The sequence below is a fragment of the uncultured Microbacterium sp. genome (genome assembly GCF_963521645.1).
Taxonomy (GTDB): Bacteria; Actinomycetota; Actinomycetes; order Actinomycetales; family Microbacteriaceae; genus Microbacterium.
Window position 1 is genome coordinate 168,039 of sequence record NZ_CAUQVQ010000001.1, and the last position, 50,520, is coordinate 218,558.

Below are 50,520 nucleotides of genomic sequence, written 5' to 3' on the forward strand. Positions count from 1 at the left end.
CACGTCCACCCCTCAGCGCCGCGCTTCACCGGGATCTCGGCTCCGACCGCGAAATCGCCCTCGTCGGAGAGGGCCGCCATGACGGCTTCCCCCACCCGCACGGACGACCCCTCGAACGAGATCTCACCGCTGTCGCCGGGCTGATCGGGCCAGGTGTGGTCGACCGGGTGGAACGGAGTCGCGTCGACGACGACGACGTCTCCGATGGCGGTCGACTCGACGCGAGAGACCGTGCTCGATCCCGAGACGTCGCCGCCGGCGAACGACACGACTGTGGACGAAGGCATGGGGCTCCTTGAGATGTTCGTCTCGGTCGCACTCGTCCGCGGAGGATCGTCCGACCGAGGCAGCGGGTTGGCGCTGCGCGACGTCAGACCGTGACCACCTGGGCGGTGCCGAGGGGCGCTTCCGGGCCCATCTCGGCCGCGATGCGGTTGGCCTCTTCGATCAGGGTGGCGACGATGTCGGCCTCCGGCACGGTCTTGATGACCTCGCCCTTGACGAAGATCTGTCCCTTGCCGTTGCCCGAGGCGACACCGAGGTCGGCTTCGCGGGCCTCGCCCGGACCGTTCACGACGCAGCCCATGACGGCGACGCGCAGCGGGACCGTCATGTCCTTGAGCCCCTCCGTCACATTCTCGGCGAGCGTGTAGACATCGACCTGGGCGCGCCCGCACGAGGGGCACGAGACGATCTCGAGCTTGCGCTCTCGGAGGTTCAGTGACTGGAGGATCTGATGCCCGACCTTGACCTCTTCGGCGGGCGGCGCCGACAGCGACACACGGATGGTGTCGCCGATGCCCTCGCCGAGCAGGATGCCGAACGCCGTGGCGCTCTTGATCGTGCCCTGGAACGCCGGGCCCGCCTCGGTGACACCGAGGTGGAGCGGCCAGTCGCCCCGTTCGGCGAGCAGACGGTAGGCCTTGACCATCACGATGGGATCGTTGTGCTTGACGGAGATCTTGAAGTCGTGGAAGTCGTGCTCCTCGAAGAGCGACGCCTCCCAGACGGCGCTCTCCACCAGCGCCTCTGCGGTCGCCTTGCCGTACTTCGCGAGGATGCGGCGGTCCAACGAACCTGCGTTGACGCCGATCCGCAGAGACACACCGGCTGCCCTCGCGGCCTCGGCGATCTTGCCCACGTTGCCGTCGAACTCGCGGATGTTGCCGGGGTTCACTCGCACGGCACCGCATCCCGCGTCGATCGCGGTGTAGATGTAGCGGGGCTGGAAGTGGATGTCGGCGATGACCGGGATCTGGCTCTTCATCGCGATGATCTTGAGGGCGTCGGCGTCATCCTGATGAGGCACGGCGACGCGGACGATCTCGCATCCGGATGCGGTCAGCTCGGCGATCTGCTGGAGAGTCGCGTTGATGTCCGTGGTCTTGGTCGTCGTCATGGACTGCACGGTGACGGGTGCGTCGCCACCCACGAGCACCTTGCCCACCTTGATCTGGCGGGACTTCCGGCGCGGGGCGAGGACTTCGGGGATCTTCGGCATCCCAAGATTCACTGCTGGCACAACCCACAGCCTACGCCGCCTGGATGCACGCAGGCTGGATGTCGGGCGGCTCGTTCGCGCGTCACGGTGCCCGGTCGGCGCTGCGCGGTGTGATAGTTTTCAGCCCATGCTCGCGAACTTCACCTGGTGGCCCGCCTCTTAGGCGGTGTGTTCGCGTTCCCACGAATCCAGACCGCCTCCGGGGCGGTCTTTTCGTTGAGCCGAGCCGGAGCCACGCACAGGAGACACCGATGACCCTCTCACGTCTTTCCGAGCTCGCCGCAGATCCCGACGCGGCGTTCGTGCTCATAGCGCGCGACGGCTCCGACACCGTCGAGCTGCTCACGGGCGAGATCGTCGACGTCGACCTGCTCGCCGACATCCCGCTGACCGTCGACGGAGCACCCCGCGAGGTCTTCGCGATGGTGCCGTACCGCCAGGTGCGTGAGCGCGGTTTCGTGGCTCAGGACGACGGAGCCCCGTTGCGCTGCATGGTGGTCGAGGAGCACCTGCGCATCGAGACCCGGTCCCTTCTCGCGGACCTCCCCGACGCACCCGTCGCGCTGAGAGACGGGGGCTTCGACATCGACGACGATGCGTATGCGGCGATCGTCGAGACCGTGATCACCGACGAGATCGGTCGCGGCGAAGGGGCGAACTTCGTCATCCGCCGCGACTTCACCGCAGAGATCGACGTCGACGACCGGCTCGCGGCCCTCACCTGGTTCCGCGCACTGCTGACCCACGAGCGTGGCGCGTACTGGACCTTCGCGGTCGTGACGCCCGGTCATGTCGCGGTGGGCGCGAGCCCGGAGGCGCACGTCGTCGCACGCGGAGGCGTCGTGACGATGAACCCGATCTCGGGGACCTTCCGCCATCCGGCCGGCGGTGCGACCAGAGACACGCTGGTCGACTTCCTCTCCTCGACCAAGGAGACCGAAGAGCTGTTCATGGTCGTCGACGAAGAGCTCAAGATGATGAGCGCGGTGTGCTCCGACGGCGGACGCATCACCGGACCGCATCTGAAGGAGATGTCCCGCCTCACCCACACGGAGTACATGCTGCGCGGACGCAGCACGCTCGATCCTCGCGACATCCTGCGCGAGACGATGTTCGCGCCGACGGTGACCGGGTCGCCCATGCAGAACGCGTGCGCGGTGATCCGCCGTCACGAACAGAAGCCGCGCGGGTACTACTCGGGCGTGGCGGCGCTCTTCACTCCGAACGACGACGGCGGACACGATCTCGATGCTCCGATCCTCATCCGCACCGTGTACGTGCAGGACGGATCGCTGAACGTGCCGGTGGGCGCGACGCTCGTGCGCCACTCCGACCCGCACGGCGAGGTGTCGGAGACGCACGGCAAGGCGGCCGGCGTGCTGGGGGCCATCGGCGCGATCGACCTCGACCGCGCCGTGGAGGCGCGGGAGGACGCAGACGCACCCGGTCGCCCCCTCTCGCTCGCAGACGACCCCACCGTCGCGGCCCTCCTCTCCTCCCGAAACTCGCGTCTGGCCGAGTTCTGGCTGAATCCGCAGGGCGAGGACTTCACCGGTCCGTTCGCCGGACGTACCGCCGTCGTCGTCGATGCCGAGGACCGGTTCACGACGATGCTCGCCCACCAACTGCGGCACCTGGGGCTCGACGTGACGATCAGCTCGTGGAGCGACGCGGATGACGCGGTCCTCGATCGCGCCGACCTCGTCGTCGCGGGACCCGGTCCGGGCGATCCCCGCGACCGCGACAGCGCTCGTATCGCACGCATGCGCCACGTCGTCGCGCATCGACTCGACGCGGGCGCGCCGCTGCTCGCCGTGTGCCTGAGCCATCAGATCCTCAGCGATCGCCTCGGCATCGACCTCACGCCGCTGGACGCGCCTCACCAGGGAATGCAGAAGGCCGTTCCCGTGTTCGGCGAGGACGCGTCGATCGGCTTCTACAACACGTTCACCGCACGGGTCTCGCCGGGCACGGCTCGTATCGGGTCGGCTGAGGTGTCGGCCGACCCCGAGACGGGCGACGTGTATGCGCTGCGCGGCGACCGCTTCGCCTCGATCCAGGGGCATCTCGAGTCGATCCTGTCGCGCGACGGGATCCGCACTCTGGAGCGCCTGGTGGCGCACGCCCTCGCCTGAGCGCGCACGTCCGACCCGCCGCCGGTGTCAGCCCCCGAAGATGTCGACGGGGTTGAAGACGTCTGCGAGCAGCAGCAGGGCTCCCATCGCGATCAACAGCGTCGCGACGACCACGGTCAGCGGCACGAGTTTCGTCGCATCGACCGGCGCGGGCGACGGGCGACGGAAGAGCTTCGCCCAGGCTCGGCGGATGCCGTCCCACAGCGCGACGACGACGTGACCGCCGTCGAGGGGAAGCAGCGGGATCAGGTTGAAGACGAAGAGCGCGACGTTCAAGGAGCCGAGGAGCCCCAGGAGCACCGAGAACCGGTTCAGGACGGGAGCATCCGTGGCTGCCACCTCGCCCGCGATGCGCCCCACACCGACGACGCTGAGCGGACCGTTCGGATCGCGCTCACTGCCGGTGACGAGTGACACGCCCACCTCCCAGATGCGCACGGGGAGCGTGACGATCATCGAGCCGACACGGGCGACGGTGTCCGCGGCCATCTGCGGCCCGGCGGCGAGAGGCTGCTGCACGAAGCCCATCTGCGCCGCCATCCCGACGTAGCCGACCTCCTTCACGACCGGCTGACCGTCGTCCCCCAGGATCGGCTGTCCGCTGGCGTCGGTGAGCGTGCGCTCGGCTTCGACGGGGGTGATGGTCAGGTCCGTCTCGGCTCCGTCGCGTCGCACCACGAGGGCGAGTTCCTCGCCGGGTGCGGCCTGCACGATCGACGTGGCCTCGGCGAAGGTCGACACGGGCCGACCGTCTATCGACACGAGCACGTCCCCGGGCTGGATCCCTGCCTCGGCCGCCGGCGTGCGCGGATCGTCGGAAGAGCACTCGGTGGCGGTGGACCCTGCCGGCAGAACGCACTCGTTCACCGAGGCGATGGTCGTCGTGCCCTGCTGGACCCCGATTCCCGACACGAGCACGGTGAAGATCACGATCGCCAGGAGAAGGTTCATGAACGGACCGCCGAGCATGACGATCACACGCTTCCACACGGGAAGCCGGTAGAAGACGCGATCCTCGGCGCCCTCTGCGATGGTCTCGTCGTTGGCGGTGCGGGCATCCTGCACGAGCGAACGGAAGATCCCGCTCGCGGGGCCCGCATTCGTCGAGGCCGGATACATGCCGGACATCGAGATGAAGCCGCCGAGCGGCAGCAGCTTGACGCCGTACTCGGTCTCGCCGATCCGCTTCGACCACAGCCTCGGTCCGAACCCGATCATGTACTGCCCGACGCGTACGCCGAACAGCTTCGCGGGCAGGAGATGACCGACCTCGTGCAGGCCGATCGACAGACCGAGGCCGATCAGCATGAACAGTATGCCGACCAGGTAGAGCAGGATTTCCACTCCCCCACGCTAGTGCTCACCGCCTAGGAATACGCCCCATGCTCACGCACGCTCCCGGCGGCCGTCCCGGTAGGCTGGAATCGTGCCCCCCCGCCAGCTGCGACTCCTGCGCGCAGCGTCGGCATCGACCGTGGCGACGACCGTCGCCGCTGCGTCGCACACCGTCGCCGGCGGTGCGGCACCGCATCCGCTTCTCGTCGTCGCGATGGCATCGTTCCTGGTGCCGCTGGCCGCAGTCCTCCTCGGCGCCGGTGCCTCGCGGTTCCGCGTCGCGGCGACCGTCCTCGTGAGTCAGGCGCTGTTCCACGCGACGTTCCAGATGCTCGGCGCCCCGACAGGAACCGCCGTCGTGTCCGGCCATCAGCACCACCTCGACCTCAGTGCGCTGGGCACCGCCGCCTCCACCGCCGCCCCGGATTCCGCGATGATCGTCGGCCACCTGATCGCCGCGGTGCTGACGACCGCGGCGCTGTGTCACGGCGAGTCGATGGTCCGCGTGATAGCCATGTGGGTGCAGGCGCGAATACGTCGTGCGAACCCGCTCTTCCGTGCGTCTCACGACGCCCCCGCCCCACCGGCGTTCGCCACCCCGCTGCTGATCGACGTCGCCCTCGGGTCGTCGGTATCGCGTCGCGGCCCTCCGCCGAGCCCCTGATTCCCTCTTCGCCTCGTCGAGGCGTGCGCCGTTCCGAGGCGCCTTTCCTTCCCGCGGATGCCGCGCGACTCTGCGCGCCCGCACCCCAGCAATCAGGAGTATCACCATGTCTTCCACCATCCGCCGCACTCTGACCGCCGGTCTCATCGGGGGCGCGATCCTCGCGGTCGCGGTCCCCGCCATGGCCAGCGCGCATGTGAGCGTCTCGCCCGACGAGATGAGCGCCGGGGACCACGGAGTCCTCACGTTCTCATTCGCTCACGGGTGCGACAACTCGCCGACCACGTCGCTCACCATCACGATGCCCGAGGGACTCGCGTCGGTGGCCCCCACGATGGACAGCGACTGGGCGATCGACATCGAAAGAGGCGACGACGGTCTCGTCAGCGCCGTGACCTACACGGCTGTCGCGCCGGTGCCCACCGACCTCCGCGGAGCGGTGAGCATGTCGGTCGGCCTCGACGAGAGCACGCCGGCGTCCCTCACCTTCCCCGTGATCCAGACGTGCGTCGAGGGCAGCACCGAATGGGCCCAGGTGGCCGAGGACGGCGAGGATCCGCACGAGCTCGACTCCCCCGCGCCGGTCGTGACGGTCGGCGCTGCGGAGGCGGCCGATGCATCTCACGCCGGTCACGGCGATCCCACCGACACCGCAGCCGCCGACGGCGAGGGTGGGACGACGTGGGAGCCGCTGCCCACCGTGCTGGGTGCCGCCGGTCTCGTGACGGGTCTCGCCGCCCTCGTGGTGTCTGTAGTCGCCGTGCGACGCCGAGCCTGAGCCGAAGCGACATCTCCCGATCGGCTCCGGTCGATCGGGAGACGCGCCGCGCCCGTGTCGCGGGCGATCGACGTGAGATCATGGAGGAGACATGTCGATTGAACAACAACCGAGCCTGCCTCCCGTGCTCCGCCCCGCGAACCCGCCCCGGCGAGAGCTGTCCGAACTCGCCTCCCGCTTCGCCCGCGATGTTCGCGGCGATGCGGCCGGAATCACCGTCACCGGTATCACCCTCGCCACGGCGGATCTCCGTGCCGGCGAGGCCTTCGTCGCCATCCGAGGGGTGAACCGGCATGGCGCCGAGTTCGCCGCCGCGGCCGCCGAGAAGGGCGCCGTCGCGATCATCAGCGACGACGCGGGCGCGGAGATCGCCGCGTCGGCGGGCCTCCCGATCCTGATCGTGGACGATCCACGCGGAGTGCTCGGGGCACTGAGCGCGTGGGTGTACGGCACCGGAGCAGACGACGCGCTGCCCCTTCTGTTCGCCACCACCGGGACCAACGGCAAGACGAGCGTGTCGCACCTGCTCGAGGGCATCCTCGGTCAGCTCGGGGTCGTCACCGGACTCTCGTCCACGGCCGAGCGCCATATCGCCGGAGAGGTCATCGTCTCGCGGCTCACCACACCCGAGGCCTCGGAGATGCACGCACTCCTCGCGCTGATGCGCGAGCGCGATGTCGAGGCCGTCGCCGTCGAGGTCAGCGCGCAGGCACTCTCGCGCCACCGCGTCGACGGGCTCGTCTTCGACGTCGCGGGCTTCACCAATCTCAGCCACGATCATCTCGACGACTACGCCGACATGAACGAGTACTTCGAGGCCAAGCTGCCGCTGTTCCGCCCCGATCGCGCCCGGCGCGGCGTGGTGTGCGTCGATTCGGCATCCGGCTGGACCGTGGTCGACCGGGCTGAGATCCCGATCGTCACCGTCGGCACGCCGTCGATCGCCGCCGACCCCGACGCCGCCTCGCGCGCCGACTGGGTCGTCGTCATCGATGACGAGCGGACGACGGGCACCACGTTCACACTCACCGGCCCCGCCGGGTCTCTCACCACCGTGGTCCCCGTCATCGGCCCGCACATGGCGGCCAACGCGGCGCTCGCCATCGTCATGCTGCTGGAGGGCGGCTACTCGTGGGATCGTATCGTCGCTGCTCTCGAGCGCGACGGCGCCATCGACGCGTACCTCCCGGGACGCACGCAGCTGGTGTCGGGCGACGCGGGACCGGCGGTGTTCGTCGACTTCGGTCACTCGCCGGACGCCTTCGAGAAGACCCTCGCGGCCGTGCGCCGGGTGACCCCGGGCAAGGTCCTGATGCTCTTCGGCGCGGACGGCGATCGTGACGCCACGAAGCGCTACGACATGGCTCGCACCGCCGTCGAAGGCAGCGACATCCTCGTCGTGACGGACCATCATCCGCGTTTCGAGAACCCGGACGCGATCAGGGCCACTCTCGTCGAGGGCGCGCGCAGAGCTCGCCCCGACGCGGAGATCCATGAGTTCTCGCCGCCCGAGAAGGCGATCGTCGCCGCGGTCGGCCTCGTCGGCGACGGCGATGCGATCCTGTGGGCCGGCCCAGGCCACCAGGACTATCGCGACATCCGTGGCGTCCGCACGCCGTACTCCGCGCGCGAGCTCGCTCGACGAGCCCTTCGCGACGCAGGGTGGCCCGTGCCCGAGCCCCGGTGGCCCGTGCCGTACACCGACGACGCGGACTGAGGCCGGCGCCGTCAGGCCAGAGCGATCAGCTGGTCGGCCTTGCGGCGCGCCCAGGTCTCGGCGTCGGCCAGCGATTCGACCGTGAGGCTCTGCGGCGGCTCGTGCGCGTCGATCACCTCGGCGATCGTGTCGACGATCCCCAGGAAGGGCAGTCGCCCGTCATGGAACGCATGGACGGCCTGTTCGTTGGCGGCGTTGTACACGGCGGGGAACGTCGCACCCGCGCGCCCCACGGACTTCGCGAGGGCAACCGCGGGGAACGCCGCATCGTCGAGAGGCTCGAAAGTCCATGATGTCGCCTGCGTCCAGTCGAGCGGCCGCCCGACGCCGCCGACCCGGTTCGGCCAGTCGAGCCCGAGCGAGATCGGCAGACGCATGTCCGGCGGCGATGCCTGGGCGATGGTCGAACCGTCGATGAACTCGACCATCGAATGCACGACGGACTGCGGGTGCACCACCACATCGATGTCGTCGTAGCCGATGTCGAACAGCAGGTGCGCCTCGATCACTTCGAGGCCCTTGTTCACCAGAGTCGCCGAGTTCGTGGTCACCATGCGCCCCATGTCCCAGGTCGGGTGAGCCAGGGCTTCCCGGGGCGTGATGCTCGCCATCTGCTCGCGCGTGCGCCCACGGAACGGACCCCCCGAAGCCGTGACGACCAGACGCCTCACTTCCGCGTGCGCGCCGCTACGAAGAGCTTGCGCCAGGGCGGAGTGCTCGGAATCGACCGGAACGATCTGCCCGGCCTGCGCTGCGGCCAGGACCAGCTCGCCACCCACGATGAGCGACTCCTTGTTCGCGAGTGCCAGGGTGCGCCCGGCTTCGAGGGCCGCGAGGGTCGAGCCGAGCCCGATCGATCCCGTGATCGCGTTGAGCACGACGTCCGCCTCGACGTCGCGCACGAGCTGTTCGGCTTCGGCAGCACCGAGCGCGGTGTCCTCCACCTGGAAGGCTGCGGCCTGATCCGCGAGCATCTCCGCGTTCGAGCCGGCTGCAAGCCCCACCACCTCGAATCGACGGGGATTCGATCGGATGACGTCGAGCGCCTGGGTGCCGATGGAGCCTGTGGAGCCGAGGACGATGATGCGACGCATGCCGCCAGCCTATGGCACGCCCCCGGCTCCTCCGGTGTTACTGGACCTGCTCGAGCGGCGTGGTTCCGATGATGTCGACGACGAACACGAGGCTCTCGCCGACGAGGTCGGTGTCGTTGATCTCGCCCTCGCCGTATCCGTCCTTCGGGGGCATCGTCACGAGGACCTGGGATCCGACCTTCTGCCCTTCGAGGGCGGCCTTGAATCCGGGGACGACGCCGGTCGTCGGGAACTGCGCCGGAGCCGCATCGCGGCTCCAGCTGGAGTCGAACTCGCTGCCATCCGACCACTTCACGCCGCGATACTGCACCGTGACCAGATCGCCGGAGGCGACGACAGCACCATCACCCTGCTTGAGCACGGCGACCTCGGTCTCAGCCGGTGCGTCGCCGTCGGGCAGCGTGATCGTCGGCGCTCCGTCATCGTCGAGCTCCACGGTCGGCATCCCTTCGGTCGCGTCCACATCGGCGCCCGTGGCGGTGGTGGGAAGCTTCTCGATGGTCTCGATGTAGAGGACGCTCGCGTTGGCGCCCTCCTGGGTCGACGGCAGGGTCAGCACGACGCTCGATCCGAGCGGAAGACACTCGGCGGCCACCGTGAAGACGGTCGACTGCGTGGGGTCGACCATCTGCTGCGACTGCTGCAGTGCGAGCAGGGTCGGCAGAACACCGTCGGGGCCGCGCTCCGACGTGCTCAGCACCTCGTTCGTCGCCGCGTCCACGAGCTGATAGCGGAGCGAGACGAAATCACCGGGCAACAGCTCGTCGCCGTCACCTTCAGAGACCACGGTGCGCTCGGCGGTGGAGAGGTCGGTCCCCTCCGGAACCGTGATCTTGGCCGAGGCACCGCTGCCGTCGACCGTCACGGCGTCGGAACCCGCGCCGGAGGGAAGGTCGGCGAGACACGAGGAGTCCGCCGATGCCCCGGGGGTCGACGTCGACTCGGGGGCCGCATCGCCGGAACACCCCGCAAGAGCGAGGGTCGCGACGGCGACGGTTGACAGAACGATGAGCGGACGCTTGCGCACAGTGAGACCTCAGGATCGCGGGCGGGAAAGACCATCATCCCTCATCGGGCTTTGCCGAGGCTGTGAGACGCGCGCGGCACCGCCATTCCCGGTGCGGCATGGATCCGGGAGTAATCTGCTCTGATGACGTCAGAGCAGTCCGTGGAGCCCGAACCCCTGCCCGCAGAGACTGCGAAACCTCGTCGCGCCGGATTCGCGTACGCGCTCGGACGCAGCCTGATCACGCCGCTCGCACGCCTGATCTACCGTCCGCACATCGAGGGTCGCGAGAACGTCCCCCTCGAGGGCGCTGTCATCTTCGCGAGCAATCACCTGTCGTTCATCGACTCGATCGCGATCCCGGTGGCCGCTCCGCGGCCGGTCCACTTCCTGGCCAAGTCGAGCTACTTCGAGGGAACGGGCCCTCGCGGATGGCTCAGCAAGACCTTCTTCGAGTCGATCGGAGCGATTCCGGTGCGGCGCGGTGCAGGACAGGCGGCACTGGACGCTCTCGACCTCCAGCGCCAGCTCCTCGACGAAGGGCTCGCGGTGGCCCTGTACCCCGAGGGCACGCGTTCCACGGACGGACGCCTGTACAAGGGGCGCACCGGCGTGGCCTTCCTGGCCCTGCAGACAGGCGCCCCCGTCGTGCCCGTGGGGCTGATCGGCACCGACACGGTGATGCCGGTCGGCGCGAAGGTGCCGACGCTCAAGGAGCGGATCACAGTGCGCTTCGGCGCACCGCTCGATCTCTCACGGCACGGATCCGCGTCCAGCGGGCGTGCGCGCCGGCTCGCGACCGATGAGATCATGGCTGCCATCCACGCGCTCTCCGGCCAGGAGCTCGCCGGCACCTACAACGAGGCGCCCGCCCAGAACACGATCGAGAAGATCAGACAGGCCCTCCCGCACGAGCGTCGCTGAGGCGGCGGGCCTCACTCCGGGAGCGCGGTGACGGTCGCTTCGTGGCGAACCGGGAAGTTCATCGAGTTCGCGATGAAGCACCACTCGTGAGCCTGGGCATGCGCGCGCTCGGCTGCCTCGATCATCGACGGCTCGGCGACGACGACTTCGGGTCGGAGCATCACCTCGACGAAGGCTCCCCCGCCGGCGCCGTCTTCGCGCATGTGTCCGGAGGCCGTATCGCGGTACGACACCACGACGACTCCGACGGTCGTGCACGCGTGCAGGTAGGACAGCAGGTGGCACTCCGAGAGCGATGCGAGCAGCAGATCCTCCGGGTTCCATCGAGTCGGGTCGCCGCGGAACGGCTTGTCCGACGACGCCAGCACCTCGGGCTTGCCCTCGACGTGGAGAGTCACATCGCGCCTGTAGTCGCGATAGCCGCTCGTTCCGGAGCCGGTGTTGCCGGTCCAGGTCGAGGTGAGTGAGTAGTGATGCTCGCCGAGAGCCGAGTGACGATCTGCCATGCACTCAGTCTGCCAGCGCCCTCGGACGCCTCGCCATGCCCTGACTCCGACGGTCGCCGCCGTCGCAGGTATCCTTGGCTGGTGCTGGAAACTCTCACCGTGCAGGATGCCGTAGAACTCGCCGTCGTCGAACGGAGCGGATTCGTCGAATCCCGCCACTCAGGAGCGGCCGTCGTCCTCTCCCCGGATGGTGAGGTCATCGCGCGCCACGGCAACGCGGATGCTCTGATCCTTCCTCGCTCGAGCCTCAAGCCGCTCCAGGCCGTCGCGTGCATCACCGCCGGCGCCGTGTTGGAGGGCGAGCAGCTCGCGCTCTCGACCGCGAGCCACAGCGGCACCGACCGTCACGCCTCTGTGGTGCGCGACGTGCTCACGGAGGGAGGCCTGACGGAGGATCACCTGGCGTGCCCCCCGGCCTGGCCGACGGACACCGCAGCGCGCGATGACATGGTCCGCGAGCACATGTCGCCCGCACGCATCCGCATGAACTGCTCCGGCAAGCATGCCGCGATGCTGCGTGCCTGTGTCGCGACCGGATGGCCGACGGAGGGATACCTCGACGTCGCACACCCGCTGCAGGCCCACATCCGCGAGGTCATCGAGCGGCTCACGGGCGAGAAGATCGCCCATACGGCGGTCGACGGCTGCGGCGCCCCCGTCTACGCGCTGACCCTGACGGGGCTCGCGCGTGCGATCCACCGCATCGGCACGGCCTCGGACCGGTCCCCGTTCGCCCTGCACCGGGTCGCCGGATCGCTCGTGCGCGCCGTGCGCGAACATCCGTGGACCATCGACGGCCCCGGTCGCCCCGACACGATCGCGATCGAGAAGCTCGGCGTGTTCGCGAAGGGCGGCGCGGAGGGTGTCATGGTGATGGTCGCACAGGACGGTACGACCGTCGCGCTCAAGACGCTCGACGGCGCATCGCGCGCCTCGACCATCGTGGCGGCGACGCTGCTCGCCCGGGCCGGCGCGCTGACGGAAGCGGAGGTCGCCACGCTCGCCGCCGCACTCCCCCTCGATGTGCTCGGCGGCGGCCAGAACGTCGGCGTCGTCAGTCCGGGCAGCGGAATCTGACTCGGAGCCGCGCTCTGAGCGCGCCCTGACATCCGTCACCGCGGCTCGAGGCTCGGAAGGAACACCCTCCGGGGCCGACCGTCGGAGCACAGTGACCAGGCGCGCCCGGCGTGCGGTACGGCATAGGGCGGAAGCTGGCGTACTCCGGTGAGCTGGCGGAGTTCGCTCGGGTTCTCCGCACGGATCAGAACCTCCCCCTCGTTGCGCGCACGCTGCCACAGAGCCCATTCGCGCTGCCAGACCTCGGCCTCTGCGACCACGATGACCGGACGTGCGTGGGCGTCGATCTCGGTGTGCTGTCCGGAGGCCACGACCACCTCGCACTCGGGGTGACCGGAGGCGAGCTGCTCGGCGACGTGCTTCGCACTCGACGTCACGAGAGCCGTCAGCTGCGTCGTGGGCGACCAGGGGGCCGTCCGATGAGGCGCTGCCTGCGACGCCCTGTGTCGAGTCCACCGCTCATCGATCGGAGTCCATGCCATCTGCACCTCGCGGTCGCCGATGGACGCCCGCCCCGCAGGCCTCTCACGGTCGAACGCGTGGGCATCGCCGCCCGCGGCCAGATGCTCGACGCGGCTGGGCATGCGCAGCAGAGCGCGCTGCGGCAGCAGGTCGAGGATTCGCCCGGCTGCTCCGGACGATCTCGACGCGGTGAGGATGAACGTCGTCGTGGCCGACCCCCGGATCAACTGCTCCCACATCTGTGCGAGATGCTGGCCGTGATCGAGCGGCAGATCTGCGATGTGCGCATCGATCTCGTCGCACAGGACCACGCGCGGCGCCGTGCGGGTCCGATCGACGAGCTGCACGATCATGTCCCACGCGTCCTCCGCGTCGGCGGGCACCCAGAGAGCGTCGACGCACTGTGCCGCGAGCGTCCGCAGCACCGACGTGCGTCCGCTTCCCGGTGAGCCCAGGACCGCGAGCCCTCGATCGACGCCGGGACGGATCAGCTCCAGCGGCTGGCTCTGACGCTGAGGGTCATCTGCTCTCCCCAGCGCGAGTGCACCCTCCGGCACGGCGTCGCGGATCTCCTCGAGCGGGATGCGCAGCGGCAGCGCCGGCAGCCACGGACTCGCCGCCCTGCTCTCGTCCGCCCACGCCATCGCGGCGGCTCGCAGATCCGCTGCGCCGGTGAGCGCGACCCGCATCGCCGCGGGCTCCGGGTCTCTGGGTCGCCGGAGGAACGCGATGCCTCGTGACTCGCCGCCGCCGGGAAGCTCAGCCGCCGCATCCGTTCCGAGAACCAGCCGGCTGTCTGCAGCGTCGCTCACGCGCAGACTGAGCCGAAGCGGACAGTTCGCGGCGAGTGCGTCTCGGATGACGCCGGATGCACGCTGGGTGCCGAGGATCAGATGCATGCCGAGCGCCCGCCCGCGCGCAGCGATGTCGGTGAAGACTCCTCCCAGCTCGCCGTGCTCCTGCAGAAGCGCCGCGAACTCATCGACCACGATCACGAGCCGGGGCATCTCGACGGCGCCGATGTCACGCGCCCCCGCCGCCGCGATGACAGATTCGCGTCGACGCAGCTCCGCGCGCAGACTCGACACTCCGCGGCGCGCGCCGTCGTCGTCGAGGTCGGTGATGACCGCGGCGACGTGCGGAAGGACCCGCAGCGGCTCGAAGGCCGTGCCGCCCTTGAAGTCGGCGAGCACGAACAGCACTCGCGCAGGGCCGTAGGCGGCAGCCATCGCAGTGACCCAGGAGACCAGGAGCTCGCTCTTGCCCGCCCCGGTCATCCCCGTCACGATCGCGTGGGGGCCGTCGTCGACGAGGTCGAGGGTCATGGTGTCGCGCTCACCCTTCCCGATCGCCACGGGAAGCCCTCGCGGTGAGGGGTTCTGCGTCAGTTCGGACAGCGCGACGGCGTCCGGGAGCACGTCGACGTCGTCGGCCTCCTCTGCGCGCCGCGCCGCGACGGCTTCCGCCTGCACGCGCGACAGCCCCTCGGCATCGACCTCGAGCACCCCCTCCGTCGTGCGCACCGTGGCACCGCGCAGCTGCGTCACGTCGACCACCGTCGTCACCCCCTCCGGCACCTCCTCACCGCCCCTCAGCAGCCAGATGACGGCCTCGGAGTCGGGGAGCACCGCCCCTCCTCCTCGCGCGAGACCCAGCCGGAAAGCGTCTCGCCGCACCGGGTGCACATGGGGGAGTCCGCTGAGCCCCAGGTCGACCGCTGCCTCCCCCTCCAGTCGGAGCAATCGTGGGCCGAACCGCACACAGAGCTGGACGATGAGAGCCCTGGCCACGGCGTCGGTGATCGGAGCGGGACCGCGGAGTGCGATCCCGCCTCCGAGCGGAACGACGATCGGCACCCGCGCTATCGTCTGGCACCTGCGCTGGAACTCGCGCGCCCGATCCCCGTCGCCCCCTGACGAGCGCAGGCCGCTGGGCAGCGCACCGCTTCCCACGACGAGGTCCGTCGCCGCGTGCGGACGCTCCCTCCCCCGCAGGGGCGGCCTCACAACACACACAGCCGCGTCGGGATGGCGGTGCCAGCGTCGCTCCCGCTCGTCATCGTGGCGTGAGACCAGCTCGGCCTCGGCGCGCGACCACGCTGCCTCTTCCGCCAGCGCTGCGGCGCGTCTGTCTCTTCGACGTGCACGCGCGCCATCGACGAGGGAGGCGAAGATCATGAGGGGTCCCAGCGCGGCGAAACACAGCGCGTACAGCGAGCCGGTGATCAGCCACAGGGCGACGCCTCCCACGACAGGCACGAGGGCCGCCATGACCGGGACGGGAGGCCTGCGAGGATCGACCGGAGGAGCCGGGATCGCGATCGGGAGAGAGTCCATGCTCTCCAGTGGACTGCATCAGAGCAGCATCAGAGCGCCCTCCACAGGGCGTCACGACCTAGTGCGCGTCGTCGACCGATGTGGAGGAGGACTCCGTCGCGACCTGCACGACGACGAGCGTCACGTTGTCGCGCCCGCCGTTCTCGAGCGCCGCCGCCAGCATCGCGTCGACCGCTGCGGCGGGATCCGGGTTCTCTCGCAGGAAGTGCTGGATCCCGTAATCCGTGAGCTCTTTGGTGAGTCCATCCGAGCAGATGACGAAGCGGTCTCCCTCTCGGAGATCGAGCGCGACGTAGTCGGGAGCCGTGAGTTCGCTCGCGCCCACCGCGCGGGTGATGACGTTGCTGTAGGGGTGCCCCTCGGCCTCCTCCGGGCTGATCTTGCCCGAGGCGATCAGCTCTTGCACGACGGAATGGTCGGTCGTCACCTGCACGAGTCGGTCGTCGCGAAGCAGGTAGACGCGAGAATCGCCGATGTTCAGTGCGACCCAGTGCGCCTGTCCGTCACTGACCTCGAGGAAGATGCCGGTGAGAGTCGTTCCCGTTCCCTCATCGGTCGTCTCCGGGTGACCGGCGATGTCCGAGACCGCGAGCTGGAGGGCGCCTTCGATCGTGGAACGCTCCACGGATCCCGCCGCGGCGACCGCCTCGAGTCGTTTGACCGTGCTCGAGCTGGCGATCTCACCTCCGGCATGCCCACCCATCCCATCGGCGACGATGAACAGCGGATACGCGGCGAGGAACGCGTCCTGATTGGTCTCACGGCGTCGCCCCACATCGGTCACGCCTGCCCAGGAGACGGTCAGCTCCCCCTCCGAAACGGTGACGCTGTGCGTCTTCGTCGTCGTCTCAGCCACGCGTCGCCTCCGAATTGCCCGCGAATCGGGCGACCCCAGCATACCCACACATCGCACGGGAGGCGGACCGCCGATCACCGACGGCGGATGCGTCGCCGATGCCACCGAACGTCGTACCTGGGTCGGGCGCGGGATGTCCGGGTGCGCCGACAGCGCGCTGCGTGGTGGCCATGTCTCCACGCTATCGTCTCGAACCGCTCCGGTCGCATTCCACGCGGCGCGGGATGGATGCACAGAACCCCCGGCCGGGGCCGGGGGTTCTGTGCACATCATCACGCAGGCGGCTGCGTCGGATCGCTCGGGGGTGCCGGCGGAGCCGCGGGCGGTGCCGGAGGGCCGGAAGGCGGCGCGGGCGGGCCCGCAGGGGGTGCCGACGGGCCTGCAGGCGGAGCCGGCGGAACCTGCGGTGCTGCGGGCGGCGTCTGCGGAGCTGCGGGAGGGACACCAGGGCCCTGAGGTGCGGCGGGACCGGCGGGCGGTGCGTAACCGGGCTGCGCGGGCGGAGCGTATCCCTGAGGTGCGGGAGGCGCATACCCCTCGGGTGCGCCGTACCCCTGCGGGGCGCCGTACCCCTGGGGTGCGGCCGGACGCGGCTGCGTCGGAACACCCTCCCACACGGTGGTGTCGGCGAGCAGCTTGTTCGAGCCCCAGGATGCGGGCGCGATGTTCGGGTTCCAGCGCGACTTGTCGAACGCGTTGATGCCGAGCCACACGACCGGGAGGAAGAAGTAGAGGATCACCCAGACGGCGTCCTTCTGCAGCTTGAGGCCGACACGCCAGGCCGCGATGAGGTCGACGATGCGGGCCGCGATCCCGACCAGCGGCAGGATCAGGAACCACCCGAGGAACGGGATGATCGCGCCGAGGATACCTGCGCCGAGCAGGTAGAGGACGAGCCACGGGCTCAGATCACCGAGCTTGTAGAAGATCATGGTGTTGTACACGGGAACCCAGGCGCGCCACTTCCCCTGCACACCGGCCTTTTCGAAGACCTTCATGTAGAACCACGCGTAGAGGGCGTAGATGGCCAGAGGCAAGACCGTATAGAGCAGAATCAGGGCGACCAGAGCGCCGCCCGAGAGCCCGCCGTAACCGTAGTAATCGTCGTACATGATCCCCTCCGGATCCGATGGAGCGGCACCGTGCGCGCCGCGTCAACCACCATAGCGGTGCGCCGATATGACGGGCAACGGCCCACGCCGCCGCGGACCACAGAGCTCGCGGGTGCGTTCAGTCGTCGACGACCAACTCGAGAACGCCCTCGTCGGTCGAGTCGCGCAGGACGATCCCCTGACTCTCTGCCCAGCTGCGAAGCGCGCGTACCGAGCGGACGCGGGGACGCTGCTCTGCGAGCGTCCGGACGAGGAGGCCCTTGGATCTCTTGTTGAAGTGGTTGAGCGCACGCCCGGTCTCCGTCACGACGCGCACATAGGCCGAGGAGACCGACGGAGGCACGGGTCCGAGCGACACGTATGCCTCACTGCGCAGATCGAGGATGAAGGACGGCGCCTCCGCTGCGATGGCAGCGCTCGTGGCCTCGGCCCAGTGGCGCCGGAGCGCTCGGACACCCGGAAGTGCCGCCCCCGCCGCGAGACGATAGGCCGGGATCCGGTCCAGCGCACCCACCGGGCCGAACGGCGCCGAGTGGATCCAGACATGCGACGCGAGCCACCTTCGACCTGCGCTCGGAAGCGTGGCGGCGTCGAGCGCATCGTAGAGGACGCCGGTGTAACGATCTGCGGCCGGCATCGTGGCAGAGGAGAGGAGCTCGCGGTTATGGGCGACTTCGCTCACCTGTGCGGCGCTGAGTTTGAGGACTCTGCGCGATGCGTCCTCATCGGCGGCGAGGTCGATCAGCGCTCGAACCACCGCCCGCCGTTCGGCGAGAAGCGCCGGCAGTGAGAGCGCTGCAAGGTCGAGCGGAGAACCAGTACCGCCGGCGCGCTTGGTCTCCGACGGCGGGAGAAGAATCTTCATGGGACCTCGGGGATACAGACGCGTCCGCCCCGGCCCGAAAGGGCCGAGGCGGACGCTGTGAACTGAGAGTGCTCAGGCGATGAGAGCTGCGTTGCCCGCCACGATCGTCAGGACGTCGCTCTCCATCGAGAGGAATCCGTCCTGCGCATTGGCGAGCACCTTGGTGCCATCCGTCTGCGTGATCCTGACCTCGCCCTGGGCGAGGATGGCCAGCACCGGCTCGTGGCCGGCCATGAAGCCGATCTCGCCCTCGACGGTCTTGGCGACCACGAGGCTCGCCTCTCCCGTCCAGACCTCCGCGTCCGCGGAGACGAGGCTGACATGCAGAGCCATGATCAGCCGTTCTCCTTCTGGATCTTCGCCCACTGCTCTTCGACGTCGGAGATGCCACCGACGTTGAAGAAGGCCTGCTCGGCCACGTGGTCGAAGTCACCGCGCGTGATCGCATCGAAGGACTCGATGGTCTCCTTGAGCGGCACCGTCGAACCCTCGACACCCGTGAACTTCTTGGCCATGTAGGTGTTCTGCGAGAGGAACTGCTGGATGCGACGTGCACGCGACACGACGATCTTGTCTTCCTCGGAGAGCTCGTCGACACCGAGGATGGCGATGATCTCCTGCAGCTCCTTGTTCTTCTGGAGGATCTGCTTGACCGTCGTGGCGACGCGGTAGTGGTCCTCGCCCAAGTAGCGGGGGTCCATGATGCGCGACGTGGAGGTCAGCGGGTCGATGGCCGGGTACAGACCCTTCGACGCGATCTCACGAGAGAGCTCGGTCGTGGCGTCGAGGTGGGCGAACGTGGTCGCCGGGGCCGGGTCGGTGTAGTCATCGGCGGGCACGTAGATGGCCTGCAGAGAGGTGATCGAGTGGCCACGGGTCGAGGTGATGCGCTCCTGGAGGAGGCCCATCTCGTCGGCGAGGTTCGGCTGGTAACCCACGGCGGAGGGCATGCGACCCAGCAGCGTGGAGACCTCGGAACCGGCCTGCGTGAAGCGGAAGATGTTGTCGATGAAGAGCAGCACGTCCTGCTTCTGCACGTCGCGGAAGTACTCCGCCATCGTCAGAGCCGAGAGGGCGACGCGCAGACGCGTTCCCGGCGGCTCGTCCATCTGGCCGAACACGAGGGCCGTCTTGTCGAAGACACCCGCCTCTTCCATCTCGTGGATGAGGTCGTTGCCCTCACGGGTGCGCTCACCGACACCGGCGAACACCGACACACCACCGTGGTCCTGCGCGACGCGCTGGATCATCTCCTGGATGAGGACGGTCTTTCCGACACCGGCTCCACCGAACAGACCGATCTTTCCACCCAGCACATACGGCGTCAGGAGGTCGATCGACTTGATGCCGGTCTCGAACATCGTGGTCTTCGACTCGAGCTGGTCGAAGTTCGGAGCCTTGCGGTGGATCGGCCAGCGCTCGGTGACCTCGATGGTCTCGCCGGGCTCGAGGTTCAGGACCTCGCCGATGACGTTGAAGACCTTGCCCTTGGTGACGTCGCCGACGGGGACCGAGATGGCCTCGCCGGTGTCGCGCACTTCCTGCCCACGGACGATGCCGTCGGTGGGCTTCAGTGCGATGGCGCGCACCAGGTCGTCGCCGAGGTGCTGTGCGACCTCGAGCGTGATCTCCGTCGACTCCTCGCCGATGGCGATCGTGGTCTTCAGAGCGTTGTAGATTTCCGGGATCGAGTCGTGCGGGAACTCGATGTCGACAACCGGACCGTTGACGCGTGCGACGCGCCCGACGACCGCGGTCGCCGGCTGGTCAGCCGTGGCGGTGGTGGTCATTTTCGTCTCTTTCCTGATGGTCTATTTGCTCGACGAGAGGGCATCGGCGCCGCCGACGATCTCCGCGATCTGCTGCGTGATCTCCGCCTGACGCGCGTTGTTGCGCAGACGGGTGTAGTCGGTGATGAGCTTGTCGGCGTTGTCGCTGGCCGACTTCATCGCCTTCTGCGTCGCCGCCTGCTTTGCGGCAGACGACTGCAGGAGAGCGTTGAAGACACGGCTCTGGATGTACACCGGCAGGATCGCGTCGAGAACGGTCTCGGCGTCGGGCTCGAACTCGTACAGCGGGTAGACCGCGCTGCCCGCTTCCGAGTCATCGGCTTCTGCGATCTCCAGCGGAAGCAGTCGGACGGACTCCGGCGACTGCGTCATCATGCTGACGAAGCGGTTGTACACGAGGTGGATCTCGTCGACGCCGCCCTCGTCCGCACCGCGCGAGAAGTCCTCGAGCAGCGTGGCCGAGATCTCCTCCGCGGTGTGGAACGACGGTGTGTCGGTGTCGCCGGTCCACTCGGCGGCCGCCGCGATGCGGCGGAACTGGAAGTAGCCCACCGCCTTGCGACCGATGAGGTAGAACACCGGCTCCTTGCCCTGTCCGCGCAGGAGCTCCGCCACCTCGAGACCCTCACGGAGGATCTGCGAGTTGAAGGCTCCCGCGAGGCCGCGGTCCGACGAGAAGATCACGACCGCGGAGCGGCGGATCGTCTCGGGCTCACGGGTGAGCGGGTGGTCGACGTTCGAGTGCGTCGCGACGGCGGACACGGCCCTCGTCACGGCCCGCGCGAAGGGGCTGGACGCTTTGACGCGTGCCATCGCCTTCTGGATGCGCGAAGCCGCGATGAGTTCCATCGCCTTCGTGATCTTCTTGGTCGTCTGAGCAGAAGAGATCTTCTGCTTGTAGACCCTGAGTTGAGCGCCCATGAATTCAGTTCCTCACGCGATTACGCGCGACGACCCTTGACGATCTTCTCCTGGTTGACGTCCTCAGCCTCGGCTGCAGCGTGCTCCTCGTGGCCGGGAGCGCCGATGGCCTGCCCCTTGCCGCTCTGGAACTCCAGGAGGAAAGCGTCGGTGTGCTTGTCGAGCTCAGCCACCGTGTCGTCGTCGAGGACGTTGGTCTCACGCAGGGTGTCGAGGACCTTCGTGTTGCGACGCAGGTAGTCGAGCAGTTCGCGCTCGAAGCGCAGCACATCGGAGACCTCGAGGGTGTCGAGCTTTCCCTTGGTTCCGGCCCAGATCGAGACGACCTGCTCCTCGACGGGGTACGGCGAGTACTGAGGCTGCTTGAGCAGCTCGGTCAGACGCGCCCCACGGGAGAGCTGACGACGCGATGCCGCGTCGAGGTCGGATGCGAACATCGCGAACGCCTCGAGCGAGCGGTACTGCGCGAGCTCCAGCTTCAACGTTCCGGAGACCTTCTTGATCGACTTGACCTGTGCGTCACCGCCGACTCGCGAGACCGAGATTCCGACGTCGACCGCAGGACGCTGGTTCGCGTTGAAGAGGTCGGACTGGAGGAAGATCTGGCCGTCGGTGATCGAGATCACGTTGGTCGGGATGTACGCCGAGACGTCGTTCGCCTTGGTCTCGATGATCGGGAGACCGGTCATCGAACCCGCGCCGAGCTCGTCCGACAGCTTCGCGCAACGCTCCAGCAGACGGGAGTGCAGGTAGAAGACGTCACCCGGGTATGCCTCGCGGCCCGGCGGGCGACGCAGCAGGAGGGAGACGGCGCGGTAGGCCTCGGCCTGCTTCGACAGGTCATCGAAGATGATGAGGACGTGCTTGCCGCCGTACATCCAGTGCTGGCCGATGGCCGAACCGGTGTACGGAGCGAGGTACTTGAAGCCGGCGGGGTCCGATGCCGGAGCGGCCACGATCGTGGTGTACTCCAGGGCGCCGGCCTCTTCGAGCGCGCCCTTCACCGAAGCGATGGTCGAGCCCTTCTGGCCGATCGCGACGTAGATGCAGCGCACCTGCTTGTTGACGTCGCCGGACTCCCAGTTGGCCTTCTGGTTGATGATCGTGTCGATCGCGATCGCCGTCTTGCCGGTCTGGCGGTCGCCGATGATCAGCTGACGCTGACCGCGGCCGACGGGGATCATGGCGTCGATCGCCTTGATGCCGGTCTGCATGGGCTCGTGCACCGACTTGCGCTGCATGACGCCGGGCGCCTGAAGCTCGAGCTCGCGCACACCCTCGGTCGCGATGGAGCCGAGGCCGTCGATCGGGTTGCCGAGCGGGTCGACCACGCGTCCGAGGTAGCCGTCGCCGACGGGGACCGAGAGCACCTCGCCGGTGCGGGTGACCTCCTGGCCCGCCTCGATGCCGGTGAAGTCTCCGAGGACGACGACACCGATCTGCTTCTCGTCGAGGTTGAGGGCGAGGCCCTTGGTGCCGTCTGCGAAGGCGACGAGCTCGTTCGCCATGACGCCCGGCAGTCCCTCGACGTGCGCGATGCCGTCGGCCGCGTCGATGACGGTGCCGACCTCTGTCGCCGCCGCGCCCGTGGGCTCGTATGCTGCGGCGAAGTCCTTCAGCGCGTCACGGATGACGTCGGGGCTGATCGATAGTTCTGCCATTGTCTTCCCTTTGTATCTGGGTGCGCGGTTCCCCGCGCGAAGTCGTGTTAGCCGGCGAGCTTCTGGCGAAGATCGGCGAGACGGGCGGAGATGCTTCCGTCGATGACGTCATCGGCGATCTGCACACGCAGGCCTCCGACGACGGCGGGGTCGAGGACCTCGTTGAGCGACACCGTGCCGTCGTAGCGCCGCGAGAGCGCCGCGCTGAGACGGGTGCGCTGGGCGTCGGTGAGAGGCTTCGCGGTGTGCACCGTCGCGACCACGCGGTCGCCCTGGCTCGCGACGATCCGCGACGCGCGGATGAGCATCTGCCGGATGCGGCGATCACGCGGCTGACGCACGAGCGACGACACGATCAGAGACGCGGCGTCGCTGACGCCACCCGCGAGCAGCTTCTCGACGAGTGCGGCCTTCGCGGCCTCTCCTCCGAGCCGGCTTCCGAGCGCGAGCTCGAGCTCCGGGTTCGCCGCGATGACACGGGAGAATCCGAACAGCTCTCCCCCGACGTCCGTCTGCGGGGCGGAGATGGCCGCCACGCGGATCGCGAGCTCCTCGACACCGTCGACGAGCTCGGACGCGGAGGACCACCGCTCGGCGACGACGCTCTTCAGAATGCTCTGGGCGTTGTGCGAGAACCCGCCGAACACCGCCGCGACGACGTTCTGTCGCGCCGCGGCTGGAGCCGCGGGGTCGGCGAGCGCGCCGCTCAGCTGAGACGACTCCGTCACGGCACGGGCCGCTGCGAACAGCTCCCGCGCCGTGTCGAGGGTGACGTCCTTCGCTGCGGCAAGCGTCTGGATGGATGCCGCGAGTGCCTGAGTGGTCGCGCTGCCCATTACTGAGCCGCCTTCTCGGATGCTTCGAGCTCGGCGAGGAAGCGGTCGACGACCGCCGTCGCACGTGCATCGTCGCTGAGCGTCTCACCGACCACGCCGCCGGCGAGGTCGATGGCGAGAGAGCCGACCTCGCTGCGCAGCGACACGAGAGCGGTCTGGCGCTCCGCCTCGATCTGCGTGTGCGCGGTCGCGGTGATGCGAGCGGCCTCGGTCGATGCCGCCTCCTTGGCTTCGGCGACGATCTTCTTGCCGTCCTCACGGGCGGCCTCACGGATCTCACCGGCCTCGGTGCGTGCCTCGGCGAGCTGCCGGGTGTACTCCTCGAGCGCGGCCTCAGCCTGCTTCTGGGCCTCGTCCGCCTTGGCGATGTTCCCCTCGATGGCGGCGGACCGCTTGTCGAGCAGCGCCGTGAACTTCGGAAGGGCGACCTTCCACACGACGACCAGGATGACGAGGAACCACAGACCCGACCAGATGATGTCGTACCACGCAGGGATCAGCGGGTTAGGCGTCTCTCCCTCAGCTGCGAGGTTCGTGACAAGAGCGTTCAGCATCCTGTCTCCTTCAGAAGTCGGTTCGGATTACGGGAAGGGGATGAATCCGACGGCGATGCCGACGAATGCAAGCGCCTCGGTGAAGGCGATACCGATCCACATGAGGACCTGGAGGCGGCCGGCCAGCTCGGGCTGACGAGCGACACCCTCGATGGTCTTGCCGACGACGATGCCCACACCGATGGCCGGACCGATCGCGGCGAGGCCGTAGCCGACCGAAGCGAGGTGGCCGTTGATGTCTGCGAGAACCGTAGTAGCGTCCACGGGTTTTTCCTTTCGTTGGGTGGGCCGGCAGTCGCCGACCCGCTCAGTGCCTAGTGGGCTTAGTGCTCTTCTGCGACCGCGAGCTGGATGTAGACCGCGGTGAGGACGGTGAAGACGTATGCCTGCAGAACGGCGACCAGGATCTCGAAGAGAGTGAAGGCGCCGCCGAAGGCGAGGGTTCCGACACCGAGAGCGGCCCAGCCGCCACCTGCGGTGAAGAAGAAGAACTGGGTGGCTGCGAAGCACAGCACCAGGAGCATGTGTCCGACGACCATGTTCATCAGGAGTCGGAGCATCAGGGTGACCGGCCGGATGATGAACGTCGAGAGGAACTCGATCGGCGTCACGATGATGTACACCGGCCACGGGACACCGGAGGGGAACAGCGCGTTCTTGAAGAAGCCTGCAGGGCTCTTCTTGATTCCCGCGTAGATGAAGGTGACGTAGCTCACCAGAGCCAGGGTCAGCGGCACGGCCGCGATGCTGGTTCCGGCGATGTTCAGGAACGGGATGATGCCCGTGATGTTCATGAACAGCACCATGAAGAAGATCGTGGTGAGGATCGGCAGGAATCGGTTGCCGTCCTTGCGTCCGAGCAGGTCGTGCGCGATGTTGGTGCGGACGAAGTCCAGCCCCATCTCGACGACGCTCTGGAAGCGGCCGGGGACCACCTTCATCCGACGGGTTCCGAGGACCAGGAGGAGGACCACCACCACGACGGCGAGGAACTGCACGAGGTGGATTCGGTGCACCGGGATGACCCCGAATGCGTCGAAGAGGATCTCCGGGAAGAACTCGTCGATCGAAGGTCCGTGGAACTCGCCGTCGGAGGCGAGTTTGGGCATCAGGGTCGCAGCAAGATTGAACAGCGCGGGCTCCAGCTTCGGGGCACCGGTCAGAACCGGGGCGACGATGGTCGGTGTGCTTCAAGCGCAAGCGCTCGCGGGCGAGCGGCGGGCACATGTCAACACTATCAGAATAAAGGGTCTCCTAAGACCGGGGGGCGCCCTCCGCGGGCCCGTCCTGGTCGCGGGGTTCCTGAGCGATGTGGTGCCGACCGGGGGCGCGATCCTCGGGGACGACGGTGGGCAGCTCCATCCCGGGAGCGCGGTCGAGCGGAGCCTCGGAGGGCAGCGACGCATCGCTCACGTTGGGCAGACGCATCCGCGTGATGACGATCACGTCGATGACGAGGGTGGCGACGACTCCCGTGACGATCGACAGGAAGAACACCATCGGCTCGATCCACGCCTGACCGCTGAGCACGATCATGATCACGACGAAGAGGCCGAGCTTCAGCAGCCAGCCGCCCAGCACGATCGCGAAGAACAGCTGCACGTACAGGGGGTCGCCGAACCATCGGTTCGCGATGAGGATGCTCAGTGCGGTGATGCCGAGGAACAGCATCGCGAGCACGACGCCCAGCAGACCGCTCACCAGGCCCTCTGCCCCGCCGACGAGGAGACCGATGACGCCGGCCACGATCGCGAGGACCACCATCGACAGTGCGGACCAGAGGAGAGTCCTCCTCAGGATCGGGTTGCTGGACACGGGGCTCGGGCTCACGGGGACTCCACGGGGTTCGGGTCGGATTCGACGGGCGCCGCGGGCTTCCGCCGACGCGAAGGATTCAGGGTGATGACGAGGCAGGCGGCGATGCCTACCACGCCGAAGGCGACGCCGGGAAGGTACTGCCCCGGCCAGTCCTCACGCGCGCCGACGTACATCAGCAGCACCGCGAGCGAGATCACCGCGGTCCAGGCGTAGAAGATGAGCACGGCGTCGCGGTCGCGGTGACCGAGGTCGAGCATCCGGTGGTGCAGGTGCTTGCGATCGGGAGAGAACGGCGACTTGCCCGCGTTCATCCGCCGGAGCACCGCGAGCCCGAAGTCGAGCAGCGGCAGCAGCACCACGAGGAGTGGGAGCAGGATCGGGATGAAGGCACCCAGGAGCTGGGAACGACCGAGCCGCTCGAGGTCGAGCGCCGAGGGTTCGAGCTGACCGGTGACCGCGATCGCCGAGGTCGCCATCAGCAGACCGAGCACCAGCGCGCCTGAGTCGCCCATGAACAGCTTGGCGGGGCTCCAGTTGAAAGGCAGGAACCCCAGACACGCACCGATCAGGACGGCGGCGAGGAACGACGCGAGGTTGAAGTAGCTCGACGCCCCCGTGTCTCGCGTCAGTATGTACGAGTAGGCGAAGAAGACGCCGTTCGCGATCAGACAGACTCCCGCGACCAGGCCGTCGAGGCCGTCGATGAAGTTCACCGCGTTCATGACGATGACGATCGCGAACATCGTGATCGTGATGCTCAACCAGCTCGAGAAGACGATGAGGTCCCCGAACGGCAGCGACAGGATCTGCAGTCCGCCGCCGACGGTGATGATCCCCGCGGCGAGGAACTGCGCTCCGAGCTTGATCATCCAGTCGAGGTCCCACAGGTCGTCGACCACTCCGATCACGGCGATCAGGAGCGCGGCGGCGAGGATCGACCACATCGTCTGCGGCGGCATCCAGATCGTCGCGAAGAAGGGGTTCGCGGCGGACACCGCCATGGTGATGGCGATCCCGAGGAAGATCGCGACTCCGCCGAGGCGCGGAGTCGGGGTGGTGTGGACGTCTCGTTCGCGGATGCTCGGATAGAGCTTGAACCGCAGGCTCAGCTTCCAGACCGCCCACGTCAGCGCGAACGTGATCGCGGCGGTGATGATGACGGTGAAGAGGTACTGCTTCACGACTCCCCGTCCGCGTCGGCCTGCGCAGGAGCGGGCTCGAGCAGTTCTCCGAGCACCTCCTCGAGCCGCTCACGGCTGATCGCTCCGTCGCGCAGGATGCGCACCCGGCCCGTGCTCGGGTCGGGTGCTCGCGCCACGAGGGAGGTCGCGTCGACGATCGTCGAGGCGACGCCGGTCTCGCTGACGCCGTCGGCGAGATAGACCGACACGCTGTCGCCCAGCATCCGCTCGGCGTCTTCCGCGGACGTCGCGGCGTCGTGACCGGTGAGGTTCGCGCTCGAGACCGCGAGCGGGCCCGTCTCGGCCAGGAGTTCGAGAGCGACGCGTCCCTCGGGCATGCGCACGGCGACGGTGCCCAGCGTGTCTCCCAGGTCCCAGGCGAGCGACGGCTGGGCAGGCAGGACGATGGTCAGCCCTCCGGGCCAGAAGGCGTCGACCAGACGCCGCACGGGCTCGGGCACCGACTCGGCCAACGCCTCGAGCGTCTCGATCGAGCCGATCAGGACGGGCGGAGGCTGATTGCGCCCGCGCCCCTTGGCGTCGAGCAGTCGCTGCACCGCCTGCGGTGAGAACGCGTCGGCGGCGACGCCGTACACGGTGTCGGTGGGCATGACGATGAGTTCGCCGCGACTGATGGCCTGGCGTGCGTGACGCATTCCGGCGAGGAGCTGACCGTCGTCGCCGCAATCGAAGATGGAGGACATGACGAGTCGATTCTAGCCGGGGTCAGCCTGAGCACTCGATGACGGCGCCGTCACGGCCGCAGAGCCGTCGTCGCGCGGTCTCTGAGCGTGAGGTCGCGATGCGTCGACGCGGCCCGCCATCCGTCCCGCGTGAGGATGCTGCGGATCTCCTCTCCCTGCAGTTCGCCGTGCTCGATGACCAGAAGACCGCCGGGCCGGAGCAGCTCGAGCGCGCGCATGCTGAGCACGCGAACGATGTCGAGGCCGTCCTCCCCTCCGTAGAGCGCCATCGCGGGATCGAAGAGACGGACCTCGGGATCCCGCGGGATCGCCGCGTCCGGCACGTAGGGCGGGTTGGAGATCACGACCGAGACGGTGCCGTCGAGCTCATGGAAGGCGTCTGCGAGGTCTTCGTTCACGAGGGTCAGGTTCGGGGTGCCCGCGGTGTTGCGGCTGGCCCACGCATACGCTTCGGGTGAGAGCTCTGTCGCGTACACACGCGAATGCGGCACCTCGGTGGCCATCGACAGCGCGATGGCTCCGCTTCCGGTGCCGAGATCGACGGCCACCGGCTCCGCCTCGGGAGCGTTGACGAGGGCGTCGATCGCGAACTGCACGACCGTCTCGGTCTCGGGGCGCGGCACGAACACCCCCGGACCTACGGCGAGCTCGAGATGCCGGAACGGTGCTGTTCCCGTTATGTGCTGCAGCGGCTCCCTGGCCGCTCTGCGCTCCACCAGAGCGTCCAGCGCAGCGCGTTCCGACTCGCTCGCCCGGTCACCCCGCACCATGGCCGCCTGCACCTCGCCGCGTCGGACGCCGCGGACATGCCCCACCAGGAGCTCCGCGTCGACCAGCGGATCGGGGACTCCCGCCGCGCCGAGACGCTGAGCCGCGGCGTGGACGAGGGAGGCGAGGGACGTCTCAGACATGTGCTCCAGCGTAGAGCCGGAACGATGTCACAATGACCTCCGCCCCGACCGCCTCACATAGGCTGGAGCCGCAGTCCCCCACCACAGGAAGGCGTCACCATGTCCGGCATCCACCCCGACATCACCACCGCGTTCGGCAACACTCCCCTGGTTCGTCTGAACCGTGTCACCGAGGGAGTGGGCGCCACGGTGCTCGCCAAGCTGGAGTTCTACAACCCGGCGTCCAGCGTGAAGGACCGGCTCGGCATCGCGATCGTCGACGCCGCGGAGGCGTCGGGCGAGTTGAAGCCCGGGGGCACCATCGTCGAGGCGACGAGCGGCAACACCGGCATCGCGCTCGCGATGGTCGGCGCGGCACGCGGATACGACGTGATCCTCACGATGCCCGCATCGATGTCGAAGGAGCGGCGGATGCTCCTCAAGGCGTTCGGTGCCGAGGTCGTGCTCACCGATCCCACGAAGGGCATGACGCACGCGGTCGCCGAGGCGGAGGCCATCGCCGCCCGGACGCCCGGCGCGGTGCTCGCCAAGCAGTTCGCCAATGAGGCGAACCCCGAGATCCACCGCCGGACGACCGCTGAGGAGATCCTGCGCGACACGGAGGGCTCCGTCGACTATCTCGTCGCCGGCATCGGCACCGGCGGAACGATCACCGGGGTCGGCCAGGTGCTGAAGGAGCGCGTTCCCGGCGTGCAGATCGTCGCCGTCGAGCCCAAGGACTCCCCCATCCTGACCGAGGGCCACCCCGGACCGCACAAGATCCAGGGCATCGGCCCGAACTTCGTGCCGCCCATCCTCGACCGCGACGTCCTCGACGAGGTCATCGACGTCACGTTCGACGATGCTATCCGAGTCGCTCGCGAGACCGCGCGCAAGGAGGGCATCCTCGTGGGCATGTCGAGCGGTGCCGCGATCTGGGCCGCTCTCGAGGTCGCCCGCCGCCCGGAGGCGACGGGCAAGACGATCGTCGTGATCATCCCCTCGTTCGGCGAGCGCTACCTGTCGACCGCCCTGTACGAGCACCTGCGCGAATCCTGACCCGTCCGATGGGCATGATCGGCCGAATGCGCGAGGACATCGCGGCAGCACGACTCCGCGATCCCGCCGCACGCAGCGCCGCGGAGGTGGCACTGCTCTACCCGGGACTGCACGCGATCTGGGTGCATCGGATCTCGCACGCACTGTGGCGTCGCCGGCTGCGGCTGCTCGCGCGCGCGACCTCGCAGGTCTCGCGTTGGCTGACCGGGATCGAGATCCACCCCGGCGCACGGATCGGGCGTCGCTTCTTCATCGACCACGGCATGGGCGTCGTGATCGGCGAGACCGCCGAGATCGGCGACGACGTGATGCTCTACCACGGAGTGACGCTCGGCGGTCGCACCAGGCACTCCGGCAAGAGGCACCCGACGCTCGGCGACGGCGTGGCCGTCGGAGCCGGGGCCAAGGTACTGGGCCCCGTCACGATCGGCGCGCGTGCGGTCGTCGGTGCGAACGCTGTCGTGACCCGCGATGCGCCGGCCGACAGCATCCTGGTCGGGATCCCGGCGAAGCCGCGGATGCGGAGCGCCCACGACGACACGCGCGCGCTGCTCACCGCACCCGAATACTCGATCTGATCAGCGGGCGCGGCGCTTCTCGGTGCGCTTCTTGAGGAAGATCAGCGGGAGAAGGACGCTGCCGAGCGCCGTGATGAGCCACACGATCACGGATCCGAGCAGCCACCCGGTCAGATCGACGATCCGGAGACCGCCGATCGGGAGAAGAACGACGACGACGAGGGCGATCAATGTCGAGAAGATGCCGATGCCGCCCATGAGCACCGGGGCGTAGCGGTCCGCGATCCTGCTGACCCACGGCGCGAGAATGCTCTGCAGCAGCGCGAAGATCAGGATGCAGACGACGAACCCCCACCACTTGTCCCACTGGATCTGGAATCCCTCGAGCAGCAGGTCGGCCACGATGAGGCCGAGCCCGGCGGACACGACGTACATGAGCGAGCGGAACAAGAGCGTGATCACGGGCTGAGCATATCGCTCCCGCGGCAGAGCGTGCGGAAACGGTTCCCGCGCGTGCCCTGCGGCCCGAAGTCCCGACGCGCGGGACCTGGGGCTCAGGAGTCCGAGCCCACCGCGGCGAGCCGTGCCTCTTCGTCGGCCTGGATCGCGCTCTCGATGATCGGCTCGAGCGCGCCGTCCATCACCTGATCGAGGTTGTACGCCTTGAAACCCGTACGGTGATCCGCGATGCGGTTCTCGGGGAAGTTGTAGGTGCGGATGCGCTCGGAACGATCCATGCCGCGGATCTGCGACTTGCGGGCATCGGATGCTGCAGCATCCAACTCCTCCTGCTGCTTGGCGAGCAGACGCGCGCGAAGCACACGCATCGCCGCCTCGCGGTTCTGCAGCTGGGACTTCTCGTTCTGCATGGACACGACGATCCCGGTGGGCACGTGCGTGATGCGAACGGCGGAGTCCGTCGTGTTCACCGACTGTCCGCCAGGACCGGACGAGCGGAAGACGTCGATCTTCAGATCGTTCTGGTTGATCGCGATCTCGTCGGGCTCGTCGACCTCGGGGAAGACGAGCACGCCCGTCGTGGAGGTGTGGATGCGGCCCTGCGATTCCGTGGCGGGCACGCGCTGGACGCGGTGCACGCCGCCCTCGTACTTGAGATGTGCCCAGACACCCTGTGCGGGGTCCGTCGAGGAGCCCTTGATCGCGACCTGGACGTCCTTGTAGCCGCCGAGGTCGGATTCGTTGCGCTCGAGCAGCTCGGTCTTCCAGCCTTTCGACGCGGCGTACTGGATGTACATGCGCAGCAGGTCTGCGGCGAACAACGCCGATTCGGCTCCGCCCTCCCCCGCCTTGATCTCCATGATGACGTCACGGGCGTCGTCCGGATCACGCGGGATGAGGAGTCGTCGCAGCCTCTCCTGAGCCGCCTGCAGACCCTCCTCGAGGACCGGGATCTCGGCGGCGAACGCCTCGTCCTCACGAGCCAGCTCACGTGCGGCGTCGAGATCGTCGGACGCCGCCACCCACGCCTCGTACGCGGCGACGATCCGTGAGAGCTCGGCATAGCGCCGGTTCACGCGCTTCGCGCGCGCGGCGTCAGCGTGCACCGCCGGGTCGGAGAGTTCCTCCTGCACCCGGCGATGCTCGTCGATCAGAGTCTGGACGGACTCGAACACACCGGCTCCGCTCAGCGGATGTTGCTGTCGTGTCCGTGGCCGCCTGCGGGCGGCGTCGGCATCGACTTCTGCATCTGCACCAGGAACTCCACGTTCGAGTGGGTCTCCTTGAGCTTGCCGAGCACGACCTCGAGTGCCTGCTGCTGGTCGAGGCCCGCGAGGGCACGGCGCAGCTTCCAGGTGATCTTGACCTCGTCGGTCGACAGCAGCATCTCTTCGCGGCGCGTGCTCGACGCGTTGACGTCGACGGCCGGGAAGATGCGCTTGTCGGCGAGCTGGCGCGACAGACGCAGCTCGCTGTTGCCGGTGCCCTTGAACTCCTCGAAGATGACCTCGTCCATCTTGGAGCCGGTCTCGACGAGAGCCGTGGCGAGGATCGTGAGGGATCCGCCGTTCTCGATGTTGCGCGCGGCGCCGAAGAAGCGCTTGGGCGGGTAGAGCGCCGAGGCGTCGACACCGCCGGACAGCACACGGCCCGATGCAGGGGCGGCCAGGTTGTAGGCACGGCCGAGACGCGTGATCGAGTCGAGCAGCACGACGACGTCGCGGCCCAGCTCGACGAGACGCTTGGCGCGCTCGATCGCGAGCTCCGCGACCGTGGTGTGGTCTTCGGCCGGGCGGTCGAACGTCGAGGCGATGACCTCGCCCTTGACCGTGCGCTCCATGTCGGTGACCTCTTCGGGGCGCTCGTCGACCAGCACGACCATGAGGTGGACCTCGGGGTTGTTCTGCGCGATCGCGTTGGCGATCTGCTGCAGCACGATCGTCTTTCCCGCCTTGGGCGGCGCGACGATGAGACCGCGCTGGCCCTTGCCGATCGGGGCGACGAGGTCGATGATCCGCTGCGTCAGCTTCTCCGGTGCCGTCTCGAGACGCAGGCGCTCCTGCGGGTAGAGCGGGGTGAGCTTGCCGAACTCCACTCGGGTCGCGGCGTCATCGATCGACAGACCGTTGATCGAGTCGACCTTCACCAGCGCGTTGTACTTCTGGCGTCCCTGCTGGTCGCCTTCGCGCGGCTGCTTGATGGAGCCGACGATCGCGTCGCCCTTGCGGAGGTTGTACTTCTTGACCTGTCCGAGCGAGACGTAGACGTCGCTGGGGCCGGCGAGGTAGCCGGTCGTGCGCACGAACGCGTAGTTGTCGAGCACGTCGAGGATGCCCGCGATCGGGATCAGGACGTCGTCCTCGCCGATCTCGGTGTCGAACTCGTCGGTCGGCGCTCCGCCGCGGCGCTTGTTGCGCTGACGGTTGCGTCCGTTGCCCGAGGACTGGTCGTCGTCGGCAGGAGCGCTCGGCTGCTGCTCGGGCTGCGCCTGAGCGCCGCTGTTCTGGCCGCGGCCGCGGTTGCGGCTGCGGCTCCGGTTGCGACCCCGACCGCCCTGCTCGTCGCCGTCGGCGGAGTCGCCTGCGGTCTCGGAGGGACGGTTCGCCCCTGACGCGTCGTCGGCGGACGCCTGGGGCGCGGGCTTGTCGGCTGCCTGCTTCTCGGGGCCGGACTTGTCCGCACCGGAGTTGTCCGCACCGGACGCCTCCGCCTCGGCGGCGGGCTTCTTGGCGGTGCGACGGCCCCGGCTGGGCTTCTTCGGCTCGTCCGAGGACTCGGCGCCGTCACCTGCGGCCGACGCGGCCGGAGCAGCGACAGGCTCAGCGGCGTTCGCAGCGGATCCGGACTCTGCAGCGGGTGCAGGAGCGTCGGCATCCGCCTTCTTCGCGCGGCTGCGTCGCGGGGCCTTGGCCTTGGGCGCGTCGGCAGACTCTGCGGCGGGGGCGTCGCCGGCAGGCTTCTCCGACGCCGCGGGAGCCGTGTCGGCCTCAGCCGTCGCCTTGTCGGCCTTGGCCGCGGCGGTGGCAGTGGTCGCCCGGCGCGGTGCGCGCTTGCGCGGCGGCGCCTTCTCGGTCACGGCGGCACCGGATGCGGCGTCGGAGCTCACGGCCTTCGCCGGGGCATCAGCGGCGGGCGCCGCCTGATCGTTCTGGGTCTCGGAGAAATTCTCCACGAGTACTCCCTCTTTGGTCTCGAAGACATGAGCGGTACGCGCACAACGGGTGCTGCGCGCGGTCGCACGGGCCGACACTCGGTGCCGGCAAGCCTTGTCACCGAGCCGACGAAGAGGACTGGGCTCTCAGAAGGATCGATGCGTCAGGGATTCACGTGCGGGTCTTGCAGATTTGCAATGGGGCCAGATTCACGCAGTTACGTGGAGCCCTCCGCTCGGTTCCCCACTGTACCACCACGGACGTCGACTGCGAGCAGCAGCGCTTCCCACGGGGTGTCGGTGGTCGACTCGGCGAGTTCGACGGCGTCCTGACGGCTGCCGGGGCCGTCGGCCAGCACCAGCACGCTGGGCCCCGCCCCCGAGACGACTGCCGCGAACCCCGCGCTCCGAAGCGCCTGCACCAGACGTCGCGTCTCGGGCATGGCCTCGGCGCGATAGTCCTGGTGAAGACGGTCGGCCGTCGCGTCGAGCAGCAGCTCCGGGCTCTGCATCAGGGCGGCGATCAGCAGAGCGGACCGCGAGACGTTGAAGACCGCGTCCGCCGTCGAGACGTGGGGCGGCTGCAGCGAGCGCGCCTTCGACGTCGACATGGTGTACGACGGCACGAGCACGAGCGGAGACACGCCGCGGTGCACGAGCAGCTTCTTGTGCTGCGGACCGCGCTCCCCCATCCAGGCGATGGTGAGGCCGCCGAACAGCGCCGGGGCGACATTGTCGGGGTGACCCTCGATCTCGGTGGCGAGTCGCAGCATGTCGGTGTCGCTGATCTCGACATCGCCCTCGAGCAGACCCTTGGCCGCGAGGATCCCGGCGGTCACGGCAGCCCCGGACGATCCGAGTCCGCGCCCGTGAGGCACACCGTTCTCCGCGACGATGCGCAGGCCCGGGAGCGGACGATCCACGTCGGCGTAGACGTGCGCGATCGTGCGCACGATGAGGTTCGTCTCGTCCCGGGGGATCTCGCTCGCACCGGAGCCGGTGACGTCGATCTCGAGCCTGCCTGCCGGCAGCTCGGTCACGAGCAGTGTGTCGTAGATGCTGAGGGCGAGACCGAGCGTGTCGAAACCCGGACCCAGGTTGGCGCTGGTCGCCGGAACGGTCACCTCGACCGTGCGCCCCTCTGCCATCGTCACTCGCCCTCCACGCGCAGCACGGAGACCACGCGCTCGACGACGGAGCTGTCGGCCAGGGCGTCAACGGTCGCGCTCAGCGCCTGGTCGGTCGCGCGGTGGGTGCCGATCACGAGACGTGCGGTGGTCTCGTCCTCCCCTTCGACGGTCTGCACGACGGTCGCGACCGAGACGTCGCCGTCGCTGAGGATGCCGGCGACCGTCGCCAGCACGCCGGGCGAATCAGAGACCTCGAGAGTGATCTGATAGCGGGTGGTGACATGGCCGATCGGGACCACGGGAAGATTGGCCCTCGTCGACTCGCCCACGCCGACTCCTCCGGCGATGTGCCGGCGTGCCGCCGACACCACGTCGCCGAGGACCGCCGATGCCGTCTGCACGCCGCCGGCGCCCGCACCGTAGAACATGAGCGAACCCGCGGCCTCCGCCTCGACGAACACCGCGTTGTTGGCGCCGTGCACCGCCGCAAGCGGGTGCGAGTTCGGGATGAGGGCCGGGTACACGCGCACCGAGATGGACTCGTTGCCGTTGGCCTCGATGCGCTCGCAGACCGCGAGGAGCTTGATCACGAAGCCCGCCGAACGAGCCTCCTCGATCATCGACGCGGTGACCGAGGTGATCCCCTCGCGGTACACCGCGTCGAGGGGAACGGCGGTGTGGAAGGCCAGACTCGCGAGGATCGCCGCCTTCTGCGCGGCGTCGAAGCCCTCGACGTCGGCGGTCGGATCAGCTTCGGCATACCCGAGTCGCTGAGCATCGGCGAGGACGTCGCCGAAATCGGCGCCCTCCGTCTCCATGCGATCGAGGATGTAGTTGGTCGTGCCGTTCACGATGCCCATGATGCGCACGACCCGGTCGCCGGCGAGCGAATCGCGCAGCGGGCGGATGATGGGGATCGCTCCCGCCGCGGCGGCTTCGTAGTACACGGATGCGCCGACACGATCAGCCGCCTCGAAGAGCTCGGGACCGTGCGTGGCGAGCAGGGCCTTGTTCGCGGTCACGACGTCTGCGCCGGAGCCGATCGCCTGAAGGATGCTGGTGCGTGCGGGCTCGATGCCGCCCATGAGCTCGATGACGATGTCGGAACCGAGGATCAAAGACTCCGCGTCGGTCGTGAACAGCTCTCTCGGCAGATCCGTGTCGCGCGGCGCGTCGAGGTCGCGCACCGCGATGCCCGCCAGCTCGAGCGCTGCGCCCGCGCGGTCGGCGAGCTCGTCGCCGTGGCGCAGCAGGAGCGCTGCGACCTGGGAGCCGACCGCTCCGGCGCCCAGCAGCGCCACGCGAAGTCGTCGGTACTCAGTCGTCATTGCTTCTCCTTCGGAGGGTGGTTCGGGTGGTGCATCGCCGGATCGCGGATCCGCCGGTGGGTCTCAGCGGCTCGGGCGTTCGATCATGGCCGGGGAATCCCGGCGTCGCGGGACAGCACGTCGGCGATGGTCTCGCCGCGCACGATGACCGTGGATCGTCCGTCGCGCACGGCGACGATCGGCGGGCGGGGCACGTGGTTGTAGTTGCTCGCGAGGGACGCGCAGTAGGCCCCTGTGGCGGGAACCGCGAGCAGGTCGCCGGGTGACACGTCATCCGGGAGGTATTCGTGATCGACGACGATGTCCCCCGACTCGCAGTGCTTGCCGACGACGCGACTGAGCTGAGGAGCCCCGACGCCGAGCCGCGAGGCGAGTCGGGCCGAGAACTGCGCGCCGTAGAGGGCCGGGCGGGCGTTGTCGCTCATCCCGCCGTCGACGCTGATGTACGTGCGTCCGAAGCCCGACCCCAGCTCGACGTCCTTGACCGTGCCGACCTCGTAGATGGTCACGCCCGCCGTGCCGACGATCGCGCGTCCCGGCTCGAACGACAGAGCGGGCACCGCGATGCCTCGCGCGGCGCAGCCCTCCGCCACGGCCGCCACGATCTCCCCCGCGAGCGTCTCGATGGGCGTGGGGTCGTCGACGCTCGTGTAGGCGATGCCGAAGCCGCCGCCCAGGTTGAGGTGCGGCACGGGTCCCTCGTCGAGCAGAGCCGCGTGGAGCTCGAGAACCCGCTCGGCAGACTCGCGGAAGCCCGCGACCCCGAAGATCTGAGAGCCGATGTGACAGTGGAGGCCGACGAAGTCGAGCCCGGGGATGTCTCGGATCCGCGCCACGGCCGCCTCCGCGTCCGCGAGCGGGAAGCCGAACTTCTGGTCCTCGTGAGCGGTGGCGAGGAAGTCGTGCGTCTCGGCGTGCACCCCGCTGATCACGCGCACGAGAACGCGCTGCGTCGCACCGGTACGGGCCGTAATCGCGGCGAGACGCTCGATCTCGATCGCACTGTCGACGATGATCGTGCCGACACCGACCTCGACCGCACGCGTGAGTTCGGCCAGCGACTTGTTGTTGCCGTGGAATCCGAGCGACGATGCAGCGACACCCGCGGCGAGAGCGACCTCGAGCTCGCCTCCGGTGCACACGTCGACGCGCAATCCCTCCTCGACGACCCAGCGGGCGACGACCGTGCTGAGGAACGCCTTGCCCGCGTAGTACACCTGTGCCGTGGTGCCGTGATCGGCCGCGGCCTCGTCGAACGCCGTGCGGAACGCCCGCGCCCGTGACCGTACTTCGTCTTCGTCGAGCACCAGCAACGGGGTGCCGTAGGTCTGCGCGAGCTCCGTGGCGGTGATGCCTGCGATCATGAGCGCGCCGTCGTCGCTGCGCCCGGCCGACGCCGGCCACACCGCAGTGGGGAGTTCGTTCACGTCGTCGGGGACGACGAGCCAGTCCGGGGCGAGCGAGTCGACAGGGGAATGCACGGAACACCAATCGTGGGACGGTCTCGACGCGAGGGCGCAGCGTGAGGTTGACCCCGATTCTAGGGCACCCGGTATGCCGCCCCCGCCATGGTGACGGTCCGCGTCAACCCCCTGTGTGCCACCCCCGACGCCTCGTAGTGTGGAACACGATGAGCACAGATACCCCGCCCCAGAAGGCTGAGTCACCGGGCGCGATCGCACGGCTGAGCAGGAACGCGATCCGCTGGGCGCTCGAGCGTCGTCCCGTACGTGCCGTGCTGCTGTACAGCGAGCGTCGTGGTCCGATGCTCGCCGACAGCGTCACCTATCGCGCCCTGTTCAGCGTGTTCGCCGCCGTGCTGCTCGGCTTCTCGATCGCCGCGCTCTGGCTCGCCGGCAATCCCGAGGCATGGCGCGCGATCATCGATGCCGTGCAGTCCGTGGTTCCGGGGCTCATCGGCGACGGCGGGGTGATCGACCCCGACGACCTGCGCGTGCCGCTGTCGCTGTCGCTCGCGGGCCTCGTCTCGGCGATCGCTCTCGCGGGCTCGGCTCTCAGCGCAGTGGGTTCCCTGCGCACCGCGGTGCGAGTGATCTCCGGCACCGCTCAGGACGACATCCTCTTCATCTGGGTCATGCTCCGCAACCTCCTGCTCGCCGTGGGCGTCGCGGTGCTCTTCGTGGCGTCTGCCGCCGTGACCTTCGTGGGGCGCCTCGGCATCACATGGATCACCGGGCTCATCGGACTCGATGCGGACTCGCCCGTGGCCACCTGGAGCGTCAGGATCGTCTCTCTCGTCGTCGTCCTGGCGCTCAACACCGTGCTGATCGCGGGGGTCTTCCGGCTGCTCTCGGGCGTCTCCGCGTCGGCCCGTTCCCGGTGGTCAGGGGCCCTCGCAGGCGGCGTGGGTCTGCTCGTGCTGCAGGAGCTCTCGAGTCTCTTCGTCGGAGGCGCCACGAGCAACCCGCTGCTGGCATCCTTCGCCTCGTTGCTCGCGCTGCTGATCTGGTTGAACCTGTCGACTCAGGTGATCCTCGTCTCGTGCGCCTACATCGTCACCTCCGAGGAGGAGCGCCACGACCGCGTGCACGCCCGCTTCGGTGCGACGACCTTCGAGCAGAGGCGCGTGCAGCGAGCGGAAGCAGAAGTGGCCCTCGCCACGGCGACGCTCCGGTCGGCGCAGCAGGCGGAGCGGGACGCGCGCGGAGTCGCCCAGACGGGCGACTGAGCCTCACCTCTGCGGGCAGACTCCGGGCTCCTGCAGGCTCGCGTCGGTGGTGATCGCTCCGTCGACGTCGACGTCGATCACGGCCACACTGCCCTCGATATCGAGGCCCGTGAGCGTGAGGCCCGCGGGCAGCTGATCCGCGATGCACAGTCGCTGGGTCTGCGTCAGTGTCGCCCCGAGCGCGCCCAGCGACGACCCCACCTCCGCGGCGTCGATCTCGAGGCCGCCGACGGTGAGCCCCACCGGCGTCAGCTCGAGGTCGCCGTCGGCGACACCGGGCTCCACGGTGAGAGAGATCGGGATCGCAGCCCCCAACACGCTGACCGAGCCCGACGCGGTGACGTTCGGTGCGTCGAAGACGACCGTGTCGACGGGGAGATCGGTGTCGGCGAGCAGAGTCGTGAACTGCGACTCGTCCACGCGGATCGTGCCCGTCGCTCCCGAGAGGTCTCCGCCGCGCAGCGGCACCCCCTGAGCCGTGACGTCCACGGCCCCGGTGAGTCCCTCGAGCGTGACCGATTCGGTCGAGAGCCGCAGAGTGTCCAGACGGCCGGCGACGAGCTGCGGCAGCAGGATGCCGTCGGCCTGCACATCGAGCTGCTGATCGCCGGGCAGATCGAGCTGTTCGATCACGATCGATCGCACGACGCCGGGGAGCACCGCCCTGGCGATGAACTCCGCAGCGATCACGAGCGCGATCAGCACCACGAACACGATCGCGAGCACCCATGGCCAGCGACGGCGTCGCCGCGTCGCCCGCGGAGCGGCATCCGCTCCGTTGCCGGGCACCACGAGCGTCGGATGCTCGGAGTCGGCCGAGGGATACGGCAGCGTGGGATTGTCGTCGCTCATGCTGCCATCCTGCCCTACGCCCGACCGCCGGACCGACGTGCTACATGCGCTCGGGCGCCGAGACGCCCAGCAGGTCCAGACCGTTGCGGAACACCTGACCCGAGGCGTCGTTGAGCCAGAGGCGCGTGCGGTGCACGGTTTCGATCGGGTCGTCGCCCTGAGGGATCACACGGCAGTTGTCGTACCAGCGGTGGTAGAGGCCCGCGAGTTCCTCGAGATAGCGTGCGACCCGGTGCGGCTCACGCACCTCCGCCGCGAAAGCGACGATGCGCGGGAACTCCTGCAGGGCACCGAGCAGAGCGGCCTCGGTCTCGTGCGTCAGCGTCTCGGGGGCGAACTCCGAGCGGTCGACACCCGACTCGGCAGCGTTGCGTGCCACGTTGTGCGTGCGCGCGTGGGCGTACTGCACGTAGAAGACGGGGTTGTCGTTCGTGCGCTTCTGCAGGAGTTCGGGGTCGAGAGCGAGCGGAGAATCCGCGGGCGAGCGCTCGAGGGAGTACCTCAGCGCATCGGTGCCGAGCCATTCGCGCAGGTCGTCCATCTCGATGATGTTCCCCGCGCGCTTGCTGAGGCGAGCGCCTCCGACCGAGACGAGCTGCCCGATCAGCACCTCGACGTTCTTCTCCGGGTCCTCGCCCGCCGCTCCCGCGATCGCCTTGAGGCGGTGCACGTACCCGTGGTGGTCGGCACCCAACAGGTAGAGCTTGTACTCGAAGCCACGATCGCCCTTGTTGAGGTAATAGGCGGCGTCGGCGGCGAAGTAGGTGTACTCGCCGTTGGAGCGACGGATCACGCGATCCTTGTCGTCGCCGAAATCGGTGGTGCGCACCCACACCGCACCGTCGTCGTCGAACACATGCCCCTGCTCGCGCAGACGGTCGACGGCGCGATCGACGAAGCTGACTCCGTCCGCGTCCTTCGCGTGCAGCGTGCGCTCGGAGAACCACACGTCGAAGTCGACGTTGAACTTCGCGAGCGACTCCTTCTGCTCCTCCAGCTGGAATCCGTAGGCGAGCTCACGTGTCACGAGCACCTGCTCGTCCTGTGCGAGTTCGAGCAGATCCGGCCGCGCGGCGAGGACGCGGGTCGCGAGGTCTGCGATGTAACTGCCGGCGTACCCGCCTTCCGGGGCCGGTTCGCCCTTGACGGCAGCCAGAACCGAGTGCGCGAAGCGCTCCATCTGCACGCCGGCGTCGTTGATGTAGTACTCCCGCGCCACCGTCGCACCGGACGCGGCGAGCACACGGGCGATCGCGTCGCCGAGCGCCGCCCAGCGCGTGTGGCCGATGTGCAGGGGCCCGGTCGGGTTCGCGCTCACGAACTCGATGTTGATGCTGCGACCGGCCTGGGCGTCATTGTGTCCGTAGGCGGACCCCGCCTCGACGATGACCTTCGCGAGTGCGCCGGCGGCTGCCGCGTCGAGTCGGATGTTGATGAACCCGGGGCCGGCCACTTCGGCGCTCTGCACGCCGTCGACGTGCTCGAGGCCGTCGGCGATCTGCTGGGCGAGCTCGCGGGGATTCGTGCCGAGCGGCTTCGCGAGACGCATCGCGATGTTCGACGCCCAGTCGCCGTGATCGCGATTGCGCGGACGCTCGAACACGATGTCGGACGCGGCGACGGCGAGCGGCTCGCCGGGACGACGTTCCTCGGCGATCGGTGCGAGAACGGCGAGGAGGGCTTCGGCGAGCGTTTCAGGAGTCATAGGCAACCCAGTTTACGGCTCGACACGCGTCGGAATTTGCGTCGCGGGATTCGTGATCTACAGTCATGCCATGCGTCCCGCGATCACCCGCCGCCGCCTGCCTCTCGCAGGCGTAGCCGTGGCGATCGTCCTGGCCGTCGCGGCAGTGGTCCTCGGGGTGCTGCGGCCGTGGACTCCGGCACCGACCACCGCTCCCGTCGGTGCGGCATCCGCCGGTGAAGACGCGGTCGCGATCTCGCCCGCGCCGCTCCTGCTGCCCGAAGAGCCCACCGTGCTCGTCTTCGGAGACTCATGGACGTACGGGTCCGCGGCCACGCTGCCGACCGAGGGCTACGCATATGTGCTGGCCGACCTCATCGACGGCGAGACGATCGTGAACGGTGTGCGCGGCAGCGGCTACCTGAAGCCGGGCCTGGACGGACCCGCGTTCGGCGAGCGCATCGCAGCGCTCGACCCGGCCCTCGCTCCCGACCTCATCATCGTGCAGGGGTCGATCAACGACCGGGAGCAGGGAGAGACCGGATACCGCGAGGCGGTCACCGCCGCCTGGGATGCCCTGTCGGCGAAGTACCCGGATGCCACGATCGTGGTGCTCGGGCCCGCGCCGCACGAACTCCCGGTGGGCGCAGGCACCGCGCGCATCGACGGGGATCTCGCGGAACTGGCCGCCGCCCGGGGCTGGTGGTACGTCTCCCCCATCGCACAGAACTGGATCACCGAGCAGAACTACCTGTCTGTGATCGATGTCGATCTCGGTCGCAAACACCCCTCGACCGACGGTCACCGCTACCTCGCCGAGAAGCTCGCTGCGGCGCTCGTCGAACTCGGCGACGCGCCCGTGACCGAGGCCGGGTCGGAGACGACCGCCGAGCAGTGATATTGTCGACCGGTACGCCTCCGTAGCTCAGTGGATAGAGCGCCGGTTTCCGGTACCGTAGGTCGCAGGTTCGACTCCTGTCGGGGGCACATGGGGTGAATGCGTGACGAGCGACAGCTCATCCGCAGAATCCGTGTCACGAGAAAAGCCGCCTGGAACCAGGCGGCTTTTCTCGTGAGTGGTCGAGGGACCCGGGGCGCTCAGGCGTCCGCGGAATCGGTCGTCGAGCGGGGCAGGACCGTGAGCACCCGTTCGATATGGTCGCGGAACTCTGCCATGTAGTCGCTCAGGAATGTCGCGGTGCCCGCGTTCTTGACCGTGCCGTCCTCGGCGTAATCGTCGGGGACGAACTGGATGTAGGCCTCCGGGGCCGTCATCTGCCGGGCGTTGCAGAAGCTCAGCACACCGCGCAGGCTCTGCTGCGCGACCGCCGTGCCTATCGCACCGACGGATGCGCCGATCACCGCGGCGGGGATGTGATCGAACGAGTTCTGTCCCCAGGGCCGGGATGCCCAGTCGATCGCGTTCTTGAGTCCGCCCGGAATCGACCGGTTGTACTCCGGCGTGACGAAGAGCACGGCATCCGCCGAGTCGATCGCCTCCTTCAGCTCCACCGCGACCGGCGGGTAGTCCTCGTCGTAGTCCTGACTGTAGAGCGGGAGATCGCGGATCGAGATCTCGAAGAACTCGAGGTCCTCCGGCGCGAGCCCGATCAGCGCCTTCGCCAGGGTGCGATTGATGGAGGTGGATGAGAGACTTCCGACGAAGTAACCGACTCGGTAGGTCATGACCGCTCCTCTTGTCGTGGGGCGCCTGCAGTGACGCTGGGTCCAGTCTCGTCGCGGGCCCCCTCTGCGTCCAGCCCCACTCCGTGCGGATCGTCGGCCGTCACCAGCTCCCCCTCCGACAATCGGACCAGACGATCCGCGTCTTCGAGCAGCGCGGTGTCGTGCGAGACGCAGACGACGGCGACCCCGCGACGGGCCTCGTCGCGCAGAGCACCGCGGATCAACATCGCGCTCTTGGCGTCGAGGCCCGTCGTCGGCTCGTCGAGCAGCAGCAGGTCTGCCGATCTCGCAAGGCCCTGTGCGAGAAGTGCGCGCTGCTGCTGACCGCCCGACAGCGTCGCGAAGGGAGCGGATGCGAGCTGGTCGATCGCGAGTCGCGTCATCGACCGGTCGATGAGCTCGCGTGCCGCGGCATCCGTGCGACGCCACCACCCGAGACGCCCCCAGGTGCCGATGCTCACCACCTCGCGCGCCGTGACGGGCAGCCGCTCCGGGATTCCGGTGCGCTGCGGGACGAATGCGAGGGAGCCGCGGACCGACCTCGCGCCGACCCGCGCGTCACGGACCCCGGCGAGCACCTCGAGGAGCGTCGATTTGCCGGCACCGTTCGGACCCGCGATCACCACCATCTCGCCTCCCCGCAGCGCGAGGTCCACCCCTCGCAGGACGTCTTTCCCGCCAAGGGCGACGTGGATGTCGGTGAGAACGGCGGCCTGCGCACGGTCGACGGCGGAAGAAGTCATGAGTCCCACTATACGAGTTTGATAATCATTCTCATTTACGGATACAGTCGGGAACCGTGACAGATCCGCTCTCCCTGGCCCTCGCGCCGCTCGCCCTCGATTTCGTCCAACGGGGCATGATCGGTGGCGCCCTGGTGGCGGTGCTGTGCGGAGTCGTCGGCACCTGGGTCGTGATCCGGGGCATGGCCTTCCTGGGCGAGGCCCTCGCACACGGGATGCTCCCGGGCGTGGCGCTGGCCACGGTGGCCGGGCTCCCGGTGCTCGTCGGCGGTGCGCTCAGCGCGATGGCCATGAGCGTGGGCATCAGCGCCCTGCAGCGCCGGGCGCGACTCTCGTACGACACCAGCATCGGACTGCTGTTCGTCTCGATGCTGGCGCTCGGCGTGATCGTCATCTCGCATTCGGGAAGCTTCGCGACTGACGCGACCGCCATCCTGTTCGGCGACATCCTGGCGATCACCGAGAACGATCTGCTGCTGCTCGCCGCGGCCGCCGCTGCGGGCCTGATCATCGCCGTCGTGTGCCACCGCTCCTTCGTCGCCCTCGCTTTCGACACCCGGATCGCGTCGGTGCTGGGGCTGCGTCCTCGCGCCGCGCAGGGCGCTCTCGTGGCACTCGTGACCCTCGCGGTCGTCGCGTCCTACCAGGCCGTCGGCTCGATGCTCGTCGTGGGCCTGCTGCTGGCGCCGGCGGTCGCAGCCGGTCACTGGACCACGCGCATCCCCACCCGGATGCTCGTCGCGTGCGTGTTCGGCGTGGCGTCCGTCGCCCTCGGTCTCCTCGCCTCCTGGCACCTCGCGACTGCCGCCGGCGCCTCGGTCGCCGCAGCAGCCATCGTGCTCGCCGGCGCGTCGGCGGCGATGCGCGCGGCGATCGGCTCGGCCCGTCGGTTCGCCCGCACCCCCGCCCCCGCACTGTCCCGGTGATTCCGTCGCCCTCCCCTCTCCGAAAGGCACCCGTGCGCTCTCGCATCACCACCCTCGTCGTCGTCGGCACTCTCGCTCTGTCCCTGTCCGCCTGCGCGGGAGATGCGAGCGTCGACCCGGCCGCCGACCCGGCTTCCGAATCGGGCACCGCGGGCCATGGCGCGGTCGAGGGAGCTGAGGAGGTCGCCGAACCCCCGCTCGGCCTCACCACGATCGACGCAGGTGGCCAGGTGGCCCACCTCGACCTTCTCGACGAAAGCGTCACCGACCTGGGAACCGTGGCGCCGCCGTCCGCGATGGCCACCGACGGGCGCTATCTCTTCGCGGACTCCGGAAGCGGTGTCGAGATCGTCGACAGCGGCGTCTGGACATGGGATCACGTCGACCACTTCCACTACTACCGTGCCGCGCCCCGACTGCTGGGCACGGTCGGAGGCCATGGGAGTGCGACGGTCGCCACGACCAACAGCTCGACCTCGGGCGGGACCGGTCTGTCGTTCGCCGACTCCGGCGATGCTGTGCTCCTCGACACCGAAGCCCTGTCCAGGGGCGAGATCCACGAGCTGTTCCGACTGGAGCGCGAACCCCACGACGGCCTGGTCGTCCCCATCGGGTCGTTCGCACTCGTGACCCGGAGCGAGGGCGGTGAAGCCACGTCCGTGATCGGCTACGACTCCAGTGGCGGACCGACCGGCCTCGTGCACCCCTGTCCGGCAGCGTCCGGGACGATCACGACGCGCGTCGGCGCCGTCATCGGCTGCGCAGACGGTGCACTGCTCGCCCGCGTCGACGACGGCGCGCTGAGCGTCGAGAGCATCCCGTACCCGCAGGGCGTCGGGCCGTCGTCGATCGGATCCTTCGACAATCGGGAGGGCCGTCCCACCGTCGCCGCTCTCGCGGGGCCGACCGACATCCGCCTGCTCGGCACCCGCGAACGCTCGTGGACGCTGCTCACCTCGCCCGTGCCGCTCGCTCACGTGACGGCGGTGGACGACGAGGAGGGGCATCTGCTCGCTCTGGCGCAGGACGGACGGATGCTCGTGCTCAGCGCGCAGGACGCATCTCTGGTCACCGAGACCGAGGCGCTCGTCGGCGACTCCCTCTCGGCGGGGTTGTCGCCGACCCTCATCGCCGACCAGCACCGCGCCTATCTCAGCGCGCCTGCCGAACGGCGACTGTACGAGATCGACTTCGCCGACGGTGCGCGCATCGCTCGCGTCTTCGACACCGCCACCGAACCGGCGTTCGTCGCCGAGACAGGACGCTGAAGCATGCGCCCCACCCGCCTCCTCGCAGTCTTCGCGGCGCTCGGACTCGCCGCCCTTCCGCTCGTCGGCTGTGCGCCGGACGACGATGAACGCCCGCTGGTCATGGTGTCCACGAACATCCTCGGCGATGTCGTCGAGAAGATCGTGGGCGACCAGGCGCGGGTCGTGACCCTCATGAAACCGAACGCCGACCCGCACTCGTTCGAGATCTCGGCTCAGGAGGCGGCCGCCCTGCGGGGAGCCGACCTGATCGTCTCGAACGGCCTCGGTCTCGAAGAGGGCCTGCAGCAGCACCTCGATGCCGCTGCGGCGACCGACGTGCCCGTGTTCACGGCCGGCGACGCGATCGACGTCCTCGACTACAGCACGGGCGACGCCATCGGGATGCCGGACTCGCACTTCTGGACCGACCCTGCACGCATGATCGATGTGATCGATGCGCTCGAACCGGTGCTCGCCGACATCGAGGGGATCGACGTCGATGCGCTGACGACAGGCGTCGCCGAGTACCGCAGCGAACTGTCCTCCCTCGACGACGAGATGAGCACCGCGTTCGCCTCCATCCCCGACGGACGCCGCGCACTCGTGACCAATCATCACGTGTTCGGCTACCTCGCCGAGCGCTTCGACTTCACGATCGTGGGTGCCGTGATCCCCGGTGGTACGACGCTCGCCGCGCCGTCCGCCTCAGACCTGGCCGACCTCGTCGATGCGATCGACGAGACAGGCGTGCCGACGATCTTCGCCGAGTCCTCCTCTCCGGATCGGCTCGTCCAGGCACTCGCCGCCGAAGCCGACGTGCACGTCGACGTCACAGAGCTCTTCACCGAGTCGCTCACCGACGACGAGGGCGGCGCCCCCGACTACCTGACCATGATGCGCGTCAACACCGAACGCATCGTCTCGGGTCTCACACCGTGAGACCTCCCACCAAGAAGAAAGAAGATCCGGAATGAAAACCTCCCCTCTGCGCAGAGCGGCGGTCGGCGCCCTTGCACTCGGCGCCGTCGTCGCGCTGGCGTCGTGCTCGTCGAGCGCGGCCACCCCGGCCGGCACTGCCGACTCGGCACCCCCGGCAGCCGGCCCGCGGGTCGCGATCTCGTACGACGGCGGCATCCTCGTGCTCGACGGCGAGACGCTCGAGACCCTCGCGGACTTCGAGTCCGAGCCGTTCACCCGACTGAATCCCGCGGGCGACGGGCGTCACGTCATGGTGACGATGAGCGAGGGCTTCCAGGTGCTGGACACCGCTGCGGGCTCCCCCGATGAGCCGGAGCTCACGGACGACGTGTTCGCTGCCGACGCCCCCGGACACGTGGTGCGCCACGGCGACAAGACGATCCTCTACGCCGACGGCACGAGCGACACCACGATCTTCGAGACCGCCGACCTCGGCGGCTCAGACGGGCTGCCCGAGACGCGCACGGTCGAGGGCGTCGACGCCCACCACGGAGTGTCGGTCCTGCTCGAGGACGGCACCTTCCTCACGACGGTCGGCAACGCCGACGGTCGCAGCGGCATCGTGGTCACCGACTCCGACGGCACCGAGATCGCTTCGTCGGACCAGTGCCCGGGCGTGCACGGCGAAGGCACCGCCGCCTCCGAGGCGGTGGTGTTCGGGTGCGAGGACGGCGCCCTCCTCTACACGGATGGACAGATCACCAAGCTCACCGCACCCGATCAGCCATACGGCCGCATGGGGAACGCCTGGGTGAGCGAGACCAGCCCGATCGTCGTCGGCGACTACAAGAACGACCCGGACGCCGAGGGCTACCTGCTCAGCGCCGTGACGCTCATCGACACCGCGGCGAAGACCTACGAGGTCGTCGATCTGCCCGAGGGCGTCGAGTACACCTTCCGAGATGTGGTCCGCGGTCCGGATGACCTCGCGTACATCCTGGCCTCCGACGGCTCGATCCACGTGCTCGACCCCGAGACCGGTGCGGTGACCGAGAGCTTCCCGGTCGTCGAGGCGTGGGAGAGCCCGGCCGAGTGGCAGGATCCCCACCCGTCCATCGTCGTCTCGGGTGACACCGCCTATGTCACCGAGCCCGCAGCGAACAGCGTGCACGCGGTGGATCTGACGACGGGCGAGGTGCTCGCCACCACCGAGCTCGACGTGACTCCGAACGAGCTCGCACCCGCGGCCGGCTGATCACGGACGAACCCCCGTGATCTCGCGGTGGAGGGCGGGAGCGTCATGCTCCCTCCTCCACCGCTCCGTCATCTTCCCTGCGCATCGCGCGACTGGTGGCAATCTAGGTTGTGCACAACATACTTGCGTGCAATACTCTTTGCATGACGGTGACCGATGAGATGGTGTGCTTCTCGCTCTACTCCGCCGCGCGCGCGACGACCCAGGCGTACCGTGCTCTCCTCGCGCCGTGGGGACTCACCTACCCGCAGTACCTGGTCCTCGTGATCCTCTGGATGGAGGGCGAGCAGACGATCGGATCGCTCGGCGACGCGATGCAGCTCGATTCCGGCACCCTCTCCCCCCTCGTGCGCCGCCTCGAGCAGGCCGGCTACGTGTCCAGGACGCGCAGCTCGGACGACGAGCGGATCGTCACCGTCGTGCTGACCGACGCGGGCAGCGCACTGCGCTCGGAGGTCGCGCCGGTGCACCGCAGAGTCGCCGAACTCGCCGGCATGCACGACGACGACCAGCGCCACCGCCTGATCGCGGAGCTGCAAGATCTCACCTCTCGACTGCACGGCGAGGCCTCGACCCGCACCGCCTCCGAGCGCGCGAGCGCCGACTGACCGCAACCGAAAGGAGTCCACACGATGGACGTTCTCTACACCGCCGAAGCACTCGCCACCGGAGCAGGCCGCGACGGCCGCGTCTCCGCGAACGGAGGGCGCCTCGACCTCGACCTCGCGGTCCCGAAGGAGATGGGCGGCAGCGGAGACGGAGCCAACCCCGAGCAGCTGTTCGCCGCCGGCTATGCCGCGTGCTTCCACTCCGCGCTGCAGTCCGTCGCTCGCACCCAGAAGGTGAAGATCACCGACTCCTCCGTCGGCGCTCGTGTGCAGATCGGCCGGAACGGCGAGGGCGGCTTCGGGCTCGCCGTGCAGCTCGAGGTCGTCATCCCCGACCTTCCGCACGACCAGGCACAGGCGCTCGCAGACGCCGCCCACAAGGTGTGCCCCTACTCCAACGCCACGCGCGGCAACATCGACGTCGCGATCACCGTCACCGACGACTGATCCGCCCGAGCATCCCTCACGACCGACCCCACAAGGAGAACATCATGCGCGCACTCACCCACGACACCTTCGGCGATCCCGAAGAGGTTCTGACGGTCTCCGAACGCCCGACCCCCGACCCCGGTCCCGGCGAGGTGCGACTCAAGATCGTGCTGTCGCCGATCCACAACCATGACCTGTGGACCATCCGCGGCACGTACGGCTTCAAGCCCGAGCTTCCGGCGGCATCCGGCACCGAGGCGCTCGGCATCGTCGACGCGCTCGGCGAAGGAGTCGACGGCCTCGCCGTCGGTCAGCGGGTCGCGACAGGCGGCACGTTCGGCGCATGGGCGGAGTACGTCGTGGCGAAGGCCGCAGGGCTCATCGCCGTCCCCGATTCCCTCAGCGACGAGAGCGCGGCACAGCTGGTGTCGATGCCGTTCAGCACCATCAGCCTGCTCCACTTCCTCGGCGCCGAGAAGGGCGACTGGATCGTGCAGAACGCGGCGAACGGCGCGGTCGGACGCATGCTCGCCCAGCTCGGCGCCGCGCGGGGTGTGAACGTGATCGGTCTCGTGCGTCGCGCAGCCGGTGTCGATGAGCTCCGCGAGCAGGGCATCGCGAACGTGGTGTCCACCGATCAGGACGACTGGCGCGACCGGGTCGCCGACATCACCGGCGGGGCGCATGTCGCCTTCGGCATCGACTCGGTGGGCGGCCGCTCCGCAGGCGACGTGCTGTCGCTCCTCGGCGAGGGAGGCACGCTCGTCGCATTCGGCGCCATGAACTCCCCCACCATGGAGATCGCCTCCGGAGACGTCATCTTCAAGCAGGCGACGGTCAAGGGGTTCTGGGGCAGCAAGGTGATCCAGACCATGGACGCCTCCACCCGGGGTGCGCTGTTCGGCGAGCTGATCCAGCGCGTGACCGAGGGCACGCTCACCCTCCCGGTGTCCGGCGTGTTCGACGCCGCCGACGCCTCCGATGCCGTGCGGGCGAGCAACACGGCCGGCCGCGTGGGCAAGGTGCTGCTGAAGTTCTGAGCGTGCGGCGGCCGGGTCCGCGTCACATCCGCCCTCGCACCGGAGTCCGCTCGATCGCGTCGCCGCCCTCCG

49 protein-coding genes and 1 tRNA gene (1 of these 50 cut by a window edge) are annotated in these 50,520 nt (G+C 68.7%); 18 read left to right on the forward strand and 32 right to left on the reverse strand.

The features are described from left to right. Both RWO82_RS00835 and ispG read right to left on the reverse strand, forming a co-directional pair. A protein-coding gene (locus RWO82_RS00835) for a hypothetical protein (protein ID WP_314422178.1) crosses the window boundary here: on the reverse strand, nucleotides 1–287 show its 5' end (the start). The gene continues 580 nt to the left of window position 1, outside the view; only the first 287 of its 867 coding nucleotides appear in the window; the start codon lies at nucleotides 285–287; the stop codon falls past the left edge of the window. A gap of 83 nt (nucleotides 288–370) precedes the next feature. After that, complete coding sequence (ispG, locus tag RWO82_RS00840; RefSeq protein ID WP_314422180.1) at nucleotides 371–1,522, reverse strand: flavodoxin-dependent (E)-4-hydroxy-3-methylbut-2-enyl-diphosphate synthase; 1,152 nt, start codon at nucleotides 1,520–1,522, stop codon at nucleotides 371–373. A 230-nt stretch (nucleotides 1,523–1,752) separates the two neighbouring features. On the opposite strand from ispG, the gene RWO82_RS00845 reads away from it, so the two are divergent. After that, nucleotides 1,753–3,636, forward strand: a complete 1,884-nt coding sequence (locus RWO82_RS00845) for a chorismate-binding protein (RefSeq protein WP_314422181.1) — start codon at nucleotides 1,753–1,755, stop codon at nucleotides 3,634–3,636. Nucleotides 3,637–3,663: 27 nt separating this feature from the next. Here the strand turns inward: RWO82_RS00845 and RWO82_RS00850 are convergent, their stop codons facing one another. Beyond that, on the reverse strand, nucleotides 3,664–4,980 hold the full coding sequence (locus RWO82_RS00850) for a site-2 protease family protein (RefSeq protein WP_314422182.1): 1,317 nt from the start codon (nucleotides 4,978–4,980) through the stop codon (nucleotides 3,664–3,666). 82 nt (nucleotides 4,981–5,062) lie between these two features. Here RWO82_RS00850 and RWO82_RS00855 point away from each other — a divergent pair, with 82 nt between their 5' ends. The 3 genes from RWO82_RS00855 (at nucleotide 5,063) to RWO82_RS00865 (ending at nucleotide 8,130) form a co-directional block, all read left to right on the forward strand. Further along, on the forward strand, nucleotides 5,063–5,635 hold the full coding sequence (locus tag RWO82_RS00855; RefSeq protein ID WP_314422184.1) for a hypothetical protein: 573 nt from the start codon (nucleotides 5,063–5,065) through the stop codon (nucleotides 5,633–5,635). A 106-nt stretch (nucleotides 5,636–5,741) separates the two neighbouring features. Continuing rightward, nucleotides 5,742–6,413, forward strand: a complete 672-nt coding sequence (locus RWO82_RS00860) for a YcnI family protein (RefSeq protein ID WP_314422186.1) — start codon at nucleotides 5,742–5,744, stop codon at nucleotides 6,411–6,413. Nucleotides 6,414–6,504: 91 nt separating this feature from the next. Then, on the forward strand, nucleotides 6,505–8,130 hold the full coding sequence (locus RWO82_RS00865; RefSeq protein ID WP_314422187.1) for a UDP-N-acetylmuramoyl-L-alanyl-D-glutamate--2,6-diaminopimelate ligase: 1,626 nt from the start codon (nucleotides 6,505–6,507) through the stop codon (nucleotides 8,128–8,130). An 11-nt stretch (nucleotides 8,131–8,141) separates the two neighbouring features. Here the strand turns inward: RWO82_RS00865 and dxr are convergent, their stop codons facing one another. After that, on the reverse strand, nucleotides 8,142–9,224 hold the full coding sequence (dxr, locus tag RWO82_RS00870) for a 1-deoxy-D-xylulose-5-phosphate reductoisomerase (RefSeq protein ID WP_314422188.1): 1,083 nt from the start codon (nucleotides 9,222–9,224) through the stop codon (nucleotides 8,142–8,144). 37 nt (nucleotides 9,225–9,261) lie between these two features. Then, on the reverse strand, nucleotides 9,262–10,251 hold the full coding sequence (locus RWO82_RS00875; RefSeq protein WP_314422189.1) for an FKBP-type peptidyl-prolyl cis-trans isomerase: 990 nt from the start codon (nucleotides 10,249–10,251) through the stop codon (nucleotides 9,262–9,264). Between the two features lie 123 nt (nucleotides 10,252–10,374). On the opposite strand from RWO82_RS00875, the gene RWO82_RS00880 reads away from it, so the two are divergent. After that, nucleotides 10,375–11,154 carry a lysophospholipid acyltransferase family protein gene (locus RWO82_RS00880; protein ID WP_314422190.1) on the forward strand — a complete coding sequence of 260 codons (780 nt, stop codon included), beginning with the start codon at nucleotides 10,375–10,377 and terminating at the stop codon, nucleotides 11,152–11,154. An 11-nt stretch (nucleotides 11,155–11,165) separates the two neighbouring features. Here the strand turns inward: RWO82_RS00880 and RWO82_RS00885 are convergent, their stop codons facing one another. After that, nucleotides 11,166–11,660: an OsmC family protein gene (locus tag RWO82_RS00885; protein WP_314422191.1), complete on the reverse strand. Its 495-nt coding sequence runs from the start codon at nucleotides 11,658–11,660 to the stop codon at nucleotides 11,166–11,168. A gap of 81 nt (nucleotides 11,661–11,741) precedes the next feature. Between RWO82_RS00885 and RWO82_RS00890 the strand changes: the two genes are divergently transcribed. Beyond that, the gene (locus tag RWO82_RS00890; protein WP_314422193.1) at nucleotides 11,742–12,737 is read left to right on the forward strand and encodes an asparaginase; all 996 of its coding nucleotides are present in this window, start codon (nucleotides 11,742–11,744) and stop codon (nucleotides 12,735–12,737) included. Between the two features lie 35 nt (nucleotides 12,738–12,772). Here RWO82_RS00890 and RWO82_RS00895 read toward each other — a convergent pair whose 3' ends face one another. From RWO82_RS00895 to prmC, 16 genes are all read right to left on the reverse strand, one after another. Then, nucleotides 12,773–15,535, reverse strand: coding sequence for an FtsK/SpoIIIE domain-containing protein (locus RWO82_RS00895; RefSeq protein WP_314422194.1), 2,763 nt, complete (start codon nucleotides 15,533–15,535; stop codon nucleotides 12,773–12,775). Between the two features lie 58 nt (nucleotides 15,536–15,593). Then, nucleotides 15,594–16,391: a protein phosphatase 2C domain-containing protein gene (locus RWO82_RS00900; protein WP_314422195.1), complete on the reverse strand. Its 798-nt coding sequence runs from the start codon at nucleotides 16,389–16,391 to the stop codon at nucleotides 15,594–15,596. A gap of 272 nt (nucleotides 16,392–16,663) precedes the next feature. Continuing rightward, on the reverse strand, nucleotides 16,664–17,503 hold the full coding sequence (locus RWO82_RS00905; protein WP_314422197.1) for a DUF5684 domain-containing protein: 840 nt from the start codon (nucleotides 17,501–17,503) through the stop codon (nucleotides 16,664–16,666). 118 nt (nucleotides 17,504–17,621) lie between these two features. Then, on the reverse strand, nucleotides 17,622–18,368 hold the full coding sequence (locus RWO82_RS00910; protein ID WP_314422199.1) for a peroxide stress protein YaaA: 747 nt from the start codon (nucleotides 18,366–18,368) through the stop codon (nucleotides 17,622–17,624). Between the two features lie 72 nt (nucleotides 18,369–18,440). Beyond that, nucleotides 18,441–18,701, reverse strand: coding sequence for a F0F1 ATP synthase subunit epsilon (locus RWO82_RS00915; protein WP_053095764.1), 261 nt, complete (start codon nucleotides 18,699–18,701; stop codon nucleotides 18,441–18,443). Nucleotides 18,702–18,703: 2 nt separating this feature from the next. Then, entirely contained in the window at nucleotides 18,704–20,158 is a 1,455-nt protein-coding gene (gene atpD / locus RWO82_RS00920; RefSeq protein WP_314422200.1) for a F0F1 ATP synthase subunit beta, read from the reverse strand. A gap of 21 nt (nucleotides 20,159–20,179) precedes the next feature. Beyond that, entirely contained in the window at nucleotides 20,180–21,079 is a 900-nt protein-coding gene (locus RWO82_RS00925; protein WP_314422201.1) for a F0F1 ATP synthase subunit gamma, read from the reverse strand. A gap of 20 nt (nucleotides 21,080–21,099) precedes the next feature. Continuing rightward, nucleotides 21,100–22,740: a F0F1 ATP synthase subunit alpha gene (atpA, locus tag RWO82_RS00930; protein ID WP_314422202.1), complete on the reverse strand. Its 1,641-nt coding sequence runs from the start codon at nucleotides 22,738–22,740 to the stop codon at nucleotides 21,100–21,102. A gap of 47 nt (nucleotides 22,741–22,787) precedes the next feature. Next, nucleotides 22,788–23,576, reverse strand: a complete 789-nt coding sequence (locus RWO82_RS00935) for a F0F1 ATP synthase subunit delta (RefSeq protein ID WP_314422204.1) — start codon at nucleotides 23,574–23,576, stop codon at nucleotides 22,788–22,790. Continuing rightward, nucleotides 23,576–24,130 carry a F0F1 ATP synthase subunit B gene (locus RWO82_RS00940; protein WP_314422205.1) on the reverse strand — a complete coding sequence of 185 codons (555 nt, stop codon included), beginning with the start codon at nucleotides 24,128–24,130 and terminating at the stop codon, nucleotides 23,576–23,578. The genes RWO82_RS00935 and RWO82_RS00940 overlap by 1 nt, the downstream gene beginning before the upstream one ends. Nucleotides 24,131–24,157: 27 nt before the next feature. Beyond that, nucleotides 24,158–24,394 carry an ATP synthase F0 subunit C gene (gene atpE / locus RWO82_RS00945; RefSeq protein ID WP_042541851.1) on the reverse strand — a complete coding sequence of 79 codons (237 nt, stop codon included), beginning with the start codon at nucleotides 24,392–24,394 and terminating at the stop codon, nucleotides 24,158–24,160. Between the two features lie 59 nt (nucleotides 24,395–24,453). Further along, nucleotides 24,454–25,239 carry a F0F1 ATP synthase subunit A gene (atpB, locus tag RWO82_RS00950; RefSeq protein WP_314422206.1) on the reverse strand — a complete coding sequence of 262 codons (786 nt, stop codon included), beginning with the start codon at nucleotides 25,237–25,239 and terminating at the stop codon, nucleotides 24,454–24,456. 145 nt (nucleotides 25,240–25,384) lie between these two features. Further along, the gene (locus tag RWO82_RS00955) at nucleotides 25,385–25,960 is read right to left on the reverse strand and encodes a hypothetical protein (RefSeq protein ID WP_314422208.1); all 576 of its coding nucleotides are present in this window, start codon (nucleotides 25,958–25,960) and stop codon (nucleotides 25,385–25,387) included. Continuing rightward, nucleotides 25,957–27,129 carry an MraY family glycosyltransferase gene (locus tag RWO82_RS00960; protein ID WP_314422209.1) on the reverse strand — a complete coding sequence of 391 codons (1,173 nt, stop codon included), beginning with the start codon at nucleotides 27,127–27,129 and terminating at the stop codon, nucleotides 25,957–25,959. Before RWO82_RS00960 ends, RWO82_RS00955 begins: the two co-directional genes overlap by 4 nt. Further along, nucleotides 27,126–27,833 (reverse strand): L-threonylcarbamoyladenylate synthase, encoded by a 708-nt coding sequence (locus tag RWO82_RS00965; protein ID WP_314422210.1) that lies wholly within the window; start codon nucleotides 27,831–27,833, stop codon nucleotides 27,126–27,128. The genes RWO82_RS00960 and RWO82_RS00965 overlap by 4 nt, the downstream gene beginning before the upstream one ends. A 50-nt stretch (nucleotides 27,834–27,883) precedes the next feature. Beyond that, nucleotides 27,884–28,744 (reverse strand): peptide chain release factor N(5)-glutamine methyltransferase, encoded by an 861-nt coding sequence (gene prmC, locus RWO82_RS00970; protein WP_314422211.1) that lies wholly within the window; start codon nucleotides 28,742–28,744, stop codon nucleotides 27,884–27,886. Nucleotides 28,745–28,843: 99 nt separating this feature from the next. Between prmC and cysK the strand changes: the two genes are divergently transcribed. Further along, nucleotides 28,844–29,782 (forward strand): cysteine synthase A, encoded by a 939-nt coding sequence (gene cysK / locus RWO82_RS00975; protein WP_314422213.1) that lies wholly within the window; start codon nucleotides 28,844–28,846, stop codon nucleotides 29,780–29,782. Between the two features lie 8 nt (nucleotides 29,783–29,790). Further along, nucleotides 29,791–30,360 (forward strand): serine O-acetyltransferase EpsC, encoded by a 570-nt coding sequence (gene epsC / locus RWO82_RS00980; protein ID WP_314422214.1) that lies wholly within the window; start codon nucleotides 29,791–29,793, stop codon nucleotides 30,358–30,360. Here the strand turns inward: epsC and RWO82_RS00985 are convergent, their stop codons facing one another. The 6 genes from RWO82_RS00985 to lysA all read right to left on the reverse strand — a co-directional run bounded on the left by RWO82_RS00985 (nucleotide 30,361) and on the right by lysA (nucleotide 37,849). Beyond that, nucleotides 30,361–30,762: a phage holin family protein gene (locus RWO82_RS00985; protein WP_314422215.1), complete on the reverse strand. Its 402-nt coding sequence runs from the start codon at nucleotides 30,760–30,762 to the stop codon at nucleotides 30,361–30,363. A gap of 92 nt (nucleotides 30,763–30,854) precedes the next feature. Further along, complete coding sequence (gene prfA, locus RWO82_RS00990) at nucleotides 30,855–31,934, reverse strand: peptide chain release factor 1 (protein ID WP_314422217.1); 1,080 nt, start codon at nucleotides 31,932–31,934, stop codon at nucleotides 30,855–30,857. A gap of 11 nt (nucleotides 31,935–31,945) precedes the next feature. Beyond that, a complete protein-coding gene (rho, locus tag RWO82_RS00995) occupies nucleotides 31,946–33,931 on the reverse strand; it encodes a transcription termination factor Rho (protein WP_314422219.1) in 1,986 nt (661 codons plus the stop codon). A gap of 197 nt (nucleotides 33,932–34,128) precedes the next feature. Next, nucleotides 34,129–35,058, reverse strand: coding sequence for a homoserine kinase (gene thrB / locus RWO82_RS01000; RefSeq protein WP_314422246.1), 930 nt, complete (start codon nucleotides 35,056–35,058; stop codon nucleotides 34,129–34,131). Between the two features lie 2 nt (nucleotides 35,059–35,060). After that, nucleotides 35,061–36,368, reverse strand: coding sequence for a homoserine dehydrogenase (locus tag RWO82_RS01005; protein ID WP_314422220.1), 1,308 nt, complete (start codon nucleotides 36,366–36,368; stop codon nucleotides 35,061–35,063). A gap of 83 nt (nucleotides 36,369–36,451) precedes the next feature. Then, the gene (gene lysA, locus RWO82_RS01010; RefSeq protein ID WP_314422221.1) at nucleotides 36,452–37,849 is read right to left on the reverse strand and encodes a diaminopimelate decarboxylase; all 1,398 of its coding nucleotides are present in this window, start codon (nucleotides 37,847–37,849) and stop codon (nucleotides 36,452–36,454) included. A 149-nt stretch (nucleotides 37,850–37,998) separates the two neighbouring features. Between lysA and RWO82_RS01015 the strand changes: the two genes are divergently transcribed. Then, on the forward strand, nucleotides 37,999–39,057 hold the full coding sequence (locus RWO82_RS01015) for a YihY/virulence factor BrkB family protein (RefSeq protein WP_314422222.1): 1,059 nt from the start codon (nucleotides 37,999–38,001) through the stop codon (nucleotides 39,055–39,057). Between the two features lie 3 nt (nucleotides 39,058–39,060). On the opposite strand, the gene RWO82_RS01020 is transcribed toward RWO82_RS01015, so the two are convergent. Both RWO82_RS01020 and argS read right to left on the reverse strand, forming a co-directional pair. Further along, the gene (locus RWO82_RS01020) at nucleotides 39,061–39,909 is read right to left on the reverse strand and encodes a DUF2993 domain-containing protein (RefSeq protein ID WP_314422223.1); all 849 of its coding nucleotides are present in this window, start codon (nucleotides 39,907–39,909) and stop codon (nucleotides 39,061–39,063) included. Nucleotides 39,910–39,949: 40 nt separating this feature from the next. After that, nucleotides 39,950–41,614 (reverse strand): arginine--tRNA ligase, encoded by a 1,665-nt coding sequence (gene argS, locus RWO82_RS01025; protein WP_314422224.1) that lies wholly within the window; start codon nucleotides 41,612–41,614, stop codon nucleotides 39,950–39,952. 70 nt (nucleotides 41,615–41,684) lie between these two features. Here argS and RWO82_RS01030 point away from each other — a divergent pair, with 70 nt between their 5' ends. Continuing rightward, the gene (locus RWO82_RS01030; protein ID WP_314422225.1) at nucleotides 41,685–42,491 is read left to right on the forward strand and encodes an SGNH/GDSL hydrolase family protein; all 807 of its coding nucleotides are present in this window, start codon (nucleotides 41,685–41,687) and stop codon (nucleotides 42,489–42,491) included. Between the two features lie 16 nt (nucleotides 42,492–42,507). Then, nucleotides 42,508–42,580, forward strand: a tRNA-Arg gene (locus RWO82_RS01035). Nucleotides 42,581–42,691: 111 nt separating this feature from the next. On the opposite strand, the gene RWO82_RS01040 is transcribed toward RWO82_RS01035, so the two are convergent. Both RWO82_RS01040 and aztA read right to left on the reverse strand, forming a co-directional pair. Next, nucleotides 42,692–43,279 carry an NADPH-dependent FMN reductase gene (locus RWO82_RS01040; protein ID WP_314422227.1) on the reverse strand — a complete coding sequence of 196 codons (588 nt, stop codon included), beginning with the start codon at nucleotides 43,277–43,279 and terminating at the stop codon, nucleotides 42,692–42,694. Continuing rightward, a complete protein-coding gene (aztA, locus tag RWO82_RS01045; RefSeq protein WP_314422228.1) occupies nucleotides 43,276–44,022 on the reverse strand; it encodes a zinc ABC transporter ATP-binding protein AztA in 747 nt (248 codons plus the stop codon). The genes RWO82_RS01040 and aztA overlap by 4 nt, the downstream gene beginning before the upstream one ends. A gap of 56 nt (nucleotides 44,023–44,078) precedes the next feature. Here aztA and aztB point away from each other — a divergent pair, with 56 nt between their 5' ends. The 7 genes from aztB to RWO82_RS01080 all read left to right on the forward strand — a co-directional run bounded on the left by aztB (nucleotide 44,079) and on the right by RWO82_RS01080 (nucleotide 50,448). Then, nucleotides 44,079–44,948 (forward strand): zinc ABC transporter permease AztB, encoded by an 870-nt coding sequence (gene aztB / locus RWO82_RS01050; protein ID WP_314422229.1) that lies wholly within the window; start codon nucleotides 44,079–44,081, stop codon nucleotides 44,946–44,948. 32 nt (nucleotides 44,949–44,980) lie between these two features. Continuing rightward, nucleotides 44,981–46,216, forward strand: a complete 1,236-nt coding sequence (locus RWO82_RS01055; RefSeq protein WP_314422231.1) for an ABC transporter — start codon at nucleotides 44,981–44,983, stop codon at nucleotides 46,214–46,216. A 3-nt stretch (nucleotides 46,217–46,219) separates the two neighbouring features. Further along, nucleotides 46,220–47,137: a zinc ABC transporter substrate-binding protein AztC gene (gene aztC / locus RWO82_RS01060; RefSeq protein ID WP_314422233.1), complete on the forward strand. Its 918-nt coding sequence runs from the start codon at nucleotides 46,220–46,222 to the stop codon at nucleotides 47,135–47,137. Between the two features lie 31 nt (nucleotides 47,138–47,168). Next, on the forward strand, nucleotides 47,169–48,371 hold the full coding sequence (aztD, locus tag RWO82_RS01065; RefSeq protein ID WP_314422234.1) for a zinc metallochaperone AztD: 1,203 nt from the start codon (nucleotides 47,169–47,171) through the stop codon (nucleotides 48,369–48,371). Between the two features lie 143 nt (nucleotides 48,372–48,514). After that, complete coding sequence (locus RWO82_RS01070) at nucleotides 48,515–48,979, forward strand: MarR family transcriptional regulator (RefSeq protein ID WP_314422235.1); 465 nt, start codon at nucleotides 48,515–48,517, stop codon at nucleotides 48,977–48,979. Nucleotides 48,980–49,003: 24 nt separating this feature from the next. Beyond that, nucleotides 49,004–49,426 carry an organic hydroperoxide resistance protein gene (locus tag RWO82_RS01075; RefSeq protein WP_314422236.1) on the forward strand — a complete coding sequence of 141 codons (423 nt, stop codon included), beginning with the start codon at nucleotides 49,004–49,006 and terminating at the stop codon, nucleotides 49,424–49,426. A gap of 44 nt (nucleotides 49,427–49,470) precedes the next feature. Continuing rightward, on the forward strand, nucleotides 49,471–50,448 hold the full coding sequence (locus tag RWO82_RS01080) for a zinc-binding dehydrogenase (RefSeq protein ID WP_314422237.1): 978 nt from the start codon (nucleotides 49,471–49,473) through the stop codon (nucleotides 50,446–50,448). Nucleotides 50,449–50,520 lie beyond the last annotated feature (72 nt).

Bases quoted from the DNA above. Each gene is read 5' to 3' on its own strand.
- prmC (WP_314422211.1), bottom strand. From the start codon at position 28,744: ATGTCTGAGACGTCCCTCGCCTCCCTCGTCCACGCCGCGGCTCAGCGT.
- RWO82_RS00895 (WP_314422194.1), bottom strand. From the start codon at position 15,535: ATGGACTCTCTCCCGATCGCGATCCCGGCTCCTCCGGTCGATCCTCGC.
- RWO82_RS00935 (WP_314422204.1), bottom strand. From the start codon at position 23,576: ATGGGCAGCGCGACCACTCAGGCACTCGCGGCATCCATCCAGACGCTT.
- aztC (WP_314422233.1), top strand. From the start codon at position 46,220: ATGCGCCCCACCCGCCTCCTCGCAGTCTTCGCGGCGCTCGGACTCGCC.
- RWO82_RS00885 (WP_314422191.1), bottom strand. From the start codon at position 11,660: ATGGCAGATCGTCACTCGGCTCTCGGCGAGCATCACTACTCACTCACC.
- RWO82_RS01005 (WP_314422220.1), bottom strand. From the start codon at position 36,368: ATGACGACTGAGTACCGACGACTTCGCGTGGCGCTGCTGGGCGCCGGA.
- aztA (WP_314422228.1), bottom strand. From the start codon at position 44,022: ATGACTTCTTCCGCCGTCGACCGTGCGCAGGCCGCCGTTCTCACCGAC.
- dxr (WP_314422188.1), bottom strand. From the start codon at position 9,224: ATGCGTCGCATCATCGTCCTCGGCTCCACAGGCTCCATCGGCACCCAG.
- cysK (WP_314422213.1), top strand. From the start codon at position 28,844: ATGTCCGGCATCCACCCCGACATCACCACCGCGTTCGGCAACACTCCC.
- RWO82_RS01040 (WP_314422227.1), bottom strand. From the start codon at position 43,279: ATGACCTACCGAGTCGGTTACTTCGTCGGAAGTCTCTCATCCACCTCC.
- RWO82_RS00940 (WP_314422205.1), bottom strand. From the start codon at position 24,130: ATGCTGAACGCTCTTGTCACGAACCTCGCAGCTGAGGGAGAGACGCCT.
- RWO82_RS00910 (WP_314422199.1), bottom strand. From the start codon at position 18,368: ATGAAGATTCTTCTCCCGCCGTCGGAGACCAAGCGCGCCGGCGGTACT.
- RWO82_RS01070 (WP_314422235.1), top strand. From the start codon at position 48,515: ATGACGGTGACCGATGAGATGGTGTGCTTCTCGCTCTACTCCGCCGCG.
- RWO82_RS01075 (WP_314422236.1), top strand. From the start codon at position 49,004: ATGGACGTTCTCTACACCGCCGAAGCACTCGCCACCGGAGCAGGCCGC.
- RWO82_RS00925 (WP_314422201.1), bottom strand. From the start codon at position 21,079: ATGGGCGCTCAACTCAGGGTCTACAAGCAGAAGATCTCTTCTGCTCAG.
- RWO82_RS00865 (WP_314422187.1), top strand. From the start codon at position 6,505: ATGTCGATTGAACAACAACCGAGCCTGCCTCCCGTGCTCCGCCCCGCG.
- RWO82_RS00905 (WP_314422197.1), bottom strand. From the start codon at position 17,503: ATGTACGACGATTACTACGGTTACGGCGGGCTCTCGGGCGGCGCTCTG.
- RWO82_RS01020 (WP_314422223.1), bottom strand. From the start codon at position 39,909: ATGAGCGACGACAATCCCACGCTGCCGTATCCCTCGGCCGACTCCGAG.
- atpA (WP_314422202.1), bottom strand. From the start codon at position 22,740: ATGGCAGAACTATCGATCAGCCCCGACGTCATCCGTGACGCGCTGAAG.
- RWO82_RS00860 (WP_314422186.1), top strand. From the start codon at position 5,742: ATGTCTTCCACCATCCGCCGCACTCTGACCGCCGGTCTCATCGGGGGC.
- RWO82_RS01080 (WP_314422237.1), top strand. From the start codon at position 49,471: ATGCGCGCACTCACCCACGACACCTTCGGCGATCCCGAAGAGGTTCTG.
- RWO82_RS01030 (WP_314422225.1), top strand. From the start codon at position 41,685: ATGCGTCCCGCGATCACCCGCCGCCGCCTGCCTCTCGCAGGCGTAGCC.
- RWO82_RS00880 (WP_314422190.1), top strand. From the start codon at position 10,375: ATGACGTCAGAGCAGTCCGTGGAGCCCGAACCCCTGCCCGCAGAGACT.
- atpB (WP_314422206.1), bottom strand. From the start codon at position 25,239: ATGCCCAAACTCGCCTCCGACGGCGAGTTCCACGGACCTTCGATCGAC.
- argS (WP_314422224.1), bottom strand. From the start codon at position 41,614: ATGACTCCTGAAACGCTCGCCGAAGCCCTCCTCGCCGTTCTCGCACCG.
- RWO82_RS00845 (WP_314422181.1), top strand. From the start codon at position 1,753: ATGACCCTCTCACGTCTTTCCGAGCTCGCCGCAGATCCCGACGCGGCG.
- RWO82_RS00915 (WP_053095764.1), bottom strand. From the start codon at position 18,701: ATGGCTCTGCATGTCAGCCTCGTCTCCGCGGACGCGGAGGTCTGGACG.
- aztD (WP_314422234.1), top strand. From the start codon at position 47,169: ATGAAAACCTCCCCTCTGCGCAGAGCGGCGGTCGGCGCCCTTGCACTC.
- RWO82_RS01015 (WP_314422222.1), top strand. From the start codon at position 37,999: ATGAGCACAGATACCCCGCCCCAGAAGGCTGAGTCACCGGGCGCGATC.
- RWO82_RS00965 (WP_314422210.1), bottom strand. From the start codon at position 27,833: ATGTCCTCCATCTTCGATTGCGGCGACGACGGTCAGCTCCTCGCCGGA.
- atpD (WP_314422200.1), bottom strand. From the start codon at position 20,158: ATGACCACCACCGCCACGGCTGACCAGCCGGCGACCGCGGTCGTCGGG.
- thrB (WP_314422246.1), bottom strand. From the start codon at position 35,058: ATGGCAGAGGGGCGCACGGTCGAGGTGACCGTTCCGGCGACCAGCGCC.
- epsC (WP_314422214.1), top strand. From the start codon at position 29,791: ATGGGCATGATCGGCCGAATGCGCGAGGACATCGCGGCAGCACGACTC.